57 protein-coding genes and 2 pseudogenes (2 of these 59 cut by a window edge) are annotated in these 55,196 nt (G+C 71.3%); 33 read left to right on the top strand and 26 right to left on the bottom strand.

Features of this window, described 5'->3' with window-relative positions; all coding sequences use genetic code 11:
- Positions 1–325, top strand: the 3' portion of a protein-coding gene (gene nrfD / locus HUO13_RS21060; protein ID WP_249123912.1) for an NrfD/PsrC family molybdoenzyme membrane anchor subunit. 596 nt of this gene lie to the left of the window's left edge; 325 of the gene's 921 nt are visible here — the last part of the coding sequence; its start codon lies beyond the left edge, outside the window; the stop codon is at positions 323–325.
- 401 nt (positions 326–726) lie between these two features.
- Positions 727–1,035, top strand: a pseudogene (locus HUO13_RS21055) (alkyl sulfatase C-terminal domain-containing protein); the annotation flags it as partial.
- 126 nt (positions 1,036–1,161) lie between these two features.
- Here the strand turns inward: HUO13_RS21055 and HUO13_RS21050 are convergent.
- Positions 1,162–2,370 carry an acyl-CoA dehydrogenase family protein gene (locus tag HUO13_RS21050; protein ID WP_211896835.1) on the bottom strand — a complete coding sequence of 403 codons (1,209 nt, stop codon included), beginning with the start codon at positions 2,368–2,370 and terminating at the stop codon, positions 1,162–1,164.
- Between the two features lie 170 nt (positions 2,371–2,540).
- On the bottom strand, positions 2,541–3,872 hold the full coding sequence (locus HUO13_RS21045; protein WP_211896834.1) for an acyl-CoA dehydrogenase family protein: 1,332 nt from the start codon (positions 3,870–3,872) through the stop codon (positions 2,541–2,543).
- Between the two features lie 172 nt (positions 3,873–4,044).
- Between HUO13_RS21045 and HUO13_RS21040 the strand changes: the two genes are divergently transcribed.
- The 7 genes from HUO13_RS21040 (at position 4,045) to HUO13_RS21010 (ending at position 12,836) form a co-directional block, all read left to right on the top strand.
- On the top strand, positions 4,045–4,569 hold the full coding sequence (locus HUO13_RS21040) for a helix-turn-helix transcriptional regulator (protein ID WP_211896833.1): 525 nt from the start codon (positions 4,045–4,047) through the stop codon (positions 4,567–4,569).
- Entirely contained in the window at positions 4,566–5,276 is a 711-nt protein-coding gene (locus HUO13_RS21035; protein ID WP_211896832.1) for an ABC transporter ATP-binding protein, read from the top strand. The genes HUO13_RS21040 and HUO13_RS21035 overlap by 4 nt, the downstream gene beginning before the upstream one ends.
- Positions 5,276–7,600 carry an ABC transporter permease gene (locus HUO13_RS21030; RefSeq protein WP_211896831.1) on the top strand — a complete coding sequence of 775 codons (2,325 nt, stop codon included), beginning with the start codon at positions 5,276–5,278 and terminating at the stop codon, positions 7,598–7,600. The genes HUO13_RS21035 and HUO13_RS21030 overlap by 1 nt, the downstream gene beginning before the upstream one ends.
- A gap of 628 nt (positions 7,601–8,228) precedes the next feature.
- Positions 8,229–9,071, top strand: coding sequence for a siderophore-interacting protein (locus HUO13_RS21025; RefSeq protein WP_211896830.1), 843 nt, complete (start codon positions 8,229–8,231; stop codon positions 9,069–9,071).
- 429 nt (positions 9,072–9,500) lie between these two features.
- A complete protein-coding gene (locus HUO13_RS21020; protein ID WP_211896829.1) occupies positions 9,501–10,130 on the top strand; it encodes a transglycosylase family protein in 630 nt (209 codons plus the stop codon).
- A 643-nt stretch (positions 10,131–10,773) separates the two neighbouring features.
- On the top strand, positions 10,774–12,117 hold the full coding sequence (locus tag HUO13_RS21015) for a DUF1727 domain-containing protein (protein WP_211896828.1): 1,344 nt from the start codon (positions 10,774–10,776) through the stop codon (positions 12,115–12,117).
- Positions 12,114–12,836 carry a type 1 glutamine amidotransferase gene (locus HUO13_RS21010; protein WP_211896827.1) on the top strand — a complete coding sequence of 241 codons (723 nt, stop codon included), beginning with the start codon at positions 12,114–12,116 and terminating at the stop codon, positions 12,834–12,836. Before HUO13_RS21015 ends, HUO13_RS21010 begins: the two co-directional genes overlap by 4 nt.
- Before the next feature lie 28 nt (positions 12,837–12,864).
- Here the strand turns inward: HUO13_RS21010 and murJ are convergent, their stop codons facing one another.
- On the bottom strand, positions 12,865–14,490 hold the full coding sequence (gene murJ / locus HUO13_RS21005) for a murein biosynthesis integral membrane protein MurJ (RefSeq protein WP_211896826.1): 1,626 nt from the start codon (positions 14,488–14,490) through the stop codon (positions 12,865–12,867).
- Positions 14,491–14,624: 134 nt separating this feature from the next.
- Between murJ and HUO13_RS21000 the strand changes: the two genes are divergently transcribed.
- Positions 14,625–15,098, top strand: a complete 474-nt coding sequence (locus HUO13_RS21000) for a YkvA family protein (RefSeq protein WP_211896825.1) — start codon at positions 14,625–14,627, stop codon at positions 15,096–15,098.
- On the opposite strand, the gene HUO13_RS20995 is transcribed toward HUO13_RS21000, so the two are convergent.
- Together HUO13_RS20995 and HUO13_RS20990 are read right to left on the bottom strand one after the other, a co-directional pair.
- Positions 15,095–15,532 (bottom strand): DoxX family protein, encoded by a 438-nt coding sequence (locus HUO13_RS20995; RefSeq protein WP_211896824.1) that lies wholly within the window; start codon positions 15,530–15,532, stop codon positions 15,095–15,097. The genes HUO13_RS21000 and HUO13_RS20995 overlap by 4 nt on opposite strands.
- 110 nt (positions 15,533–15,642) lie before the next feature.
- Positions 15,643–16,800 carry an acyl-CoA dehydrogenase gene (locus HUO13_RS20990; RefSeq protein ID WP_211903025.1) on the bottom strand — a complete coding sequence of 386 codons (1,158 nt, stop codon included), beginning with the start codon at positions 16,798–16,800 and terminating at the stop codon, positions 15,643–15,645.
- 154 nt (positions 16,801–16,954) lie between these two features.
- On the opposite strand from HUO13_RS20990, the gene HUO13_RS20985 reads away from it, so the two are divergent.
- The 6 genes and pseudogenes from HUO13_RS20985 to HUO13_RS20960 all read left to right on the top strand — a co-directional run bounded on the left by HUO13_RS20985 (position 16,955) and on the right by HUO13_RS20960 (position 22,442).
- On the top strand, positions 16,955–17,692 hold the full coding sequence (locus HUO13_RS20985) for a TetR family transcriptional regulator (protein ID WP_211896823.1): 738 nt from the start codon (positions 16,955–16,957) through the stop codon (positions 17,690–17,692).
- Positions 17,693–18,279: 587 nt separating this feature from the next.
- Positions 18,280–18,573: pseudogene (locus HUO13_RS20980) on the top strand (nitroreductase/quinone reductase family protein); the annotation flags it as partial.
- A 45-nt stretch (positions 18,574–18,618) separates the two neighbouring features.
- Positions 18,619–19,496, top strand: a protein-coding gene (locus HUO13_RS20975) for an IS5 family transposase (protein WP_211896822.1) whose coding sequence is annotated in 2 segments (ribosomal slippage) — positions 18,619–18,957 and positions 18,960–19,496 — 876 coding nt in all. Because the reading frame shifts where the segments join, the coding sequence is not laid out codon by codon here.
- A gap of 54 nt (positions 19,497–19,550) precedes the next feature.
- Positions 19,551–20,057 carry a hemerythrin domain-containing protein gene (locus tag HUO13_RS20970; RefSeq protein WP_249123910.1) on the top strand — a complete coding sequence of 169 codons (507 nt, stop codon included), beginning with the start codon at positions 19,551–19,553 and terminating at the stop codon, positions 20,055–20,057.
- Between the two features lie 103 nt (positions 20,058–20,160).
- Positions 20,161–20,781 (top strand): TetR family transcriptional regulator, encoded by a 621-nt coding sequence (locus HUO13_RS20965; RefSeq protein WP_211896821.1) that lies wholly within the window; start codon positions 20,161–20,163, stop codon positions 20,779–20,781.
- Positions 20,782–20,843: 62 nt separating this feature from the next.
- Positions 20,844–22,442 (top strand): FAD-dependent monooxygenase, encoded by a 1,599-nt coding sequence (locus HUO13_RS20960; RefSeq protein WP_249123909.1) that lies wholly within the window; start codon positions 20,844–20,846, stop codon positions 22,440–22,442.
- Here the strand turns inward: HUO13_RS20960 and HUO13_RS20955 are convergent.
- Both HUO13_RS20955 and HUO13_RS20950 read right to left on the bottom strand, forming a co-directional pair.
- Positions 22,433–22,588 carry a hypothetical protein gene (locus HUO13_RS20955; RefSeq protein WP_211896820.1) on the bottom strand — a complete coding sequence of 52 codons (156 nt, stop codon included), beginning with the start codon at positions 22,586–22,588 and terminating at the stop codon, positions 22,433–22,435. The two genes, HUO13_RS20960 and HUO13_RS20955, sit on opposite strands and share 10 nt — an antisense overlap.
- Before the next feature lie 191 nt (positions 22,589–22,779).
- Positions 22,780–24,342, bottom strand: a complete 1,563-nt coding sequence (locus HUO13_RS20950; RefSeq protein WP_211896819.1) for an N-acyl-D-amino-acid deacylase family protein — start codon at positions 24,340–24,342, stop codon at positions 22,780–22,782.
- A 147-nt stretch (positions 24,343–24,489) separates the two neighbouring features.
- On the opposite strand from HUO13_RS20950, the gene HUO13_RS20945 reads away from it, so the two are divergent.
- Complete coding sequence (locus HUO13_RS20945) at positions 24,490–25,539, top strand: lipoate--protein ligase family protein (protein ID WP_211896818.1); 1,050 nt, start codon at positions 24,490–24,492, stop codon at positions 25,537–25,539.
- Between the two features lie 4 nt (positions 25,540–25,543).
- Here HUO13_RS20945 and HUO13_RS20940 read toward each other — a convergent pair whose 3' ends face one another.
- The 3 genes from HUO13_RS20940 to HUO13_RS20930 all read right to left on the bottom strand — a co-directional run bounded on the left by HUO13_RS20940 (position 25,544) and on the right by HUO13_RS20930 (position 27,888).
- Positions 25,544–25,765 carry a DUF5703 family protein gene (locus HUO13_RS20940; protein WP_211896817.1) on the bottom strand — a complete coding sequence of 74 codons (222 nt, stop codon included), beginning with the start codon at positions 25,763–25,765 and terminating at the stop codon, positions 25,544–25,546.
- Positions 25,762–26,748: a YncE family protein gene (locus HUO13_RS20935; protein WP_211896816.1), complete on the bottom strand. Its 987-nt coding sequence runs from the start codon at positions 26,746–26,748 to the stop codon at positions 25,762–25,764. Before HUO13_RS20935 ends, HUO13_RS20940 begins: the two co-directional genes overlap by 4 nt.
- A gap of 156 nt (positions 26,749–26,904) precedes the next feature.
- Entirely contained in the window at positions 26,905–27,888 is a 984-nt protein-coding gene (locus HUO13_RS20930) for an aldo/keto reductase (RefSeq protein ID WP_211896815.1), read from the bottom strand.
- Positions 27,889–28,140: 252 nt separating this feature from the next.
- On the opposite strand from HUO13_RS20930, the gene HUO13_RS20925 reads away from it, so the two are divergent.
- From HUO13_RS20925 to HUO13_RS20915, 3 genes are all read left to right on the top strand, one after another.
- A complete protein-coding gene (locus HUO13_RS20925; RefSeq protein ID WP_432757862.1) occupies positions 28,141–28,962 on the top strand; it encodes an undecaprenyl-diphosphate phosphatase in 822 nt (273 codons plus the stop codon).
- Between the two features lie 107 nt (positions 28,963–29,069).
- Positions 29,070–29,771 (top strand): histidine phosphatase family protein, encoded by a 702-nt coding sequence (locus HUO13_RS20920; RefSeq protein ID WP_211896813.1) that lies wholly within the window; start codon positions 29,070–29,072, stop codon positions 29,769–29,771.
- On the top strand, positions 29,758–30,207 hold the full coding sequence (locus HUO13_RS20915) for a DUF6314 family protein (protein WP_249123908.1): 450 nt from the start codon (positions 29,758–29,760) through the stop codon (positions 30,205–30,207). Before HUO13_RS20920 ends, HUO13_RS20915 begins: the two co-directional genes overlap by 14 nt.
- 84 nt (positions 30,208–30,291) lie before the next feature.
- Here HUO13_RS20915 and HUO13_RS20910 read toward each other — a convergent pair whose 3' ends face one another.
- On the bottom strand, positions 30,292–31,239 hold the full coding sequence (locus tag HUO13_RS20910; RefSeq protein ID WP_211896811.1) for a hypothetical protein: 948 nt from the start codon (positions 31,237–31,239) through the stop codon (positions 30,292–30,294).
- Positions 31,240–31,344: 105 nt separating this feature from the next.
- Between HUO13_RS20910 and HUO13_RS20905 the strand changes: the two genes are divergently transcribed.
- Both HUO13_RS20905 and HUO13_RS20900 read left to right on the top strand, forming a co-directional pair.
- On the top strand, positions 31,345–31,764 hold the full coding sequence (locus HUO13_RS20905; protein WP_211896810.1) for a hypothetical protein: 420 nt from the start codon (positions 31,345–31,347) through the stop codon (positions 31,762–31,764).
- 520 nt (positions 31,765–32,284) lie between these two features.
- A complete protein-coding gene (locus tag HUO13_RS20900; RefSeq protein ID WP_211896809.1) occupies positions 32,285–33,475 on the top strand; it encodes an RtcB family protein in 1,191 nt (396 codons plus the stop codon).
- 108 nt (positions 33,476–33,583) lie between these two features.
- Here the strand turns inward: HUO13_RS20900 and HUO13_RS20895 are convergent, their stop codons facing one another.
- Complete coding sequence (locus HUO13_RS20895) at positions 33,584–33,853, bottom strand: helix-turn-helix domain-containing protein (protein ID WP_211896808.1); 270 nt, start codon at positions 33,851–33,853, stop codon at positions 33,584–33,586.
- Between the two features lie 25 nt (positions 33,854–33,878).
- Between HUO13_RS20895 and HUO13_RS20890 the strand changes: the two genes are divergently transcribed.
- Both HUO13_RS20890 and HUO13_RS20885 read left to right on the top strand, forming a co-directional pair.
- Positions 33,879–34,694 carry a M24 family metallopeptidase gene (locus HUO13_RS20890; RefSeq protein ID WP_211896807.1) on the top strand — a complete coding sequence of 272 codons (816 nt, stop codon included), beginning with the start codon at positions 33,879–33,881 and terminating at the stop codon, positions 34,692–34,694.
- Between the two features lie 196 nt (positions 34,695–34,890).
- A complete protein-coding gene (locus HUO13_RS20885) occupies positions 34,891–36,069 on the top strand; it encodes a macrolide family glycosyltransferase (RefSeq protein WP_211896806.1) in 1,179 nt (392 codons plus the stop codon).
- 201 nt (positions 36,070–36,270) lie between these two features.
- Here the strand turns inward: HUO13_RS20885 and HUO13_RS20880 are convergent, their stop codons facing one another.
- Positions 36,271–36,720: an STAS domain-containing protein gene (locus HUO13_RS20880; protein ID WP_211896805.1), complete on the bottom strand. Its 450-nt coding sequence runs from the start codon at positions 36,718–36,720 to the stop codon at positions 36,271–36,273.
- 277 nt (positions 36,721–36,997) lie between these two features.
- Between HUO13_RS20880 and HUO13_RS20875 the strand changes: the two genes are divergently transcribed.
- The 3 genes from HUO13_RS20875 (at position 36,998) to HUO13_RS20865 (ending at position 39,352) form a co-directional block, all read left to right on the top strand.
- A complete protein-coding gene (locus HUO13_RS20875; RefSeq protein WP_211896804.1) occupies positions 36,998–37,702 on the top strand; it encodes a GAF and ANTAR domain-containing protein in 705 nt (234 codons plus the stop codon).
- Between the two features lie 163 nt (positions 37,703–37,865).
- Entirely contained in the window at positions 37,866–38,786 is a 921-nt protein-coding gene (gene aac(3), locus HUO13_RS20870) for an aminoglycoside 3-N-acetyltransferase (RefSeq protein WP_249123907.1), read from the top strand.
- A gap of 101 nt (positions 38,787–38,887) precedes the next feature.
- Positions 38,888–39,352 (top strand): integrase core domain-containing protein, encoded by a 465-nt coding sequence (locus HUO13_RS20865; RefSeq protein WP_211896803.1) that lies wholly within the window; start codon positions 38,888–38,890, stop codon positions 39,350–39,352.
- Between the two features lie 252 nt (positions 39,353–39,604).
- On the opposite strand, the gene HUO13_RS20860 is transcribed toward HUO13_RS20865, so the two are convergent.
- Together HUO13_RS20860 and HUO13_RS20855 are read right to left on the bottom strand one after the other, a co-directional pair.
- Entirely contained in the window at positions 39,605–40,393 is a 789-nt protein-coding gene (locus tag HUO13_RS20860) for an SDR family NAD(P)-dependent oxidoreductase (protein WP_211896802.1), read from the bottom strand.
- Positions 40,394–40,396: 3 nt separating this feature from the next.
- Positions 40,397–41,302, bottom strand: coding sequence for a helix-turn-helix transcriptional regulator (locus tag HUO13_RS20855; RefSeq protein WP_211896801.1), 906 nt, complete (start codon positions 41,300–41,302; stop codon positions 40,397–40,399).
- Between the two features lie 213 nt (positions 41,303–41,515).
- Here HUO13_RS20855 and HUO13_RS20850 point away from each other — a divergent pair, with 213 nt between their 5' ends.
- Positions 41,516–42,361 (top strand): oxidoreductase, encoded by an 846-nt coding sequence (locus HUO13_RS20850; RefSeq protein WP_211896800.1) that lies wholly within the window; start codon positions 41,516–41,518, stop codon positions 42,359–42,361.
- A gap of 170 nt (positions 42,362–42,531) precedes the next feature.
- Here the strand turns inward: HUO13_RS20850 and HUO13_RS20845 are convergent, their stop codons facing one another.
- The 4 genes from HUO13_RS20845 to HUO13_RS20830 are packed head-to-tail and all read right to left on the bottom strand — an operon-like array spanning position 42,532 to position 45,504.
- A complete protein-coding gene (locus HUO13_RS20845; RefSeq protein ID WP_211896799.1) occupies positions 42,532–43,104 on the bottom strand; it encodes a 1,2-dihydroxy-3-keto-5-methylthiopentene dioxygenase in 573 nt (190 codons plus the stop codon).
- A 32-nt stretch (positions 43,105–43,136) separates the two neighbouring features.
- Positions 43,137–43,754, bottom strand: a complete 618-nt coding sequence (gene mtnB / locus HUO13_RS20840; protein ID WP_211896798.1) for a methylthioribulose 1-phosphate dehydratase — start codon at positions 43,752–43,754, stop codon at positions 43,137–43,139.
- On the bottom strand, positions 43,751–44,473 hold the full coding sequence (gene mtnC, locus HUO13_RS20835; protein ID WP_211896797.1) for an acireductone synthase: 723 nt from the start codon (positions 44,471–44,473) through the stop codon (positions 43,751–43,753). Before mtnC ends, mtnB begins: the two co-directional genes overlap by 4 nt.
- On the bottom strand, positions 44,470–45,504 hold the full coding sequence (locus HUO13_RS20830; RefSeq protein ID WP_211896796.1) for a s-methyl-5-thioribose-1-phosphate isomerase: 1,035 nt from the start codon (positions 45,502–45,504) through the stop codon (positions 44,470–44,472). The genes mtnC and HUO13_RS20830 overlap by 4 nt, the downstream gene beginning before the upstream one ends.
- A 198-nt stretch (positions 45,505–45,702) precedes the next feature.
- Between HUO13_RS20830 and HUO13_RS20825 the strand changes: the two genes are divergently transcribed.
- Positions 45,703–46,260 (top strand): GNAT family N-acetyltransferase, encoded by a 558-nt coding sequence (locus tag HUO13_RS20825; protein ID WP_211896795.1) that lies wholly within the window; start codon positions 45,703–45,705, stop codon positions 46,258–46,260.
- 208 nt (positions 46,261–46,468) lie between these two features.
- On the opposite strand, the gene HUO13_RS20820 is transcribed toward HUO13_RS20825, so the two are convergent.
- From HUO13_RS20820 to HUO13_RS20810, 3 genes are read right to left on the bottom strand one after another with little or no spacing between them, the layout of a single operon-like run.
- Positions 46,469–46,960, bottom strand: coding sequence for an SRPBCC family protein (locus tag HUO13_RS20820; protein WP_211896794.1), 492 nt, complete (start codon positions 46,958–46,960; stop codon positions 46,469–46,471).
- Positions 46,957–47,325: a GrpB family protein gene (locus HUO13_RS20815; RefSeq protein WP_249123906.1), complete on the bottom strand. Its 369-nt coding sequence runs from the start codon at positions 47,323–47,325 to the stop codon at positions 46,957–46,959. Before HUO13_RS20815 ends, HUO13_RS20820 begins: the two co-directional genes overlap by 4 nt.
- A 37-nt stretch (positions 47,326–47,362) precedes the next feature.
- Positions 47,363–47,902 (bottom strand): hypothetical protein, encoded by a 540-nt coding sequence (locus tag HUO13_RS20810; protein ID WP_249123905.1) that lies wholly within the window; start codon positions 47,900–47,902, stop codon positions 47,363–47,365.
- 244 nt (positions 47,903–48,146) lie between these two features.
- Here HUO13_RS20810 and add point away from each other — a divergent pair, with 244 nt between their 5' ends.
- Entirely contained in the window at positions 48,147–49,166 is a 1,020-nt protein-coding gene (gene add, locus HUO13_RS20805) for an adenosine deaminase (RefSeq protein ID WP_211896793.1), read from the top strand.
- On the opposite strand, the gene HUO13_RS20800 is transcribed toward add, so the two are convergent.
- Together HUO13_RS20800 and HUO13_RS20795 are read right to left on the bottom strand one after the other, a co-directional pair.
- A complete protein-coding gene (locus HUO13_RS20800) occupies positions 49,153–49,956 on the bottom strand; it encodes an aminotransferase class IV family protein (RefSeq protein WP_211896792.1) in 804 nt (267 codons plus the stop codon). The genes add and HUO13_RS20800 overlap by 14 nt on opposite strands.
- A gap of 77 nt (positions 49,957–50,033) precedes the next feature.
- Positions 50,034–50,447, bottom strand: a complete 414-nt coding sequence (locus HUO13_RS20795) for a DUF1992 domain-containing protein (RefSeq protein ID WP_211896791.1) — start codon at positions 50,445–50,447, stop codon at positions 50,034–50,036.
- Between the two features lie 257 nt (positions 50,448–50,704).
- Between HUO13_RS20795 and HUO13_RS20790 the strand changes: the two genes are divergently transcribed.
- The 3 genes from HUO13_RS20790 to HUO13_RS20780 all read left to right on the top strand — a co-directional run bounded on the left by HUO13_RS20790 (position 50,705) and on the right by HUO13_RS20780 (position 53,766).
- Positions 50,705–51,667, top strand: coding sequence for an asparaginase (locus HUO13_RS20790; protein WP_211896790.1), 963 nt, complete (start codon positions 50,705–50,707; stop codon positions 51,665–51,667).
- 103 nt (positions 51,668–51,770) lie between these two features.
- A complete protein-coding gene (locus HUO13_RS20785; RefSeq protein ID WP_211896789.1) occupies positions 51,771–52,679 on the top strand; it encodes a hypothetical protein in 909 nt (302 codons plus the stop codon).
- A gap of 43 nt (positions 52,680–52,722) precedes the next feature.
- Positions 52,723–53,766: a phosphotransferase family protein gene (locus HUO13_RS20780; RefSeq protein ID WP_211896788.1), complete on the top strand. Its 1,044-nt coding sequence runs from the start codon at positions 52,723–52,725 to the stop codon at positions 53,764–53,766.
- Here HUO13_RS20780 and HUO13_RS20775 read toward each other — a convergent pair.
- Both HUO13_RS20775 and HUO13_RS20770 read right to left on the bottom strand, forming a co-directional pair.
- Positions 53,708–54,574, bottom strand: coding sequence for an alpha/beta fold hydrolase (locus HUO13_RS20775; protein WP_211896787.1), 867 nt, complete (start codon positions 54,572–54,574; stop codon positions 53,708–53,710). The genes HUO13_RS20780 and HUO13_RS20775 overlap by 59 nt on opposite strands.
- 249 nt (positions 54,575–54,823) lie before the next feature.
- Positions 54,824–55,196, bottom strand: partial view of a GNAT family N-acetyltransferase gene (locus HUO13_RS20770; protein ID WP_211896786.1) — the 3' portion only. It continues 191 nt past the right edge of the window; the window shows 373 of its 564 coding nt (coding positions 192–564); its start codon lies off the right edge, out of view; it ends in the stop codon at positions 54,824–54,826.

Genomic DNA, 55,196 nt, shown 5'->3' with positions numbered 1-55,196 from the left:
GGCGGGTTCGGCCCTGGAGCTGGCGGCCACCGAGCGGATCCACCGGCGCGAGGGGATCGTCGGGGAGGTCTACGAGAAGGGGCGTGCGGGCAAGGTGCTGCGGATGGCCAAGGCCCTGACCGTGGCGGGTGCGGCCACGGCGCTGCTCGCCGGTCGCAGCAGGACGATCGCGGTCGCCTCCGGGCTGTGCCTGACCGTCGCCGGCGTGGCCACCCGCTACGGCGTCTTCGCGGCGGGCCGGGTTTCAGCCCGCGACCCCCGCTACACCATCGTCCCGCAGCGCGAGCGCAAGAGCGCCGAGGAGCGGCTCGGGGCGATGGATTAGTCAGCTGAGTCGGGACTCCCGTTCGGATGTGCGGCGAGGCGGTCGTCAACGAGTAGCTCTGGCATTCGAACGCACCCTCGTCCCGGGATGACCGGTGTGCGTACCGGAACATCGGCTGGGGTCGTGCTTCGGACGGGTTACGGTTGTTGACGCAAGTTCGGTGGAGCAACGAGCGTGACAACGGCTGCGGCCGGCGCGGCGTGCGGACTCGCGAGGGGGAACGAGATGTCCGGCAACTCCGAACCCAGAGCAGCGGATCCGGCCATCGCTGCGGGTAATGAGGCAGTGCGGCACCGTTTGCCCTTCAGTGACACCAGCGACCTCGACGACGCCCGGCGCGGGTACCTGGGCTCTGCCGAGGACAGCCGCACCCAGGACGTCGACGGCGTCCCCGGAGCTGGGAGGCGGACATCACCGTGCGGTGGGTCCTCGCCGCAGGCGAACCCGTCACCATGCGTCTGCACAACGGCGTGCTCACCCACGTCACCGGGACCGGTCCCGCCGCACCCGACCCGGACGTGGAGTTCGCACTGGAGGAGCCCGAGTTGCGCGCCGTCCTCCTCGGCAGCGTCACGCCGGACGAACTGGTGGCCCGGGATTCCGTCCAGGTCACCGGAGATCCGGGCAAGCTCACCGAACTCCTCGGCTACCTCGGCGAACCCGATCAGGACTTCGCGACAGTCACCCCGTGGCTCCCGCACACGCCCTGAGAACGGCGCGACCACGCAAAGAGCGGGCCAGGACCGCACCAAGATCATCGCGGCGCGCGACACCCGGCCAGGGTGTCCGCAGTGGACGATCCGGCCGGGCGGCGCCGCTCTCCGGCGCCGTGCAGGCTACTTCAGGTCCTTTGAGGATTTGCCGAGCAGCCTGCGGGCGATCACCAGCTGCTGGATCTGCTGCGTGCCCTCGAAGATGTCCAGGATCTTGGCGTCCCGGCTCCACTTCTCCAGCAGGCTGTGCTCGGAGTAGCCCAGCGTGCCGCACAGCTCGACGCAGCGCAGCGTCACGTCGGTGCCGGTGCGCCCTGCCTTGGCCTTGGCCATCGACGCCTGCAGCGAGTTCGGCCTGCCGTTGTCGGCCATCCACGCCGCCTGCAGCGTCAGCAGGTATCCCGCCTCCCAGTCCGCCTCCAGCTCCAGGAAGGTCGCCGCGGCCGAGGACTGCCGGTGCGGCGGCCGGTCGTAGTCGGGGGCCAGGCCGGACTCGGTGAGCTTCTCCCGGGTCTCGTCCAGCGCGGCCCTGGCCACGCCGACGGCCATCGCCGCCACCAGCGGCCGGGTGTTGTCGAAGGTCTGCATGACCCCGGCGAAGCCCTGCTCGGTGTTGATCTCCGGGCTGCCGAGCAGGTTCTCCTTCGGGACCCGCACGTCGTCGAGCCGGAACTCTGCGGTGTCGGAGGCGCGGATGCCGAGCTTGTGCTCCAGCCGGACCAGCTCGAAGCCCGGCGTGCCCTTCTCCACGACGAAGGACTTGATCGCGCCGCGGCCCTTCGAGCGGTCCAGCGTCGCCCACACCACGACGGCGTCGGCGCGCTCGCCGGAGGTCACGAAGATCTTCTGCCCGTTGAGCACGTACTCGTCGCCGTCGAGCCGGGCGGTGGTGCGGATCGCCGCGGAGTCCGAGCCGCAGTCGGGCTCGGTGATGGCCATCGCAGCCCACTTGCCCGCGAAGCGCTGGAGCTGCTCGTCGTCGGCGACCGAGGCGATCGCCGCGTTGCCCAGCCCCTGCCGGGGCAGCGACAGCAGCAGCCCGACGTCGCCCCAGCACAGCTCGATCGTGCCGAGCGCGGTGGACATGTTGCCGCCGTTGCGGACCCCGTCGCCCTTGCCGGAGCTGCGCCGGACACCGCCGGCGCCGGAGGCGCCGCCCTCTCCGGATGAGTTGAGTCCGTCGAGTACCGCCGCGAGCATGTCCAGCTCGTGCGGGTAGCTGTGCTCGGCGTGGTCGTACTTGCGCGAGTTGGGCCGGAAGACCTCGGCCGCCGACTGCCGCGCCTGGTTCACCAGCGCGGCGAACTTCTTCGGCACTTCCAGGTTGATCAAGACGGCTCCCTAGAGCTGGTCAGGTCTGGATGTTGGGGGAGGGGAGGCTCAGTGGATCCGCTGGGGCCAGTGCATCCGCCTGGGCGAGGCATCCGCTTGAGGAGGGCAAGCTCAGTGGACCCGCCTGCGGCGGATGGCGCGGGGCGCCGTTTGAGGCTCCATCTGGAGCCTCAAACCATCACGATCCCCTCCGCCACGCCGATGGCGCGGAGGTCGCGGTACCAGCGTTCGACGGGGTGCTCCTTGACGAAGCCGTGGCCGCCGAGGAGCTGGACGCCGTCGCTGCCGATGGCCATGCCCTTGGCGGCGCAGAGGCGGCGCGCCAGCGCGGTCTCGCGGGCGTGCGACAGCCCCTGCTCGGCGCGGCTCGCGGCGCGGTAGGTCGCCAGCCGCATGCCCTCCAGCTCGGTGGCGATGTCGGCGACCCTGAACGCGACGCCCTGGCGGTGGCTGATCGGCTCGCCGAAGGCGACCCGGTCGTTCACGTAGGGGATGACGTAGTCCAGCACCGCCTGCCCGGTTCCGACCGCCAGCGCGCACCACGCGATCCGCGCGGAGCGGACGCACTCCACGTAGGACTCCCGCTCTCCCAGCAGCGCCGTCTCAGGCAGGTGCACGCCGTCGAGCGCGACGCGGCCCATGGCCGCGCCGCGCAGCCCCATCGAAGGCTCGGCCTCGATCGACAGCCCCGCGGTGTCGGACTCCACCAGGAACAGCCGGGGTGCACCGTCGAGCTCGGCGGCCACGACGAACAGCTCAGCCTCCGCCGCACGCGGCACCAGCGACTTGACCCCCTCCAGCACGAAGCCGCCTCCCGTGCGGCGAGCGCGCGTGCGCAGGTCGAAGGGGTCGAACAGCGGACGCGGCTCCAGCACGGCCAGTGCGGCCGCGGGGACGTCGTCGCCGACGAAGGAAGGCAGGTACTGCGCCTGCTGGGACTCGTCGCCCCAGGCGACCAGCGCGGTGCTCACCGCCGAGGGTGCCAGGCACGACACGGCCAGACCCATGTCCCCGTGCGCCATGGCCTCGGCCACCAGCACACCGGTCACCGCGGAGCGTTCGCTGCCGATGCCGCCCGCTTCGTCGGGAATCCCGACGAGCGTGACGCCGAGCTCGGCGGCCTGCTGGAGCAGCCCGTCGGGCGGCGCGCACTTGGTGTCGGCGTCGGCGGCCGCCGGGCGCAGCTTCTCGGCCGCGAACTCCCGGACCGTCTGCCGGATCATCTCCTGCTCGTCGGTGGGGGTGAGGTCGAACAGGTCCTGCCGGGGCGCGGCCGGGAGGCGGGCCGGCTTGCCGCCGCGCCGGACCGCCTTGAACGAGCGGCTCGCGGCGCCCACGGTGCGGAATCCGGCCCTGGTGGTCTCGAACATCACCCGCTCGGCGGGCTTGCGCAGGCCCAACCGGTCCACGACGCGGTTGCCGGCGAACCGGTTGAGCGCGGCGAGCGCGTACCCGATCGCGTCACGTCCCGAGCGCTGGCCGCTCAGGTTCTTCCCGCTCATCGGCGTCCTCCGGGACTCGAACAACACTTTACTTCCAAGTAATGCTACTCAGGAGTAGATAAGCCGCCAAGATGGGGCACCTGATGTTGATCCGAACGGTACAAGTGCAGGTCAGCACTCTATTCCTCGAGTGTATGTACTCGGTGTATAGACCGTGTGTATAGTCGCCGCCATGTCGATCGGTCACACCTTGCTCGGGTTGCTGGAAGGCGGCTCGCGCCACGGGTACGACCTCAAGCGCGCCTACGACGAGCGCTTCGGCCACGCCAAGTCGCTGGCCTACGGGCAGGTGTACTCGACCCTCTCCCGGCTGCTGCGGGACGGCCTGGTGGCCGTCGAGGGAGTCGAGTCGGGCGAGGGACCGGAACGCAAGCGGTACTCGATCACCGACGCGGGCGTGCACAAGGTCGAGGAATGGCTGGCCACACCGGAGAAACCGGTCGCCAGCCTGCAGAACACGCTCTACACCAAGCTCGTGCTGGCGATGCTCTCCGGCCGGGACGCCACCGAGGTCCTCGACTCCCAGCGGCAGGCGCACCTGGAGGTCATGCGCGACCTCACGCGACGCAAGAACGACGCCGAACCGGGCGAGCAGCTCGTCCTGGACTTCGCGCTCTTCCACCTCGAGGCGGACCTGCGGTGGCTCGAAACCGCCGTGCGGCGCCTCGGTCAGATCACCAAGGAGGTTCCCTCATGACGGGTGACTCGCGGGCCGAGCGGTCCCCGGGTACCGAGATCCTGCTGACCGCTTCCGACCTGCACCTGTCGTTCGGGGCCACGCCGGCGCTGCGCGGTGCGGGGCTGGCGGTGACCGCCGGCGAGATGGTCGCGGTGATGGGTTCCTCCGGCTCGGGCAAGTCCACGCTCCTGCACTGCCTGGCCGGGATCCTGGTGCCCGAGAAGGGCGAGGTGCGCTACCGCGGCCGCGACCTCGCGCGGGCCACCGACGAGGAGCGCAGCGAGCTGCGCCGCGGCGACTTCGGCTTCGTCTTCCAGTTCGGCCAGCTCGTCCCCGAGCTCACGGTCGGCGAGAACGTGGCCCTGCCGCTGCGCCTGTCCGGCGTCGGCCGTCGCAGCGCCGAGCGGCAGGCGGCGGAGTGGCTGGAGAAGCTGGAGATCGCCGGGATCGCCGGTCAGCGGCCGGGGGAGGTCTCCGGCGGTCAGGGCCAGCGGGCCGCGCTGGCGCGCGCCCTGGTCGGCAACCCCTCGGTGATCTTCGCCGACGAGCCGACCGGTGCGCTGGACTCCGAGGGCGGCGAGCACGTCATGCGACTGCTCTCCGACGCCGCTCGCAAGACGGGCGCCGCGGTCGTCCTGGTCACCCACGAACCCCGGGTCGCCGCCTACGCCGACCGCGAGGTCGTCATCCGCGACGGCCGGACCAAGGCGCGGGAGCTGGTCTGATGCGCACGATCCGCAACTGGGTGGCCGACCTGGCCTTCGGCGTGCGACTGTCGGTCGGGGGCGGCCGCACGCCGTGGGGCCGCCTGACGCTCACCGCGGTGGGCATCGGTCTCGGCGTGGCGGTGCTGCTGCTGGCGTCGTCGGTGCAGCAGCTCGACGGCGAGCGGCGGGCGCGGCAGGAGGCCAGGGGCGGCCAGGTGTACGTCCAGGACCCGGCCGAGGCCGCGGGCGCGGCCGTGCTGGTGGCCGAGCGGATGGACGAGTTCCGCGGACAGCCGGTGCTCGGCGTCGTCGTCGACCCGCAACGGCCGGGAGCCCCGCACCCGCCCGGCATCGCCGGAAACCCGGCGCCGGGAGAAGTGCTGGTCTCTCCCGCGCTCAAAGCCCTCCTCGACGGCCCCGATGGTGAGCTGCTGCGTCCGCGCCTGCCGGGGGCGGTCACCGGGGTGGTCGGGCAGGAGGCCCTGGCCTCTCCGGGGGAGCTGTTCTACTTCGTGGGCTCGGACCGGTTGCTGCAGGAGCGCAGTTCGGTGGCGGTGGTCCGCGACCACTTCGGCGAATCGTCGCGGCAGGACCGGGGACTGGACAGCGAGCAGTGGATGATCCTGTCCCTCGGGGTGAGCGCCCTGCTGGTGCCCGTGGTCGTCTTCGTGGCGTCGACGGCGCGGCTGGCCGAGTCGGCCAGGGAGCGCAGGCTCGCCGCCCTGCGGCTGGTCGGCTCCAGCGGCAGGCAGGTGCGCCGCATCGCAGCAGGGGAGGCGCTGGCGGGCGCACTGGCGGGAGTCGTGCTGGGCTGGGGGATCTTCCTGCTCGGACGCCTGGTGGCCGGCGCCGTCGAGGTCCTCGGCTTCACCGTGTACAGCTCGGACATCTGGCCGATGTGGTGGTACGCCATCGCGGTCACGGTGGGCGTTCCCGTGATCGCGGTGGCGACCGCGATCACGGCGATGCGCGGCACGATCGTCGAACCGCTGAGCGTCGTGCGGCGCACCCCCGCCGGCCGTCGCCGCCTGCTGTGGCGTCTCGTGCCGATCGTGCTCGGCACGGCACTGATACTCGCCGTCCGCGAAGGCGCGGGCGGCGTGCGGGAGCTGATGTTCGTGACGGCCGTCGTGCTCATCCTGGTCGGAGTGCCGCTGGTGCTGGCATGGGTGTTCGAGCGGGTCATGGGCAGGCTCAGGGGCAGCTCGCTGCCCGGCCAGCTCGCGGTGCGCGGCCTCCAGCTCAGCAGTGGTTCGGCGGCCCGGTCGGTCAGCGCCATCGCCGTGGTGCTCACCGGGGTGATCAGCCTGCAGACGGTCGTGGCGAGCATGGAGGCCACCTACACCGCCCAGCGGCGCACGCCCGCGGACCCGTCGGCGCTGTCGGTCCACGGTACGCAGGCGCGCGACATCCCCGTCGACCCGGCCGGGGCCACCGCACAGGCGCTGTCCGAGGTGCCCGGGATCACCGGTGTCGAACCCGCCTCCTACAGCTCGCTCACCCAGGGCGAGGAGCCGCAGGCGCCCTATCACCTGGTGGTCATCGCCGACTGCGCCGTGCTGGCCAGGAAGGCGGCGGTCGGCCCCTGCCAGGACGGGGACGCCTTCTACAGCGGCGGCGTCGACCGGACACCGGCTCCCGCGGCCGGGACCCGGATGCACGTCGAGCCGAGCTTCATCGGGGAACGGGCGACGGCCTGGACGACCCCGGCCGGCGTCCGGCAGATCGGCCCCATCGCGGATGAATCCGACTCTGCGCGCTTCCTGCTCACCCCGAAAGCCGCGGAAGGGATACCGGTGTCGGCGCGGTCGGTCAACATCGACCTCCGGCTCGGGCCGGACGTCTCACCGGACACCATCGAGCACGTTCGCAACGTCGCCGCCACGCACCTGGTCGGGTCGTCGGTGACGCGCGTCGAGGGTACGGAAGGGGTGCAGCCCAGTGCCTTCAATCTGATCCGGTACGGGCTGCTGCTCGGCGCGCTGGTCACCTTCGCGCTCATCGGGTGCAGCCTCTTCGTGTCCGCCGCCGAGCAGATCCAGCAGCGGCGCAGGCAGATGGCCGTGCTGGCGGCGGTGGGCGTGCGCCGCCGGACGCTGGCGTGGTCGGCGCTGTTGCAGAACGCGTTGCCGATGCTCGCGGCGGTGGTCGTGGCACTGGGGATCGGAGCACTGCTCGGCGGTCTGGTGCTGCTGGTGCTGGAGCCGGACCGGGTCGCGTTCGACCTGCCGGGCCTGGCCGGTCTGCTCGGCATCGCGGCAGCGGCGGTGGCCGTGGTCACGGCGCTGACCCTCCCGGCGCTCGGCAGGGCGATGCACCCGGAGGGCCTTCGCACCGAGTAGGGAGGCGGGGGCGTGAGGGGGGACCGCTCGGCACTGAAGCAATAGCGACTATTGCTTCAGTGCCGAGCGAAATCAATCCATCGCGCGGCGGCGAGGTGGTCGCGGGGGAGATCGGCAGCGAGTGCAAGAAGCCGGCAGTGAGCCGGGCGGGCCGTCGGCTAGTGGGGGCAGGTCGACGGCACGCCGAGCAGGTCGACGGTGAGAGCGTCACATCGACGGATAGCGGGGGAGTGGGCGGTGCCGTCGAACGGACAGTCCGACGGGCAGGGCGCCGAGCGGACTGCGCCTGCGGGGGAGTTCCGGCGAACGGGCGGGTCGGGGCCCGCCGGGCTGGTGAGCGCCATGGGCGCAGCAGGTCGGCTTTCCGCCCGCCGCGCCGGGTTGATCCGCGTCCGGCGTTGTACACGGCCGGACGCCGCCGCGGTGTGACGGCCGCGTTCCCCGCTCGGTCGCTGTGTCGGTGTGTTCCAGCGGTGGGAGTGTTCGGTCACTCGATCCGGCAAGCACTTGCGCGGACGAGGGCTGGTTAGGCTAGGCTACCTTTTGTTGATCAAGGTACCCGCCGGTCGGCGCGCTTGCTCCGTCCGGCCCACCGAGCCTTTCCCGCGAACGAAGCCGGAGCCCGCGCATGACCATCCAGACCCCGCCGCGGCCGAGGACCTCCACGGCGTTCAGGCTGTTCCCGGTCGAGGTGACCGGCGTGCGACGGCTCGGAGCCAACCTCGCGCGGATCACTTTCGGCGGGGCCGAGCTGGGCGCCATGGCCTCCGGCGGGCTCGACCAGCGGATCAAGCTGGTCTTCCCGCTGCCGGGGCAGGACCTGGTGCTGCCCGAAGGTGACCAGCCGTTCCAGGCGCTGTGCGCGCTGCCGGACGGCATCCGGCCGCACCTGCGCACCTACACGCTGCGCGCGCACCGTCCGGAGCAGCGCGAGTTCGACGTCGACTTCGTCCTGCACGGCGACACCGGCCCCGGCTCGGCGTTCGGCATGCGCGCCCGCGTCGGCGACCGCATCGCGGCGTACGCGCCGAACGCCGAACACCCGCACGGGAGGCGCTTCGCCGGCGTGGAGTACGACTTCGAGCGGCTGGGGGAGCGGACCCTGCTGGTCGGTGACGAGACGGCGCTCCCGGCGATCGCGAGCATCCTGGAGGCGCTGCCGCCCGGGGTGCGCGCCGAGGTCTTCGCCGAGGTGCCCGACTCCGGCGACGTGCTCTCGATCCCGACCGCCGCCGAGGTCCGCGTGCACTGGCTGCCGAGGCTGGGCTGCGAGGCCCCCGGTGTGCTCGTGGCCGACGCGCTCCGGGCCTCGCGGCCCGCGACCGGTGCGTACTGCTGGATCGCGGGGGAGCGCGACATGGTGACCTCGACGCGGCGGTACCTGCTCGGTGAGTGCGGCTTCGACCGCGAGTCGATCACGTTCATGGGTTACTGGCGTCGCGGTGTCCACGGGGACCTGCCTGCGAACTGATCCCGGGACTGATCGAATTCGCGTGAAAACGCAGAGTGATACACGGTCGAGTTATGTCGTGGCTCAAATCTCACCGTGAGTGATCGGTTTTCCCGAGATCCATATTTCTCCGGTCGGCAAATGACCAGGGAATTCTCTCGAATCGCAGTGATCTTCATCGTGTTTCTGTGACGATGGCCACTCCGGCACGGTTTTGTGCGCGCGGTTTCGCTACGTAGCGTATCGCCCCGTCGGTCCCCGAAACCGGCGAAGCGATACCGGAAGCCCGCCGCGCCGCGCCCTGCCCCGCGGGCTTCCTGCCCCCGACGAACAGGCACCGGGCAGGGCCAGGACAACCGATCCCGATGTGGTGGCGTCCCGGGCCAGGCCCGGTCGGACGCCCGTGGACACACGCCGGAGCCGTCCTGCAGGCGGGGCTGGAGAACGCAAATGGCTCGCTACCGAGGCAAGCACCGCACTTCCGGCGCCGGCCGCAACGTCGCGCGGGTCGCGCTGACCGGCGCCGTGATCGCGGCCCCGTTCGCCGTCGCCCTCCCGGCCAACGCCGCGTCGGAGTCCACCTGGGACGCCGTCGCGCAGTGCGAGAGCACCGGCAACTGGCAGATCAACAGCGGCAACGGCTACTCCGGCGGTCTGCAGTTCAGCGCCTCGACCTGGGCCGCCTACGGCGGCACCCAGTACGCCTCCAACGCGGCGAACGCGACCCGCGAGCAGCAGATCGCCGTGGCCGAGCGGGTCCTGCAGGCGCAGGGCCCGGGCGCGTGGCCGGTGTGCTCGAAGAAGGCCGGTCTGTCCGCCGGCGCGCTGGAGAACCAGGACGTCTCCGGTTCCGGTTCGGCGCAGGCCGACGAGGACTCCGAGAAGCAGGCCACCAAGCCGGCGCCGAAGCCGAGCGCCGGTTCGGCCGCCGGCAACGACTACACCGTCCAGGTCGGCGACACCCTCGGCAAGATCGGCGAGAAGTTCGGCGTGAGCTGGCAGTCGATCCACGAGAACAACAAGGACGTCGTCGGCGACCCGAACCTGATCTTGCCGGGTCAGCAGCTCGACATCCGGTGATTGCCCACCCGGTCCTCGCGACCGGGTGCGAAGAGGGACCCCGCCAGCCTCTCTCCGGCGGGGTCCCTCTTCTTCTCGCCCTACTTGGGTTTGTGCCGCCGCAGATCGCTTCGGATGTCCCAGACGGTCCAGCCGACCCCTCCGGCTACGATGGCCGACATCATCATCAGCACCAGCTCGGTCACGGGCGGTCCCTCCCCCCGGCGCGGTCGGGTCCGACGACCCGGCGGCCTGTGGTTCTGAGCCTAAACGCGCGATTGTTGATCGCTGTGCGTGCAGGCCCATTGAACTCGGAAGAGTGTTGTGCGTCGTGAGTTCAGTCGCCGCGCCCGGCTGTAACCAGTGCGTTGAGCTGCGATCAGCAGCGCGTCTCGGTATGAATGCGGAAAGTAGTCAAGGGAATTCTCCTAACGCTTCGTAGATCGAAAGCGACCCCAAGGGCTGCAAACGCTATCTGACCGGGTGATCGCCTGCGTGTCGACTGGATCGGACTTGCATTCGGCGGGCTAATACGCGCCTGCCGGGCCACACTGACGGCAACGCGACGCTCGCCAGATCAGTCCATCGGGCGCCGGTGCCGATCCGTGCCGCCCGCGCAGTCGTCACGCGCACCGGCGGCACCGCCCGCCAAGGGGAGGGCTGAATGACCGAAACCACGTGGGGCCGCGGAAGCACGGCCGCGGACCCGTCGGAAAGCACTGCCACCGACCAGCGGTGGCAGCTCGTCGCGCCGCCCCTGGTGCGACGTCCCGTGCGGTTCCACCGCAATGATCCCAGGACCGCGCTGGCGGTGGACCTCGGCAAGATCGCGGCGGCGATGTCCCGTCGGTTCGGCATGGGCAGCGGCGGAATGATCGGCGGCAGGCTGGCACTCGGCCTGCAGCCCAAGGCGCTGCAGAAGCTCGCGATCGGGCGCCGCGTCGTGATGGTGACCGGAACCAACGGCAAGACCACGACGACGCAGATGGTGGCCGAGGCGCTGCGTTCGCGCGCCCCCGCCGTCAGCAACGCCACCGGCGCCAACATGCTCGACGGCCACGTCGCGGCGCTGATGACCCACCTCGACGCCCCGTTCGCGGCGCTGGAGGTCGACGAGCTGCACCTGGCGCAGGTCACCGAGCGCTTCGGCCCCGCCGTGATCGTCCTGCTGAACCTCAGCCGGGACCAGCTCGACCGCATCGGCGAGATCCGCACCGTCGAGGCGAGCCTGCGCCGTGCGCTGGCGCAGGCGCCCGAAGCCCACGTGGTCGCCAACCGGGACGACCCCAACATCGTCTCCGCCGCGTTCGACCACCCCAACGTCACCTGGGTCTCGGGCGGGGCGCGCTGGAAGGACGACGCGGTCAACTGCCCGCGCTGCGGAGCCCACCTCGGCGACGGCGACCAGGAGTGGCGGTGCGCGTGCGGGCTCGCGCGGCCGGACGCCCACTGGACCGTCACCGACTGCGGCCTGCGCGGCCCGGACGGGCGGATGCGGCCGCTGTCGCTGAGCCTGCCCGGCCACGTCAACCGGATCAACGCCGCGTTCGCGCTGGCGGCCGCGCTGGAGAGCGGCTGCGAGCTGGCACCGGCGCTGGAGCGCATCTCCCGGGTGCACCAGGCCAGCGGCCGCTACAGCACGGTCACGCTCTCCGGTCGCACGGTGCGGTTGCTGCTGGCCAAGAACCCGGCGAGCTGGCTGGAGATGCTCGACCTGGTCTCGGCCCACGATCGGCCGCTGGTGCTGTCGGTGAACAGCCGGGAGGCCGACGGGCACGACGTCTCGTGGCTGTGGGACATCGACTTCGAGTCGCTGCGCGGCCGCGAGGTGGCGGTGACCGGTGACCGCGCGCTGGACCTCGCCGTCCGGCTGCATTACGCGGGCGTGCCATGCCGGGTCGCGGGCAGCGTCGAGGAGGGTCTGCCTCCCGAGGGCGGCGAGGTCCCCGACGTCATCGCCAACTACACGGCGTTCCGGGACCTGTTCGCGAGGAGCGTGGCGGCATGACGGAGGCACTACGGATAGCGCTGGTCCTGCCGGACCTGCTGGGCACCTACGGGGACCGCGGCAACGTGCTCGTGCTGGAGAAGCGGCTGCGGTGGCGGGGAATCGCGACTGAGACGGTCACCATCCTGTCGTCCTCGGAGCAGCTGCCTTCCTCGTGCGACCTCTACGTGATCGGCGGGGGAGAGGACGTCGCCCAGCAGGCGGCCGTGCGCTTCCTCAACCGCGGCAAGGGGCTGCGGCGAGCGGTCGGTCGCGGGGCTCCGGTGCTGGGCATCTGCGGCGGCCTTCAGGTGCTCGGGACGGAGTTCACCACCGGCGACGGTGTGCGCCACGACGGTCTGGGGCTGGTCGATGCGGTGACGATCCCGGGGCAGGGGCGCGCCATCGGCGAGGTCAGCACCGAGTCGACGATCGACGGCGTGGGCATGCTGACCGGCTTCGAGAACCACCTCGGCCGCACGGTGCTCGGCAGCGGGTCGAGCCCGCTGGGCAGGGTCGTGCGGGGGACCGGGAACGGGCACGACGACGCCGAGGGCGCGGTGACGGGGCGCGTGGTCTGCACCTACCTGCACGGACCGGTGCTGGCGCGCAATCCGGCGCTGGCCGATCTGCTCCTGGGGTGGGCGGTCGGCCACCCGCTGCCCGAACTGCCCGAACTGCCGGCGCTGGAGGCATTGCGCGCCGAGCGGACGCGACCGCCCGCCCGCGCCCGCAAGTAGCCGCTTGGTCCGCCGCGACTGGCGTTCGCTAGCGGCGGACCAAGCGGCGCACCCGGGCCAGCGCCGGGGCGAGCTCGGGTGCGCGGAACAGCGCCAGCAGGCCGAATCCGACCGCGAGGACGATGACCGCCTGCACGCCCAGCGTCAGCCACGCGCCGCCCACCGGCCCTGCCGCGGCGACGACCCCGCTCATGGCCGCGGCGGCCGCGACCGCGCATCCGCATCCGGCCGCCGACGCCGCCAGGGCACGCAGGACACCGCCGAGGGTACGCATCGTGTCGAGCCTGCCGACCCGCAGGCGCAGCCACACCTGGCCGACGACAGCGCCCACCACGAAGCTCAGCGACATCGCCAGCGCGACGCCGGTGACCAGCGCCTCCGGTCCGACCACCGCCAGGAACGCGTAGCACAGCACGCTGCGGAACAGCACCATGACCACGTTGATCCAGGCGGGGGTGCGGGCGTCCTTCATCGCGTAGAACGCGCGGAGCTGGAGCATCGTGATCGCGAACGGCACGATCCCCAGCGCGAGCGCCCCGAGGGTGACGCCGAGCCGCCCGGCCGCTTCCACGCTCGCGGCGCCGGTGGAGAACAGCGCGACGCCGATCGCGCCGCCTGCCACGACCATGAGCGCGCTCACCGGCATGAGCAGCACCGCGCTCATGCGCACGCCGAGTGAGAGGTCGTCGACGAAGTCGCCGGTGCGTCCGTCGGCGACCGCGCGGCTGAGCCGCGGCATCAGGGCGGTGAGCAGCGAGACGCCGAGCACGCCGTAGGGGACCTGCGACAGCAGCCACGCGTAGTTGAAGGTCGCGACGCTGCCTTCGGTGCCCTGGCCGGTGACCCTGGTGATCACCACCATCCCAGCCTGGCTGATCGCGGTGTAGAGCACGACCCAGAACGCCAGGCCGGCGAACTCGGAGAGGCGGCGGTCCCAGCCCCAGCGCCAGCGGAAGCGGAAACCGCCGCGCCGCAGCGCGAGCACCATGACCAGGCTCTGCGCCGCGATGCCCGCGACCGTGCCGATGCCCAGCACCAGCAGCTTCGCCTCGCCCATGCGCACCGGGTGCGCCGAGATCTCGCCCGGCACCACCGCGTACACACCCAGGGTGGCGATCACGACGAGGTTGTTGACCACCGGCGCCCACGCGGGGATGCCGAAGACCCCGCGGACGTTGAGCACCGCCGAAAGCAGCGCGGAGAGGCCGTAGAAGACGATCCCGGGCAGCACCAGGTACGCGAAGGCCGTGGTCAGCGCGGCGTTGGCGCGGGTGTCCGAGCCGAGGTAGAGCTCGGTGAGCAGGGGAGCGGCGGCCACGGCGAGCACGGTCGCGGTGCCGAGCAGCACCACCCCCATGGTGACCATCCACTGCGCGTAGGACTCCCCCTGCTCGGTGCCCTTCTGCTGCGCCCCCACCAGCAGCGGAACCGCGATGCTGGTCAGCACCCCGCCCAGCAGCAGCTCGTTGACCACGGTCGGCAGGGTGTTGGCCACGGTGTAGGAGTCGTTGACCACGCCCAGGCCCAGCACGGCCACCAGCAGCACCTTCGAGGCCAGTCCGCTGACCCGGCTGACGGCGGTGGCCAGCGCCATGGTTCCACTGGCCCGGGCCAGCGACTGGCCGTGCACCCGGGACTCGGCCTGCTCGACCACGCTCGCCCCCCGTCATCGGTCGTCACCGCTTGTTGACCGTGCCACGAAACCGGTCGCCGCGCGCTTCGGCGGACACGCCACCGCCCCGGCGTGGCAGGGTGGCGGTGGGACGACGCTGGAGCGCGGAGGTCGAGATGGTTGTCTTCGGTGTGGTGCTCGTCGTGGCGGGCCTGGTGGCCTACGCGGCGGGCCTCGGCGACCCGGCCGGGAGCTGGTGGTTGCTGCCGCCCGGGCTGATCGCCGCCGGGATCGGCATCGTCATCGCCGGTGCGGTCGCCATCGCGCGCCGCAGGCTCGCGCCGCTGCGGCGGGCGGCAGGCGGTGGCGGAGCCGCCGGCGGGCCGGTGGCGCGGGTGCGAGCGGTGCCCGCGATGATCGGCGAGGCGTGGCGCGGCCGGAACCCCGCGGTGCCCCGCTACCAGGCGGTGCTGTGGCTGATCGCGGCGGTGTACCTGGTCTCGCCGGTCGACTTCATCCCCGAGTTCTTGCCGCTGATCGGCATCGGCGACGACATCGGGGTGGGGGCGTGGCTGCTCAGCAGCCTCTACGCCGAGTCGGGCAACTACCTGGGCAGGCAGCGCGAACAGGTCGAGCGCCGCCCGGGCTAGACCTCGGGCGAGGCCGGCTCGCGCGCTGGCTGGCGGGTCCGGCGGGCGAAGATGAGCTGGTCGAGCGTCCAGCGGCCGCCGTTGAAGCCGAGCGCGAGCACGGTCACCAGCAGCGTCAGCACGTACTCGAAACCTTCCGGCAGGAACAGGCCGTAGGGCAGGTGCACCAGCACCAGGGCGCCCAGCATGTTGATGGCCAGCAACACCCCCACCACCGGCAGGAACAGGCCCAGGATGAACAGGATGCCGCCGACCAGTTCGACCAGGGCGTTGAACCAGGCCGAGACCGGGGCGAGCGGGATGCCTGCCTGCCCGAAGCCCTGGACGACCATGTCCATGCCCATGACGAAGAACTTCTGCGACCCGTGGGCGATGAAGATGAGGCCGATGGCAAGCCGGGCCAGGAACGCGAAGAGATCGCGAACGACGTTCATGGCTGCCTCCCCAGTGGGTGAACCGCGAGCACCACAAGTGTGGTGGCATGTGCGTTGAGCAGCACTTCGAACGCGAGGAGGCCCCGGCCGGGGCCTCCTCGTCGCCGCGGTCAGCCCTTGAGCAGGGCCCGGGACATCACCATCCGCTGGATCTGGTTGGTGCCCTCGTAGATCTGGGTGATCTTGGCGTCGCGCATCATGCGCTCGACCGGGAAGTCGCGGGTGTAGCCCGCACCGCCGAACAGCTGCACCGCGTCGGTGGTGACCTCCATCGCGACGTCGGAGGCGAAGCACTTCGCCGCGGCCGAGATGAAGCCGAGGTTGCCCTCACCGCGCTCGGCGCGGGCGGCCGAGACGTAGACCATGTGCCGGGCCGCCTCGATCTTCATCGCCATGTCGGCGAGCATGAACTGCACGCCCTGGAAGTCCGAGATCGCCTTGCCGAACTGCTTGCGCTCCTTGACGTAGTCCAGCGCGGCGTCGAGCGCGCCCTGGGCGATGCCCAGGGCCTGCGCGCCGATCGTGGGCCGGGTGTGGTCGAGCGTGCGCAGCGCGGTCTTGAAGCCGGTCCCGGGCTCGCCGATGATGCGGTCGGCCGGGATGGTGCAGTCCTCGAAGTACAGCTCGACGGTGGGGGAGCCCTTGATGCCGAGCTTCTTCTCCTTGGGGCCCACGGTGAAGCCGGGGTCGTCGGCGTGCACCGCGAACGCGCTGATGCCGTTGGCCCCCTTGTCCGGCTCGGTGACCGCCATGACGGTGTACCACTTCGAGACACCGCCGTTGGTGATCCAGCACTTGGTGCCGTTGAGCACCCAGTGGTCGCCGTCGAGGCGGGCGCGGGTCTTCATCGCGCCGGCGTCCGAGCCCGCCTCGCGCTCCGACAGCGCGTAGGAGGCGGTGGTCTCGCCGGAGGCGACTGAGGACAGCACCTTGTGCTTGAGCTCCTCGGAGCCCGACAGGATGATCGGCATCGTGCCGAGCTTGTTCACCGCCGGGATCAGCGACGAGGACGCGCACACCCGCGCGACCTCCTCGATCACGATGCAGGTCGCCACCGAGTCGGCGCCCTGACCGCCGTACTCCTCCGGCACGTGCACGGCGGCGAAACCCGACTTGACCAGCGCGTCGAGCGCCTCGCGCGGGTAGCGTTCCTGCTCGTCGACCTCGGTGGCGAAGGGCGCGATCTCCTTCTCGGCCAGCGCCCGCACCGCCTCGCGCAGGGCCTCGTGCTCGTCGGCCAGTCGGTAGGTCTCGAAGCTCGGATCCACCACGCGCCTCCCGTCTCCGGCGTCGCCGCCGGTCTCGATGTTCGCCAGCTCGGTGCGCGTCGGGGCCGGAAGGCGTCCGAGTGGGCGCACGCTGCGCCGGGAATCCTAACGGCACTGAGTGCCACGAGCAATCCACCCCTGTAGCATCCTGGCCATGACCCAGGCAGCGACTCCGGCTTCCAGGCCGCGGGCGGGACGGACCGCCCACGGGCGGCGCCGGGTGCGCAGCGCGCTCGCGCTGGCCGCGATGGACCTGTTCGCCTCGCAGGGCTTCGAGGCGACCACTGTGGATCAGATCGCCGACGCGGCCGGTGTCGGGCGGCGCACGTTCTTCCGATACTTCCGGTCGAAGGAGGACGTCGTGTTCCCCGGCCACGACGAGCGGCTGGCCGAGGTGGTGGAGCTGCTCGAGGCCGCGGGGCCCGACGAGCCGCCGCTGGCCGTGGTCTGCCGCACCGCCGAGGTGGTGCTGGACATGTATCTGTCCGAGCCCGAGGTCTCGCTGAAGCGCTTCGCCCTCACCCGGCAGGTCCCCGCGTTGCGGGACAAGGAGATCGCCAGCATCGACCGGTACCAGCGGGTCTTCGCCCGCTACCTGCGGTCCCGGCTGGCCGCCGACGCCGACGGCGACCTGCGGGCCGCTGTCATCGCAGCGTCCGTCGTCGCGGTGCACAACCACGTGCTGCGCGAGTGGCTGCGCAGCGGGGGAGCGGTCGACGCGCCCGCGGCGTTGCGCGAAGCCCTCGGCCGGGTCCGGGAGGCGCTGTCGTCCACTTGGGACTCCGGCGCCGACGCAGACGAGCACGTGGTGGTCGGCGTCGTGCGGACCGGCGCCTCGCCGGGCGTGGTTTTGCAGCAGCTCGAGGACGCCCTGCGCGGCCTGTCCAAGTAATCGGCACTCAGTGTCGAACCGGGGTGCTCTGGCCGTGTGGCCGAATTACTTCGTAAGCTCTATTACTTCAGTGTCGACTGAAAGTTACCAACATCCAAGCAGTCCGCCAGCACACACAAACTCCACGAGACCGACACAATCCGCTTAAGGGTTCGAGGCCGTTGCTCTCGTTTTGGACGGGGCAAGAACTGCGCTCGGGGCGCTTTGTTGGAGATTCTCGGTACCACGTTGCCTGGACGCGTTCGTGGCGCTAGAGTCGATCACGTGACTGCCGGGTCGGCCATGGGCCACGAGCGAGAGAGGCACCCGGCCGCGGCGTGATCGCCCGGCGGCCGAGAGGTCCGCCCTCCCGTTTCCGCACTTCGCGCCGGTTCTGATCCTGGCATTGCGGCCGTTGCCGCCGTTCTCGCGCGAAGCCTCCTCCTGAACGGATCCGCTCCCGGATTCCGTTCCGTTTCCCTGTGCGATTTCGCGATTCTTGCGCACCGCGGCCGATCGCGCCGTGGTGATTTCCTCCGCCGTGCCGGCGGTATTCCGTCATGCCCGCGCACAGTTCGCGGGCCGTTGAATGCTGGAGAACTTAAATCATGCCGAACGATTTCAACGAGAAGATCATCGAGGAGTTCCGGGCCCGAGGTGGGCAGGTCGGCGGCCCATTCGAGGGTGGCCGGTTGCTCCTGCTCACGACCACCGGCGCTCGCACCGGTGCCCCGCACACCACGCCGGTCGGCTACCTGCCCGACCTCGACGGGCGAATCCTCGTCATCGCCTCGGCCGGCGGCTCGCCGAAGCACCCGGACTGGTTCCACAACGTGCTGGCCAGCCCGCGCGTGACGGTCGAGGACGGCGTCTTCACCTACGAGGCGGAGGCGGTGGTACTAGGGCCTGTTTCATAAGTCGATCAAGGTTTGAGATGATCTTGTCTTGTGGGGCGTGGTGATCTGACCAATGACCAGTGGGCGAAGCTGGAGCCCTTGCTGCCCAAGGGAAAGAAGTCCGGGCGTCCGCCGAAGCATACGAAACGCCAGCTCATCGACGGGGTTCGGTACCGGGTCCGGACTGGGGTGCCGTGGCGGGATCTGCCGGAGCGCTACGGCCCATGGGAGACGGTGTATGGGCTGTTCCGGCGGTGGCAGCGGGATGGCACGTGGAAGCGGATTCTGACCGCGCTGCAGACCGATGCGGACGCTGCGGGCCTGATCACCTGGGATGTCAGCGTGGACTCCACCGTGGCCCGTGCACACCAGCACGCGGCCGGTGCCCGTCAAAAGGGGATCTCCAGAAGGAGCCCCCGGGCGGTGTCGAGTTCGAACCAGCCGATCACGGGCTGGGGCGCTCCCGCGGAGGATTGACGACCAAGACTCACCTGGCGGTCGAGCAGGGGCAAAAGCCCATGTCAATCGTGATCACAGCTGGCCAGCGGGGTGACTCGCCCCAGTTTCAGGTGGTGCTCGACCGTATCCGAGTGCCCCGGCGTGATCGCGGTCGGCCGCGCTGCCGCCCGGATCGGGTGCTCGGCGACAAGGCCTACGGGTCCCGCGCCAACCGCGCCTACCTGCGCAGACGCGGTATCCGCTGCACCATCCCGGACAAGGCGGACCAGATCCGCCACCGCAAGAAGAAGGGCTCCCGAGGAGGACGACCACCCGCATTCGACGAGGAGATCTACAAGCAGCGGCACGCCGTCGAGTGCGGGATCAACCGTCTCAAACGGAACCGAGCCGTCGCCACCAGATACGACAAGCTCGCCGTCCGCTACGAAGCCACCGTCACCATCGCAGCGATCAACGAGTGGCTGCCATGACTTTCGAAACAGGCCCTAGAGGGTCCGGAGCGGGACCGGGTCTTCGCCCGCGCGGTGGAGTTCGAACCCGGCTGGGGCGAGTACCAGGCCAGGACCACGCGCGTCATCCCTGTGGTCGCGCTGGAACCAGTCGCGGGCGGGCCGCCGTTCGCGGGGTCGCTGGGGGAGACGATCAAACGCGTCCACGACGCGTTCCGCCGGGAACTCGATCTGATCCGCAAGGAGGTCGCGTCGGCGGGCCCGCGGCTCGGCGCGCAGCTCCGGGTGAACTGCCTGAGCCTCTGCCAGGGCCTGCACAACCACCACGCCGGCGAGGACGCCGGGATCTTCCCCTTCGTCGGGGACCGCCATCAGGAGTTGGCACCGGTGCTGGAGCGGCTGGGCCAGGAACACCGCAAGATCGCCGCGTTGCTCGCGGAGCTGCAGGTGGTCGTTTCCGACGAGCACGCCGACCGCGCACGCACGTCGAGCGAGGTCGACCGGCTGGCGGAGGAGTTGGAGGCTCACTTGGCCTATGAGGAGGAGCAGCTGCTCCCGGTGCTCGAAGTCGTTACCGCCTGAGCGCTGCCGGTGCGGGCGTGGTGCTCCGCCGCGCCCGCACATCCGATAAAGATGCCGAAACGGCATCTTTGCCGTTAAGGCAACTGGTGCTAAGTTGACGGTCATGGTTGAGGAGCCCCGCGCGGGTCTGCGGGAACGCAAGAAGCGGCAGACGCGGCTGGCGCTGAGCACGGCCGCGATCCGGCTGAGCGTCGAGCGCGGGGCCGGCAACGTGACGATCGAGGACATCGCCGCGGCGGCCGACGTCTCCGTGCGGACCTTCCGCAACTACTTCTCCAGCAAGGCCGAGGCGATCGCGGGGATGCACCTCGACCGGATGCTGGCGATCGCCGACGGCCTGCGGGGACGACCGGCGGACGAGCCGTTGTGGGACGCCATCACCGATGTGGTGCTCGCCCACTTCGCGCCCGGGCAACCGGAGGCCGACCACGACGCGCAGCGCAAGCGGGTCGACGCGATCCGCCTGATGCTCACCGACCCGTCCCTGCAGGGCGAGCTGGCCAGGGCCAACGACGCCGCGCGGACCGCGGTCGCCGCGGCCGTCGCCGAGCGCACCGGCACCGATGCCGAACGGGACCTCTACCCGAAGCTGGTCGCCACGGCGGTCGGTTCGGCCACCGCCGTGGCGACCGAGCACTGGCTTCAGTGCGAACCGGGCTCCCAGGTCACCGCGCTGCTGCGCGAGGCGTTCGCCCGGGTCAGAGCCGGTCTGGCCGTCCCGTAAGGGCTTCCTGCCCGCTTCCGAACGGTTCTTCCCGGACCGGTGCGATCGGGCCGCGACGCGTCATGCCCTTCTACGCCGTGGAGAGGATCTCGATGATCGCCGATGTCGTCATCGCCGGAGGGGGCCCGAACGGTCTCATGCTGGCCTGCGAGCTGAGCCTGGCCGGTGTCCGGCCGGTGGTGCTGGAGACCTTGCCGGAGCCGAGTGCGGAGCCGAAGGCCAACGGCCTGCTGGGGCAGGTGGTGAGGTTGGTCGACCGGCGCGGTCTGCACGCACGGCTCAGCGGGAGTCCGGAGCCGCCGCGGCCGAACTCGGCCTACTTCATGTTCGCCGCGATGGGCATGGACCTGAGCCTGTTGGAGGACAGCCCGATCTACGCCCTGCCGGTGCCGCAGCGGCGCATCGTGCAGGTCCTGGACGAGCGTGCGGCCGAGCTCGGAGTGGACGTCCGCAGAGGCCACGAGCTGATCGGGCTGTCGCAGGACGACGAGTCGGTCACCGCCGAGGTCGTGGGTCCGGACGGGCGGTACGAGCTGGAGGGTCGTTACCTCGTCGGGGCCGACGGGGCCCACAGCATCACGCGGAAGCTTGCGGGGATCGATTTTCCTGGAGTCACCTACGACCGGACCACCCGGCGAAGCGCGCACGCCGGAGTTCCGCAGGAGTGGGTCGATCCGGCGACGGGCGGCCTGGATGTGCCCGGTTACGGTCGCGTGCTGCCGTTCCTGCCGCAGCGCACCGAGCGCGGCGGGTTCTCCTACGCGCCGTTGCCGGGACAGCCGCCGTTGATCACGACGGAGGAGTGGGACGAGCCGGCCGGCGACGAGCCGATGAGCCTGGGGGAGATGCGGGAGAGCGTTCGCCGCGTGCTCGGGGTGGATGTGCCCCTCGAGCCGCCGGCGGGTGATGGGCCGCATGTGTTGCGCCGGTTGCACGGTGGCAACACCCGCATCGCCGAACGTTTCCGGGACCGGCGGGCGTTTCTGGTGGGCGACGCGGCGCACGTGTACACGGCCGGTGGCGGGCCGGGGCTCAACCTGGGCATGCAGGATGCGGTCAACCTCGGCTGGAAGCTCGCCGCCGCGCTTCGCGGCGACGCCCCGGTGGGCCTGCTGGACACCTACGACGTCGAGCGCCGGCTGGCGGCTCGGCGCATGAGCATGTATGCGCAGGCGCAGTCGGCCTTGCTCGCGCCGGGCAGCGACGTCACCGCGCTGCGGGAGCTGTTCGGCGAGTTGCTCGGTGATCGCGGCACCGTCCAGCGCCTCGCCGAGCTCACCGCCGGTGCGGATGTCCGCTACGACATGGGAGTTGCCGATCCGCATCCGCTGGTGGGCCGGTTCGCGCCGGACCTGGACCTGTGCACGTCGGACGGCGGCGTCCGGATCGCGGAGCTGACGCGGACAGCGCGTCCGCTGCTGCTCGACCTGACACCGGACGGCGCGCTTGCCAATGCGCTGTCCGGCTGGTGCGAGCAGGTGGACGTCGTCACGGCGAGCGCACCGACCTCCGAGGTGACCGGGCTCTTGCTCCGCCCGGACTGCTACGTGGCGTGGGCGTCGGCGTCGCGACACCCCGGTTGCGGTGAGGTGGAGGCTCTCCAGGCGGCGCTGCGGCGGTGGTTCGCCGCACCTGTCCGCGCGGGCGGTGCTCAGTCGTAGCCGCGGATCAGATGGCTCTCGTCGTACTCGTCGATGTCAGTGGCAGGCACCCGCCGCTCGGGGGAGAGGGGGTCCCTGGGCCGCGGTGTCAGCTCCGCGGGGAGCAGGTGCTGGGGAGGAGCAGCGGCGGAGTCGGAGCGTTCCATTCCGGCACCTCTCGTTCGGGGAACCATCTGTCGATATTGCTTCCTCGGGAGGCGGCTCGCACGTTCGATACTCCACAAGTAGGACGAATCGACCTTGCGGCACGCATTAACTTTAAATGCATTCATTGTTTCAGTGTTGATTAAAACTAATCCAAGATCACCAAACCAAAACCAGCACCGAGCGGAAGCGCTCACCAGGCCGGGGTGAGACGGCGGCCTCTGCGAGGGGCGACATGCATCCCGTGGTCGACCACGGTGTAGCCGGCCAGTGCGACCCACGGGATGCCCGCGGGCGGGTGCACGGGGTCCCGGTAGTCGCCGACATCGGTCACGGTGGTCGCGTCGAAGGCCACCAGGTCGGCGATGTGACCGGGGGCGACGAGGCCGCGTTCGGGGATCCGGAAGGCTTCCGCCGGCATCGAGGTCATCCGGCGCACTGCTTCGGGCAGCGAGAACACGCCGCGTTCGCGGCAGTAGCGGCCGAGGACGCGGGGGAACGTGCCGTGCAGCCGGGGGTGCGGCTTGCCGCCGATGCCCGGCGGGAGACCGTCGGAGCCGATCGTGGTGTGCGGGTCGGCCAGCGCGGCGACGAGGTCGTCCTCGTGCATGGAGAAGTGGACCATGGATGCTCGCAGCCGCTCGCCGACGAGGATGTCGGCCAGCACGTCGGCGGGTCGCGCGTCCTGTTCGGCCGCGAGCTCGGCGATCGTGCGGCCTTCGTGGCGGTGGCTGGCCGTGGTGGCGATGAGGATCGTGTCCCAGTCGCGGTCGCGGTTGGCCTCGATGAGCTCGGCCCGGCCCGAGGAGCTGTCGAGCCGGGCCACGAGTTCGTCGGCCTCGCAGGCCAGGAAGTGCTTGGGCAGGGTGGCGGTGAGCATGGTCGAGGACGCCGTGTACGGGTAGACGTCCTGCATGACGGGGTGTCCGTCGCGGCGGGCGTCCTGGAGCTTGGTGAGGGCCGCGGGCACCGTTCCCCAGTTCTCGGGACCCGCGGCCTTCAGGTGCGAGATGTGGGTGCGCCCGGCCGCGCGTCCGATGCGCAGTGCCTCGTCGACGGAGTCGAGCAGGCCGGAGCCCTCGTCGCGCATGTGGGTGGCGTAGAGGCCGTCGCCGCCGAGCGCTTCGGCGAGGGTGAGCAGTTCGCCGGTGGTGGCGAAGACGGCGGGTGGGTAGATCAGCCCGCTGGAGAGGCCGAACGCGCCTGCGGTCATGCCTTCTTCGAGCGCGTCGCGCATGGTGCGCAGGGCGTGGTCGTCGGGGGCGGCGTCGCTCATGCCGGTGGCGGCGATGCGCAGGGTGCCGTGGCCGATGAGGGGGCACTGGTTGGTGACGTATCCGGCGGTGTCGGTGGCGGCGTAGAGCTCGTGGAAGCCGGTCCAGGCGAGGTCGACGGGCGGGAAGATGCGCTGGAGGAAGGTGGCGAGGGTGGTGGTGCGGTCGGGGTTGTTGGGTGCGAGGCTGAAGCCGCAGTTGCCGACGATCTCGGTGGTGACGCCCTGCAGGATCTTGGTGGTGTCGTCGTGGTCGAGCAGGGCGGCGTTGTCGGCGTGGGAGTGGACGTCGACGAAGCCGGGGGCGAGCACGAGTCCGGTGAGGTCGCGCACGGGGTGGGTGCGGGGCAGGACGCCGGGGGGTTCGACGGCGGCGACGCGGCCTTCGAGGACCAGGACGTCGGCGGGGCGCAGGGGGCGGCCGGTTCCGTCGGCGAGCAGGGCTCCGGTGAGCAGTACGGTGTCGGTGAGGGTGGGGTTCACGGCTGGGTACCGCCTTTCGCGTGCCCGCGGTGGCGTCGTTCATCTTGCCCCGGTGCGGTGTCGGGGGCGCGCGGTGTGGCGGGAATACGTGCCGGGTGCTGGTGTTCGTGTGTGTCGGGGGGACTGGTCGTTCGGTGGGGGTGCGCGGTGCACGGTGAGTACAAGGTTCCGGGTGGCAAGCTGGTCGTGGTCGACGTGGACGTCGAGGGCGGGAGGCTGGCCGGGGTCCGGTTGAGCGGGGACTTCTTCCTGGAGCCGGACGAGGCGTTGGAGGACGTCAACCGGGCTCTGGAGGGGGCCGAGGTGGGTTCGGACGCCGAGTCGCTGGTGCGGCGCATCCACAGTGGACTGGGACCTGAGGTGCGGATGGTGGGTTTCAGCGCGGAGGCGGTGGCGGTCGCGGTGCGGCGGGCGGTGACGCGGGCCAGCGACTGGGGTGAGCACGACTGGCGGTTGGTGCACGACGGTCCGCAGTCGCCGCTGATGCACATGGCGTTGGACCAGGTGCTGGCCGAGGAGGTGGCGGCGGGTCGCAGGCCGCCGACGTTGCGGTTCTGGGAGTGGGCGGCTCCGGCGGTGATCATCGGTAGTTTCCAGTCGGTGCGCAACGAGGTGGACGCCGAGGGGGCGCGGCGGCTGGGTGTGGAGGTGGTGCGGCGGATCACCGGTGGTGGGGCGATGTTCGTGGAGCCGGGCAACACGGTGACGTACTCGTTGTACGCGCCGGTGTCGTTGGTGGCGGGGATGTCGATGGCGGAGTCGTATGCGTTCCTGGACGACTGGGTGCTGGGTGTGTTGCGGGAGCTGGGGTTGAACGTGTGGTACCAGCCGTTGAACGACATCGCCTCGGATGCCGGGAAGATCGGTGGTGCGGCGCAGAAGCGGGTGTCCGGCGGGGTGGTGTTGCACCACGTGACGATGTCCTACGACATCGACGCGGGCAAGATGGCCCAGGTGCTGCGGGTGGGCAGGGAGAAGCTGTCCGACAAGGGCGTGGCGAGCGCGAAGAAGCGGGTGGATCCGCTGCGGCGGCAGACGGGGCTGGCGCGGGAAGAGGTCATCGCGCGGTTGATCGCCGGGTTCGGTCAGCGCCACGGGTTGTCCGGTGGCGCGGTGACCGAGGCCGAGCGGGTGCGTGCGCGGGAGTTGGTGGCCGCGAAGTTCGGGACCGCGCAGTGGCTGGGCCGGGTGCCGTGACGGGTCAGGTCAGCAGTTCGGGGACGCCGGGTGTGCTGCGTCGGCGGCGCAGCCAGACCTTGCGGGTTCCGTCGGCGTAGAGCAGGACGCGGGAGAGTTCCCATCCGGCGAACTCGGCGTGGATGCTGAGCTGGGTCGCTGCGTTGCGGCGGGTGACGCCCGGGGGCAGGCGCAGCGGCCGGTATTCCCAGTCCTGGTCGTTGGTTCCTTCGGCGTTGTCGATCACACTTTCACCACCTGTGTTCCTTGGCCGGTCGCGGAGGTGACGTAGACCTCGCCGGTGTCGGGGTCGATGGTCACCGAGTCGGGCTGGTGGACGGTGGGCAGGCGGTGGCGTTGGCGGGGTTCGCCGCCCGCGATGTCGTAGGCGATGAGTTCGTTGGTCGCGGTGAGGGTGATCCAGGCGAGGTCGCGGTGGGGGTCGTAGGCGATGTCGTAGGGGGCGCCCGGGACGGGGTAGCGCTGTTTCATGATCAGCGGGCCTACGGAGAAGGCGAGGAGTTCCTGGCCGCGGGTGTCGACGGCGAGGATGCGGTGGTAGCGGTCGGTGACGGCGTTGGTGGCGCCGTCGCCCGCGCGAAGTCCTGCGCCTTTTTCGCCGGTGGCGGGGTCGATGGGGGTGATGGCGGTGGTGAGGCGGTCCAGGACGTAGAGGTCGTTGCCGGTGGTGAGCAGCTGTGCGGGGCCCTGGAAGCCGGTTGCGGTGGTGGTGCTGCGGTCGCCGTCGAGGATGGTGACGGTCTTGGTGGTGCGCAGGGCGACGGCGGTGCGTCCGTCGGGCAGCGGGGTGGCGTCGGTGGGGCCGCCGGGGACGCGGGTGGTGGTGGTCTGGCCGGTGCGCAGGTCGGTGCGGGTGATCAGGTCCTGGTCGGGCAGTGCCGCGAGCAGGGTGCCGCCGGTGGCGTGGAGTGCGGCGGGGGTGCCGGGCAGTCCGATGGTGCGTGGGGGATGGCCGGGTGCGCGGGTGTCGGTGAGGGTGAGGCTGGGGCCGGCCGCGGTGATGAGGGTGTGGGTGGTGGTGTCGTAGGTGCTGTGCTGGGCGGCCGGGGTGGGCAGGATCGTGCCCGCGGGGGTCTGGGTGGGTGGTGCGGTGGCGGGGGTGGCGGCGGTGAGCTGGTCGGTGACCTGGAGGGGGTCGCTGGGGGTGTTGTCCGCGCAGCCGGCGAGCGCGAGTGATGCGGTGATGCAGGCGGCTGCCAGACGACGCAACGAGGACCTCCCGGTTCTGCGCGCCCGCGGGGTGCGGTGCGGTGCTGCGTCCAGCATCCCCGATGTGGGGGTGGTGGTGTGGGTGGGGGGCGAACTTCCAGCTTGACATCGGTGGTGGCGTTCGGGGTAGGGGGTTGGTCCGGTCGGTGGGTGGTGTCAGCGGCGGGTGGGGCCGCGTTCGGGGTAGCCCTGTTCGGGTTCGCTGACGTCGTCGAGGGCGGCTTGGATGGCTGGGGGGAGGGTGAGTTCTTCGGCGGTGAGGGCGGCTTTGAGCTGGGTGGTGGTGCGGGTGCCGATGATGGCGGCGGTGATGCCGGGGCGGTCGCGGACCCAGGCGAGGGCGACGGTCAGCGGGGTGGTGCCGAGTCCTTCGGCGGCGGTGGCGGCGGCTTGGACGATGCGGTTGGCGCGTGGGGTGCGGTGGTGGTCGACGTAGCTGGCGAGGTGGGGGTCGGCGCCGCGGGAGCCTGCGGGGGTGGTGTTGCGGTATTTGCCGGTGAGCACGCCGCGGCCGAGTGGGGCCCAGGCGAGGGTGCCGATGCCGTGGTGGGTGGCGGCGGGGAGGGCTTCGCGTTCGATGCCGCGTTCGACCAGGGAGTATTCGGCTTGGTGGGAGGTCAGCGGGGTGCGGGTGGGGTGTGCTTTCTGGTGGGTGGCGGCGGTGGCCAGTTGCCAGCCCGCGTAGTTGGAGACGCCGGCGTAGCGGACTTTGCCGCTGGTGATGGCGGTGTCGAGGGCGGCGAGGGTTTCGTCGAGGGGGACGCCTGGGTCCCAGGCGTGCAGTTGCCAGAGGTCGATGTGGTCGGTGCGCAGGCGGCGCAGTGAGTCGTCGAGGGCGGACAGGAGTGCGGCGCGGGAGGCGCCGCCGCCGAAGGGTCCGTCGTGGCGGCGGGCGACGGCTTTGGTGGCCAGGACGACGTCGTCGCGGGTGAGGACGGTGGTGAGCAGGTCGCCGAGGATTTCCTCGCTGTGGCCGTCCTGGTAGACGTCGGCGGTGTCGACGAGGGTGCCGCCCGCGTCGTGGAAGGTGACGAGCTGGTCGGCGGCCTGTTCGGCGTCGGTGTCCAGTCCCCAGGTCATGGTGCCGAGGGCGAGGCGGGAGACGCGCAGGCCGCTGCGGCCGAGCTGTCGGTGTTCCACGGTGTTGGAGCGTATTCGCTGCGTGGTCGTGGTGGGTTCATGGTGTGGTCGGTCGGCGTTTCGGTGGTGGTGTGGGTCACGCGGTGTGTGCTGGGGTGGCGCGGTCGTGGTGGCGGTAAGGGCGGGCCGCTACCGGGTGGGTGAGGGCGATACTGCAAGATCTCTGGCCGGAGGAGCGAGGTGGCCGGCGCGTGGGGCCGGTGCCGCACTGGAAATCTCTCGATCGTGCTGGAGTGGGTTTAGTTGTCGTGGTTGCAGGCCATGGTGCTCGCCGTGGTCCAGGGGCTCACTGAGTTCCTTCCGATTTCGTCGTCCGGGCATCTGTCGATCGTGTCGAAGTTGTTCTTCGGCTCGGATGCGGGTGCGTCGTTCACCGCGGTCACGCAGATCGGCACGGAGTTGGCGGTGGTGATCTACTTCGCCGGTGACATCGTGCGGTTGGTGGTGACGTGGTTCCGCGGTCTGGTCAGCGCCGAGGTGCGCAGGACGCAGGACTACCGGTTGGCGTGGTATGTGATCGTGGGCAGCTTGCCGATCGGTGTGCTGGGTTTTCTGTTCCAGGACTACATCCGGGGCGCGTTGCGCAGCCTGTGGATCACGGGTGCGATGTTGATCCTGTTCGGGATCCTGATGGGGTTGGCCGAGCGGTTCGGTGCGCAGCGGCGTGGTCATGACAAGTTGACGATGCGGGATGGCGTGTTGATGGGGTCGGCGCAGGCGTTGGCGTTGATCCCGGGTGTGTCGCGTTCGGGTGGGACGATCACGGCGGGTCTGTCGCTGGGGTTGGACCGTCCGACGGCCGTGCGGTTTTCTTTCCTGCTGGCGATTCCGGCGGTGTTCGCCGCCGGGGTGTCGGAGGTGTCGCACGTGTTCGAGCCGAGTGCGCACGGTGTGCAGCCGACGGGGGCGCAGATGATCGTGGCGACGGTGGTGGCCGGTGTGGTCGGGTACGCGGTGATCGCGTGGTTGCTGCGGTACGTGCAGAAGCACAGCGTGTACCTGTTCGTGTGGTATCGGATCGTGTTGGGTCTGGTGCTGTTCGGTCTGCTCGGTTTCGGGGTCATCCAGCCGTGATGCGGTGAGGTGGTCGCGGGGCGGTCCGGTGCGTTGCGCCGGGCCGCCCCTTTTTCGTGCGCGGGGTGTGTGGGGTGGCCGGTGGTGGTGGGCCTACCCTCGGCGGCGTGGCGACTCTCATCCTGCTGCGGCACGCGCGGTCGGCGGCGAACGGTTCCGGGACGCTGGCGGGTCGTACCGCCGGTGTGGGTTTGGACGAGACGGGGCGGGTGCAGGCCGAGGGGCTTGCGGGCAGGTTGTCGGGGATTCCGGTGAGCGGGTTGGTGGTCTCGCCGTTGCAGCGGTGCCAGGACACGGTGGCGGGGTTGGCCGATGGGCTGGGTGTGCCGGTGGTGGTCGAGGATCGGCTGGCCGAGGTGGATTACGGGCAGTGGACGGGCCGGGCGGTCAAGGACCTGACGCAGGAGCCGTTGTGGAAGGTGGTGCAGCAGCACCCGTCGGCGGCGGTGTTCCCGGGTGGGGAGGCGCTGGCGCAGGTGCAGGCGCGGGCGGTGGAGGCGGTGCGCGAGCACGACCGGCGGATCAGTGCCGAGCACGGGCCGCACGCGGTGTGGGTGGCGTGCAGTCATGGTGATGTGATCAAGGCGGTGCTGGCCGATGCGCTGGGGCTGCATCTGGACGGGTTTCAGCGGATCGTGGTGGATCCGTGTTCGGTGAGCGTGGTGCGCTACACCGAGACGCGTCCGTTCGTGTTGCGGGTCAACGACACCGGTGGGGACGTGTCGGGTTTGCTGCCGCCGAAGGAGGAGGAGTCGGGCTCGTCGTCCTCGGATGCCGTGGTGGGGGGTTCGACGGGTGCCGGAGCCTGAGCCGCAGCTGTGGGGTGTGCGGGACCTGGTGGGGTTCCTCGGGGGGCGCTGGGGTGTGGAGCGGGAGATCGTCGATGCCGCGGGGGCGCGGATCGGGTCGTTTTCGGGTGTGGCGGTGTTCTCGCCGGTGGAGTGGGGGTTGGAGTTCCGGGAGGAGGGGCTGCTGGAGCTCGGGGCGCATCGGGGTCCGGCGCACCGCTGCCTGCACTACCGGGTGTCGGGGGAAGGGCGGGCCGATGTGTACTTCGACTATGGGACGTTCTTCCACGACCTGGACCTGCGGACCGGGTTGTGGCGGGTGGGTCATCCGTGCCGGGATGACATGTACCGGGGTGAGTTCCGGGTGTGGGACCGAGACCGGTGGCGGCAGGAGTGGACGGTGGTCGGGCCGGCCAAGGACCACACCCTGTTGACCGACTTCGTCCGGGAGGCATAGGCGCTGGCTTTCGCGAGCGGTGCTAGCCGCTTGCGGTGTGGGGCGGGGCTCGCATCGGCGTGCATACCGCTCCTGCGACTTTCGCTAGTCGCGTAGTTCGACCAGGTGGCAGCGGGTGCCGGCGGGCACGATGCGGCGGGTGCCGCCTTCGTAGTCGATGCGGACGCGGTCGCGGCGTGCGGGCCGGACGCGTTCGACGATGCCGACGGGGCCGATGGGGCCGTGCAGCCGCACGGCGGTGCCGGGCAGCAGTTCCTCGGCGGGGGCGCGGCCGCGGTTGACCGCGCGGGTGGCGGGCCAGATCCAGCGGGTGCTCACGCGCCAGGCGAGGTAGAAGGCCAGGGGCAGCGCCGCGACGGCCCAGGGCGAGACGGGCAGCAGGGCCAAGCCGAGGGCGAGGCCCGCCAGCAGTGCCCAGAGGCCGGAGCTGATCATGCGGCCGCCGATCTGCAACCAGCCGGTGGTGCGGATGATGCCGTCGCGGCGCTGTCCGCGGGTCGGGCGGCGCGGTGCGGTGGCGGGTTCCTCGAGGTCGTCGCGGGTGCCTTCGGCGCGGGCTTTCCACAGGGTGTCCAGCAGCAGCCGCTGGGTGTCGTCATCGGCCAGCGCTGCCGACGGCTCGTCGGGTGTGTCGGCAGGAGCCTGCGGTGACCACGCGGGTTCAAGCTCCACAGGTTCCTCGCCCACGGCGGGCTCGTCAGCCTCGGCGGCCTCAGGTACGGGCTCCCGGACCACGGGGATCTCGGTCGTCTGCTCCGTCGAGAGAGTGGAGGGAGCAGAGGGAGTGTCGGGGCTGACCGCCAGCGGCACGTCGAAGCGGGAGGCCGGGCCGCCGGGGTTGAGCAGGGTGCTGAGCATGGTGACCTCCATGCCGCGGCGAGCGCCGCAGGTGGGGCAGACCATGGCCGTGCCGGTGGGGGCCTGGGGGTCGGTGGTGGCGGCCAGCGGGCCGTGGCCGTGCGGGCAGCGCGGCGCGTAGGGGCCGTGTTCGAGCAGGTGCAGGGCCCCGGTGGGGCGGGAGTCGTTCACCACTGGGTGGTCCACCTCAGATCGCCGTCGTCGTCGGGTTGGCAGCTGGCCGCGGCGCCCTCGGGGGTGCGGCCGGCATCGCCCTGGCGCTCGCAGCGCTTGCCGGGGGTGACCACCGGGACCGACTCCTCGGTGGTGGTCGTCGTGGTCGGTTCCGGTGGTTGCGGCCGCGGTCGCGGTGGTGGCGGCGGAAGTGGAGCCGGGCGAGGTGTGGTCGTGTCGGGCGCCGGGCTCGACGGCTCCGCGGTCGTCGTCGTGGTGGTGGTCGACGGTGGCGCGGCGGTCGTGGTCTCCGGCGGCGGAGCCGGGAGCGCAGGGGTGGTCGGCACGGGCGCGGGGGAAGGCGCCGGAGCGGTGGTCGGCGCCGGGGCCGGGGCGAAGTGGCGCGCGGCCGGTGCGGTGGCGGGTGCCGGGTCGGGCAGGGCCCCGACGGCGGTGAAGGCGACCGCCGCGACCAGTCCCGAGGCGGGGACCAGCCGCGCGGGCAGCGGGCTCTTCCACCACCAGCGGCGCAGCAGACCGGGGTGATCCGAAGACAACGTCGCCGACTCTCCTCGCGTGCATCTCGTAGCCAACCCCGACCTGGCCGCCGAATCGTAGCGAACGCGTGATCTTTCCGTGTCCTAATCGCTGATCGACACCCCGGCGCGATCCGGATCTTCCGAGCGCACGAGCCCGCAGAAGCAGCGGTGTGAGCTGACGCACGTGTCGATCACGCCGGTGCGGCGATCGCACAGGGCGCTACCGCGATCACCGGACGTGTCAGGTGTGGGCGCCGCGGATCCGGGGAATTCGGTTGTCGTCGACCCGGCGGACCGGCATGATCACCGCCTGACAGCTCGCGCCGCACCGGGAGGAGGCACCCGTGGTCACAGCACAGCAACCACGGCAGGCCCGCCGCCGTGCCCCCGGTCGCCGCGCGAGACCACCACGCTGATCCACGCCGAGTCCAGCAGTGGCAGCCGCCGGGGCCGAACGACCCCGGCGGCTGCCGCTTTTTCGTTCGCCACCACCGCGGACCGGTGGTGGCCCGAACAGGGAGGACGATGTGTTCACCGCCGTGCAGGGCAGCCGGGTGCCCATCCGCATGTGGGCCGACCCGCGCCAGGTCGAGGACGCCGCCATGCACCAGCTGCGCAACATCGCAGACCTGCCCTGGGTGCACGGCGTTGCGGTGATGCCCGACGTGCACCTGGGCAAGGGGGCCACGGTCGGCAGCGTGATCGCCATGCGCGACGCGGTCTCGCCGTCGGCGGTCGGGGTCGACATCGGCTGCGGGATGAGCGCGGTGCGGACCTCGCTGCGCGCGGCCGACCTGCCCGACGACCTCTCGGGGCTGCGCTCGCGGATCGAGTCGGCGGTGCCGGTGGGCTTCGGCATGCACACCCACCCCGTGGACGTCCGGCGCGTGCCGGGCACCGGTGACTGGGACCGGTTCTGGAGTGGCTTCGGGGAGCTGCACGAGGGTGTGCAGAACCGGCGGGAGCGGGCGCTGGCGCAGATGGGCAGCCTCGGCGGCGGCAACCACTTCATCGAGGTGTGCCTGGAGCAGGGCGGCACCGACGACGGGCGGGTGTGGCTGATGCTGCACTCGGGGTCGCGCAACATCGGCAAGGAGCTGGCCGAGCGCCACATCGAGATCGCCAGGGGCCTGGCGCACAACGCCGACCTGCCCGACCGGGACCTGGCGGTGTTCGTGGCGGGTACCCCGCAGATGCGCCACTACCGGCGGGACCTGTTCTGGGCCCAGGAGTACGCGCGCCGCAACCGCGCGGTCATGGTGTCGCTGGTGCAGCGGGCGCTGGCCGACACCGTGGCGGGCACGCGGTTCGACGAGCCGATCTCCTGCCACCACAACTACGTCGCCGAGGAGACCTACGACGGCGTGGAGCTGCTGGTCACCCGCAAGGGCGCCATCCGGGCAGGCAGCGGGGAGCTGGGCATCATCCCCGGCAGCATGGGCACCGGCTCGTTCATCGTGCGGGGGCTGGGCAACACCGAGGCGTTCACCTCGGCCTCCCACGGTGCCGGCCGGCGGATGTCGCGCACCAGGGCCCGCAAGTCCTTCACCGCGCGCGACCTGGCCGAGCAGACCGCCGGGGTGGAGTGCCGCAAGGACGCCGGTGTGGTCGACGAGATCCCGGCCGCCTACAAGGACATCAACGAGGTGATCAAGGCCCAGACCGACCTGGTGGAGGTCGTGGCCCACCTCAAGCAGGTCGTCTGCGTCAAGGGCTGACCACGCCGAGACCGCACCGCCGGGCCGTGCCCGTGAGTCGTTGTGGCAGCCCGAACGACTCGCGGGGCACGCGGTCCCCGGTGGCCCGCGAGTGTGGAAGGCGGGGGGTCAGGCTGTCAGGGAGGGCCGGGGCTCCTGCTCGGCCAGGGTGTCGCGCAGCGCGTCCAGCGACAGCCCGACCGCCTCGGCGATCGCGGCGACGGTGAAGAACGCCGGGGTGGGGATGCGGCCCTTCTCGATCTTGCGCAGCGTCTCCACCGAGATGCCCGAGCACGCCGCGACCTCGATCATGCTGCGCGTGCCGCGGGCCTCGCGCAGGATCCGCCCGAGGTGTTCGCCCCGGTCGCGTTCGTGCTGGTTCAGCGGAACACGCACCATGCGCGTGATACTAATGTCGCCGCAGATGCCCGGTCCAGCTCGCCGGTCGCGGGACACCGGAGTGGATGGGATACCGGTGCCGATGGGGTGGCAGGGGTTGATCGAGCTCAGGAGCAGCGCGGAACTGGACGCGCTGGGCGAGGCCGGCCGCGCCGTGGCCGCCGCGCTGCGGGCCGTACGCGCCCACGCCCGCGCCGACGTGCGGCTGAGCGAACTCGACGAGCTGGCCCGCGCTGTGCTGCGCGAGCACACAGCCTTACCGCTGCCGCTGGGCGGCGATCCGGACACGGCGATGTCGGCGTCGGTCAACGACGTCGTCGGCCATGGAGTGCCCGATGCCACCCGTCTCACCGGCGGCGACCTGCTCGGGATCGACTGTCTGGCCCGCGTCGACGGCTGGTGCGCCCGCGCGGCGGCCACGATCGGCATCGGCACCGTCGACCCCGAAGACCTCATCCTGATGCAGACCGCCCACCAGGCCCTTGACGACGCCATCGCCGCGGCCCGGCCCGGGCGGCGCGTCGGCGACCTCTCCCACGCCCTCGGCGTCGTGGCCCGCAGCGGCGGCTACGGCATCCCCGCCGCCTCCGGCGGACACGGCATCGGACGCGGCCCGCGCGAAGAGCCACCGGTGCCCGGCGAAGGCCGGCCCGGCCGCGGCGCGCCGCTTCGCCCGGGCATGGTCCTGCTGCTGCGCCCGGTGCTGCTGGCCGGCGGCGGAGACGAGGTGAGCCTCGCCGACGACGGGAGCACCGTGGTCACCGGCGACGGCAGCCGCGCCGCCCGCGCCGGGCACACCATCGCGATCACCGACCACGGCGCCCGCGTGCTCACCGCCTGAACTGCCCACCGCTTTCCCGGAATCCGGCAACCGGGACCGGTCCGGCCGAAATGGACATTCCGCCACGGTGGCGCGGGCGCCACCCGCACACACGTTGAATTCAACACATGTTCAACAGCCTCGGAGGCGAGGATAATCGAACCCCGAGCGCCCGCCGAGCGTTCGCCACGGCCGCCATCGTCCGCGTGAGGAACCCATGACCAAGCACTTCGCGTTCGTCTCCCTGCCCGCCGCGGGGCACATCAACCCGACCATCCCCCTGGTCGAGGAACTCGTGCGACGCGGCCACCGGGTCACCTACGCCGGCGCCCGCCACTCCCTGGCCGGCGCCGAGAAAGCCGGCGCCGAGATCCTGGACGTGGGCTTCCGGATGCCCGACGTCCCGCCCATGACCGATCGCCTCGACGGCGCCGAGATCCGCGTCATGATGCAGCTGATGCTCGACAACACCCGCACCAGCCTGCCGCTGCTGCTGGACCGCTTCGCCACCGACACACCCGACGCGGTCTGCTACGACATGATGACCGTCATGGCGCGCATGGCCGCCCAGAAGTGCGAGGTGCCCGCGGTCAAGCTGATGCCGAGCTTCGCCTCCAACGAGACGTTCTCGCTGCGCGAGCGGATGACGCCGACGGCCGGATTCGACCCCGCCCACTTCGCCGAGTTCACGCGGCAGTTGCAGGAACTGGGCGAGGAGTTCGGCGTGTCGGCGGGCACCGGGTTCGACGAGCACGACATCGCCGGGCTGAACCTGTCGTTCCTGCCCCGCCGGTTCCAGCTCGAAGGCGACAGCTTCGACGAGCGGTTCCGCTTCCTGGGCCCGATGTTCGGCCAGCGCGAGGTCGAGCAGTGGGAACCGCGCGACCCCGCCTCGCCGCTGCTGTACATCTCGCTGGGCACCGCGTTCAACAAGCGCCCGGACTTCTACCGCATGTGCTTCGAGGCCTTCGGCGAAAGCCGCTGGCAGGTCGCGCTGTCGGTCGGTGCCGGCACCGACGTCTCCGAGCTCGGCGAGCCCCCGGCCAACTTCGAGGTGCGCGAGTCGTTCCCGCAGCTGGCGGTGCTGCGGCACGCCTCGGCGTTCCTGTCGCACACCGGCATGAACTCCACCATGGAGTCGCTGTACTACGGGGTGCCGCTGGTGGCGGTGCCGCAGATGCCCGAGCAGGCGCTCAACGCCCAGCGGGTCGAGGAACTGGGCCTGGGCAGGCGGCTGGTCACCAACGAGGTCACCGCCGAGCAGCTGCGTTCGGCGGTGGAGCAGGTCGCAGGCGACCAGGACGTGCGCGCCAACCTCGCCGACATGCAGCGCACGCTGCGCGAGTGCGGCGGTGCCCGGGCCGGCGTCGACGCCCTGGAGTCCTACCTGGCCTGACACCCGCAGGGGCCACCGCGCGGGATGACGCGGGGCCCTGCACGGACTCACACGGGTGGGGTCACGGCCGCGTACCGGGGCGCAGGAAGCGATGGCGGGCGGCGGCCATGGTCGCCGCTTCGGCACGCAACGCACGCAGCAGCGTCCTGACGGTGGATGCGTTCTGGGACATGGTCGTGTTCCTCCTGGGATCCACGGTGGTCAACGGGATGCGACGGGCCGCGCGGCGGTGGTCAGGGCCGCGCGGGCCGCGGCCACGTCGTCGAAGCAGGGCAGCGCGTCGTGCAGCCCTGCCGCGGCCAGCGCCCGGCGCACCGGGCGAGCACTGTCGGTCAGGCACAGCGCGACACCGCGGTGCGCGGCCTCGCTGTGGGCGCCGGCCAGCAGCCGCAGCGCGTCCACGCCGAGGAAGCTCACGTCGCCAAGATCGATCACCAGCGCCCGCAGCTCGGTCAGCAACCGAGGCCACAGCACCTCGGCCAGCCGCGGGGTCGTGGCCGCGTCCAGCTCGCCGCTGACGCACAGCACCGCCACCGGCGGCTCGGTGAAGTCCATGCGCAGCCGCAGCCCGCGCTCGTGGGCCGCCGGCCGGTCGCCGCGCCTGCGCGCGGAGTTGTCGAAAAGTTCGGTCACCGGAGTGTGCACAAGCACGCCTGGCTCCTCTCATCGCCAAAGGATGGGGCGCACCCGCCGCCGGAGGCGGCAGGCAGCGCCGGACCAGAAAGAGCCGGGCTGACACGAGCACCGCCTGACGTGGGCGGAAAGGAAGTGGGAGCGTGCCCCGGCCCGACCTCTCAGGTCATGCCAGCTGCTCGCTCAACCAACACCACCACCGTACGGACCCGTGCGCCCGGTGTCGACAACGCCCCTGGACGGGTAGGCCACGGGCAGAGGCCCGCGGCGTTCGCGGGCCCGGGAGGTGGTGAGCATGGAGACCGCAGGCGATCAGGAGCTGGCGATCGCGCTGGCGCGGATGTCGAGGAACCTGCTGTCGCAGGACACCGTCCAGAACACCCTCGACAGCATCGTGGAACACGCCGTGGAACTGGTCGACGGCTGCGAGCAGGCCGGGATCCTGCTGCTGCACAACAGGCGGCAGGTCGAGACCGCCGCGGCGACCTCGGATCTGGTCCGCCGCTCCGACGCGTTGCAGGGCGAGCTGTGCGAGGGGCCGTGCTTCGACGCCGCCGACAACGGCGTGCAGGTCTACCGCATCGCCGACATGACCGGCTCCGTGCAGCGCTGGGCGCAGTACGCCCCGCACGCCCGCGACCTCGGCATCGCCAGCATGATGGGCCTGCTGCTCTACACCGACGAGGACGAGTACGGCGCCCTGGACCTGTACTCCTCCCGGCCCGAGGCGTTCACCGAGCACTCCGAGCTGATCGGCTGGGTCGTGGCCTCCCACGCCGCGGTCGCCTTCTCCTCGGCGCGCATGGACGCCCAGCTGCAGACCGCGATCACCACCCGCCAGCGGATCGGGGAGGCCCTGGGCATCGTCATGGAGCGCTACCGGCTCGACGAGGACCAGGCATTCCAGGTGCTCAAGAGGAGCTCGCAGCACCGCAACATCAAGCTGCGCGACATCGCCGACCACGTCACCTCCACCGGCGAGATCCCCGGCGCCCGCTAGGCCCCACCACACGCGGTTCGACCCCCGCCTCGACGGGCTCCCGCGACCGGGGCGGTTCACGCGCTCGCCCGGCCACCCGGGTTCAGCAGTTCACGGACCCCAGCGGGAGGCCGGGGGAGAAAACCAGGCGCGCCCCGTACCGGAGACCGCTACCGTGCCCGGCATGGACGAGCAGCAGTTGCTGCGGCGCAGCGGCGGGCCGGTGACCCGCAGCCGCCTGGTGGCCGACCTCGGCGAGCTGGGCCTGGCCCGCGGCGACACCGTGATGTTCCACACCCGGATGTCGGCGCTGGGCTACGTCGCCGGCGGCCCCACCACGGTCATCGACGCGCTGCTGGACGTCGTCGGTCCACAGGGGACGCTGATGGTCACCTGCGGCTGGAACGACGCCCCTCCCTACGAGTTCACCGACTGGCCCCAGCCGTGGCAGGACGCGCTGCGCGCCGAACACCCGCCCTACGACCCGCTGCTGTCGGAAGCCGACCACGCCAACGGCCGGCTGCCCGAAGCGCTGCGCCGCAGGCCCGGCGCGGTGCGCAGCCGCCACCCCGACGCCAGCTTCGCCGCCCTGGGCGCCCGCGCGCACGCGCTGATGGACGACCACCCCTGGGACGACCCCCACGGCCCCGGCACCCCGCTCGCCCGCCTCGCGGAAGCAGGCGGGCGGGTCCTGCTGCTCGGGGCGCCGCTGGACTCGCTGACGATCCTGCACCACGCCGAAGCGCTCGCCGAGGCACCCGGCAAGCGCTACGTGGACTACGAGCAGCCCATCCTCGTCGACGGCCGCCGCACCTGGCGGCGCTTCCACGACATCGACACCGAGGACGCCGCCTTCGACTACAGCGCGGTCGTGCCCGGCGACCAGTGGCCGTTCACCGTCATCGCCCGCGACATGCTCGCCGCCGGGATCGGCACTCGCGGCCACGTCGCCGCCGCCGAAAGCCACCTGTTCGACGCCGCCGCCGTCGTGCGCTTCGGCGTGGACTGGATCCAACGCCGGCTCAACCCACAACCTGGTGCCGGCGACACGGCGGTGGAGAATCTCCCCGACCCGCGCCAGGGCAACGCCCCTGGTCCACACTGATGCGCCACGCCGGGCGGGCGAAGAGCATCGATGCCGTGCGACGACCACAGCGAGTACCGCCCCCGATTGCGGCGGCGTTCTCCGGCAAGCACCGCGGGGGCATGGCTGCCCTGGAACGCCGCCTGGCCGAGACCGGGGTACAGACGATCGCTTCCTCGCCGTATCACCCGCAAACCTGCGGCAAAGACGAACGCAGCCACCAAACCCTACGCAAGTGGCTTGACAAGCGGCCCACACCGGCCAATCTTGACCAGCTGCACCACCTTCTGGAGATATACCGGGAGATGTACAACAATGGCCGGCATCAAGGCATCGGCGGTCAGACCCCGCAGCAACGCTACGACGCAGCCACCAAAGCCGCCCCGGACAGGCCGGTCCGACTCGCCGGCGTCACCCAGCGTCCGGTCACCAAGCACCGGCGTCATCGCCTCTCCGGCTGCTCAATCGTCATCAGCCGCCGCTGGGCCCGCCAGACCGCTACCCTGCACTGGCAAGGCGACCGCGTCAGCATCATGATCGGCGACACGGTCGTGCGGACGCTGACACCGGACCGCAGCGTCCGCTAGCAACGACTCACACCACAACTGTCCACGACGTCATCAGACATTACTGTCCGTGAGGTCCTGAGACAGGACACCTTGACCTGGACACCTCGACCACTCCGCGATTCGCCGGGCTGGCTATGCCCCGGTCGGCCGCCGCGGTGAAGGCGGTCGTGATCGACTTGTCTGACCTGAGCTTCATCAGCTGCAGGCCCAGCAGCGTGACGAATGAGAGCCAAAGGTGAGTGTTCGATTGCCGATCCTCAACCGTGACACTCAGGTGCGGGGTTTGGCTTTGCGGGCGTGGCGGACGGCTTTGAGGGTTTCGGGCAGGAACCGGTGCAGGAGCGCGGTGCGCTTGGTGGTGCGGTCACCGCCGACGACCTGCGCGCGGCCGGCCAGCATCGCCTCGAATCCTTGGCGGGCGACTTCGACCTTGTCGTTCTTGTTCGCCGTGGGGCCGAAGGCGGTGTTGTTCATCCCGGCGCGGGCGTGGAAGTCGCTGTTGGTGGCTCCGGGCATCAGGGTGGTGACGGTGACGCCGGAGTCGCGCAGTTCCTCGCGCAGGCCAAGGGCGAACATGCGGGTGAAAGCGCGCGAGGGGCCGTAGACGGTCTCGTACGGGGTGGGCAGGGTCGCCGACAGCGACGAGGTGATCAAAATCCGGCCGCGGCGCTGCCGGGCCATGGCGGTGGAGACTCGTTTGGCCAGGTGGACCACGGAGGTGATGTTGAGGCTGATGAGGTTCAGCTCGTCGTCGAGGTCGTTGTCGAGGAACGCGCCCCCGATGCTGACGCCGGCGTTGATCGCGGCGGCTTCCAGCGGCCTACCGGTGGCTTCGACCTCCTGCCACACCTTCTCGACTGCGTCATGGGCGCTCAGGTCGGCGCGGACCGCCTCGACATGGGCGCCGAGGCGGGTGAACTCCTCGGCGGCGTCGTGGATCTTCTCGCTGCGGCCTGTGGCCACCAGGTCGAACCCCTTCTTGGCGAACAGGATGGCCAGTTCGTAGCCGATGCCGTTGGAGGCGCCGGTGACCAGGGCGAGGGGCTTGGCGCTGTTCATGGATCACTCTTTCTTGGTGGTGTCACTGTGCTGCGGGAGTCCTGCCGACGGGGCGGGCCCGCGGTCGGGTGGGGTGGCGTTCCAGCTGGTCAGCAGCCGCCAGGCGTCCTGGGAGGTGCGGTCCCGGGCGGGCAGGTAGACGAACAGGGTCTGGTCCTCGTCGCCGGGCATGGTGAACGCCTGGTAGTCGATGGTCAGCGGCCCCACGACGGGATGGTGGAAGCGCTTCTGGCCGAAGTTCCGCTCCAGCACCTTGTGCTCGGCCCACCAGCGGCGGAAGCGCTCGCTCTTCATGGTCAGCTCTCCGACCAGCTCCGCGGTGCGGGTGTCGTCGGGGTGGCGCCCAGCGTCGAAGCGCAGGATGGCGGTCATCTCCGCGGCGATCTTCTCCCAGTCCACGTAGAGCGCATGGGCGGCTTCGTCGAGGACGATCCAGCGGGTCAGGTTCCGCTCCGAGTAGGGCATGGCATCGAAATCGGCCAGCAGCACCCGGCACAAGTGGTTGGTGGCCAGCACATCGGTGCGCCGCCCAAGGACGAACGCCGCATGATCTTGGAACGAGTCCACGAACCGCCGCAGCCCCGCCCGGGCCTTCTGCACAGGCGGCTCCGCGCGGCGAGCCCTGGCCGGTTTGGGGCGAGCCAGGTCGAACAGGTGTACACGCTCGGCCTCGTCCAGACGCAGCGCGGCGGCCACCGCGTCGAGCACGCTGTCGGACGGGCTGATCTGCCGCCCCTGCTCGAGCCGGGTGTAGTAGTCGGTGCTCATCCCGGCCAGCTGGGCCACCTCCTCGCGGCGCAGTCCAGGCACTCGCCGATAGGCCCCTCGCTCCGGTAGCCCCACCGACTCCGGGCTGATGCGCGCCCTCCGGGTGCGCAAGAACTCGCTGAGATCGACGTTGCCGGACATGTCCCCCATGGTGCACGCCAGGTACGCACCCAGCGGCCCGAAAGGTAGGTCGCCGAGTCCTAGGCACCACGTTCCCTCGCAGATCGGAGCCTGCAAGAACCGCTGAATCCCCGCTGCGGGGTGATTGCCTGACATGGCACCCGTTGCGCCGACGATGCGAATCCCGGCGCGGCGGATCGATCGTTTTCCCAGTTCTGGAAGGGACCTTTTTTCGTGAAGACGTGGTTCATCACCGGCTGCTCCACCGGATTCGGACGCGAGTTGACCCAGGCTGTGCTCGACGCCGGAGACCGGGCCGTGGTCACCGCCCGCAACCTCGACCAGGTCGCCGACCTCGTCGACGGGCACGACGACCGCGCCCTGGCACTGGCCGTGGACGTCACCGAGCCCGGTCAAGTGCGCGCGGCCGTCAAGGAGGCCGAGGAGCACTTCGGCGGTATCGACGTACTGGTCAACAACGCCGGCATCGGCTACTTCGCCGCGGTTGAGGAAAGCACCGACGCCGAGATCCGCCGGATCTTCGACATCAACGTCTTCGGCCTCTCAGACGTTATCCGCGCTGTCTTGCCCGGTATGCGCGCCCGTCGCCGCGGGACGATCGTGAACTTCTCCTCCATCGGCGGCCTGCGCGCGTTCCCGGCGGTCGGCTACTACGCCGCCACCAAGTTCGCGGTCGAAGGCTTGACCGACGCCCTGCGCCAGGAGGTCGAACCGCTCGGGATCACCACCTTGCTGGTCGAGCCCGGCCCGTTCCGCACCGACTGGGCCGGTCGCTCGGCCAACGAAACACTGCCGGAACACGAGATCGCGGACTACCGTTCCACCGCCGGTGTCCAGCGCTCCGAGTTCCGGGCCGGTACCGGCAACGAGCCCGGCGACCCCCGACGCGCCGCCCAGGCCATCATCACGGCGTTGTCCGGCGCTGGTCACCCCCAGCGGCTACTACTCGGCACACCCGCGTACGACATGGCCATCGACCAGCTCGAGAGCATGCTCGCCGAAATCCGGTACAACGAGAAGCTCACCAAGTCCGCCGACTACGACGCAGCGGAGGCGTAACCGCCCCCCGGGGGATCTACGTCTTGAGCAGGAACGTCGGCGGACGGCCCGAAAGATCGCTCGAACCGCTGGTCGCGAACGGGAAACGGCGCTCCGGCACTGCCGTGGACCGAACATCGCTGTGGGGCCGTGGTCGCAGGCCACGGCCCCACAGCCGCCGGCGTGTGCGACTACCGCGAGGCCATCAGCTCGTCGAACGTCGGGAACTTCTCGGCGGTGTCGGTGTTGAGGAACTCACCGACCCAGCCGTCGTCGTCGTGGAAGAAGCGGATCGCCACGAAGTCCGGCTCGGTGCCCATGTCGAACCAGTGCGTGGTGTTGGCCGGCACGCTCAGCAGATCGCCCGCCTCGCACAACATCGCATACACCCGGTCACCGATGTGCAGGTAGAACACCCCGGCGCCGCGGGCGAAGAAGCGGTCCTCGTCATCGTCGTGGGTGTGCTCGGACAGGAATTTCTCCCGCGCCGCCTTGGCCTGGGCCGGCCACTGCGGGTCCTGCGACGGCGCCATCACCGCCGCGTCGACCTTGATGTAGCCCTCCCGCTCGATGACCTCGTCCACCTCGGCCCGGTAGGCCTCCAGCACCTCCTCCGAGGACGGTCGCTGCGGCAGCTCCCGCAGCTGCCAGCGGCTGAAGCTCACCCCGAACTGCTTGAGCACGTCGGTGATCTCCCGCGGATCCTCGGTGCGCAACTCCACCGTGCCCGGATCGGTGTCGGGCCACACGGTCAGCAATGACATGCGATCGCCTCCTGCGACGGTTCCTCTGGTGCCTAGCGCTCTTCGGTGGCCAGCTTGAACTGCAGCAGCCACTCCAGGCATTCGGTGCGGTGCCGGGCCTGCTGGAGATCGCGACCCCACACGTACACGCCGTGGCGGGCCACGATCAGCGCCGGCGTGGCCGGGTCGAAACCCGACTCGAACGCATCACCCAGGACCGCCATGTCCTGGCTGTTGGCCACCACCGGCACGGTCATCTCGTCGTCGTGGGCCGAGCGCTGCAGCCCCTTGAGCATCTCCAGGTCGCGCAGCACCACCCCCTCGGGCCAGCGCTGCGCGGCCACCACCGGCGCCAGCATGTGCACGTGCACCACCGCGCCCGCTCCGGCGACCCGCGCGATCCGGGCGTGCAGGCCCGCCTCGGCCGACGGCCGGGCCTGTGGGGTGGGCTGGTCGGCCACGGCGGCGCCGTCGGCGTCGACCACGACCACGTCCTGATCGCCGAGCTCGCCCTTGTCGCGGCCGCTGACGGTCACCGCCAGCCGCAGCGGGTCGTGGGACAGGGTCTGCGACAGGTTGCCGGACGTGCCGCGCATCCAGCCCAGCGCGGCGAAGCGCGCCGACTCCGCCGCCAGCGCCGCACCGGCCTCCTTCAGCGCCACGGTGCTCACGAAATCACCTCGATGTCGATGTCGTCGAAGGCGCCCACCACCGGGTGGGAGCCGAAGTCGGCCTCGGCGTAGGGCTCGCCGGGCCGCGCCAGCCCCACCGTGGCCCAGCCTGCCTCCTCGGCGGCGTCCAGCTCGGCGGGAACGTCGGACAGGAACACGATCTCCGACGGCCGCTGCGCGCCGAGCGCGGTCGCGATCACCTCGTAGGAGCCGCGTTCGCGTTTGGGTCCGGCGTTGACGGTGTCGAAGTGCTGGGCGAACAACCCCCGCAGGTCCCCCGAGGTGGTGTGGGAGAACGAGGCGACCTGCCCGGCCACCGAGCCCGAGGAGAACACCGCCAGCACCAGGCCCCGCTGCCGCCACGCCCGCAGCGCCGGCACCACGTCGGCGAAGTAGTCGGTGGTCAGCTCCCCGCGGGCGTAGCCCTCCTGCCAGATCAGCCCCTGCAGCGTCTTCAGCGGCGCGGCCTTGCGGTCGGCGTCCATCCAGCCGTGCAGCACCGCCACCACCTGCTCGGTCGTGGCCTCGGCAGGCAGGCCCGCGTCGGACTTGACGTCCTCGACGGCCTTGCGCACCACCGGGTCATCGGGGTGGTCGTGGATCCACGGGCCCAGCCGCGGCCGGGCGTAGTCGTAGAGCACCACGTGCACCTGGCTGGTGGGGGTCAGCGTGCCCTCGATGTCGAGCACGACCCACCGGGCGGCAACCGACGCGCTCACCGCTGGGACTCCTTCCAGTAGTCACCGACGCGCTCGGCCGGGAAGGCACCGCGGTCGGTGGCGATGGTGGTGACGAAACGCGGGGGAGTGATGTCGAAGGCCGGGTACAGCCCCCGCACCCGCGTGCTGGCGGTGCGGTGGCCCAGCGTGTGCAGCACCTCCTCGCCGTCGCGGTACTCGATCGGCACGTCCGACCCGGTCGGCGAGTGCGGGTCGGGGGCGTGGCACAGCGCGTGGAACGGCACGCCGAAGGTGTGAGCGGCCACCGCCAGCTGCAGCGTGCCGACCTTGTTGATGACGTGACCGTCCATGCTGACCCGGTCGCTGGCGGTCACCAGCGCGTCGACCTCGCCCCGGCTGAACAGCGAGGCACCCATGCCGTCGGTGATCAGCGTGGTGTCCACGCCCATCTCGCCCAGCGTCTCGGCCGTCAGCCGCGCGCCCTGCAGGTAGGGGCGGGTCTCGGTGCAGAAGAACACCAGCTGCTTGCCCAGGTCCAGGGCCGCCTGGACCATGCCGACCAGGTACAGGTCTCCCCAGCAGTGGGTCAGCACGCGCGCCCGGTCGGGCAGCAACGCCGCGGCCGCCCCGCCCATCTCGGCGCTGCGGCGCCGGTAGTCCGCGTCGCCGGCGCGAGCACCGGCCAGCGCCGCCTCGGCCACATCGGCGTCCGGGTCGGCGTCGACGGCCGCGAGCACCTGGTCCACGGCCTTGCGGGGCTGGTCGTTGGTGGGGCGGGTGGCCACGAAACGCCGCCCGGCCTCGGTCATGCGCTGCCGTGCGGTGGCCGGGTCCTCGGCCACCGCCTCCCGCGCCGCCAGCACCATGCCCCACAGCGTGGCGAAGTAGGGGCCGGAGGACTGGGTGACCATCTGCTCGATCGCCCGGGCCACGTCCTCGGCGGTGCGGGCGTGCACCCACACCCGTTCGAACGGGAACACCCTGCGGTCCAGCAGGTGCACACCGTCGCCGGCCAGCCGCACGCTGTCGGCCAGCACCGGCAACCCGGCGTGCTCGGGGGTCAACGTCATCGGTGTCCTCAATGGAAAGTCACAAGGGGTCGGCCGCCTCCGCCAGGGTAGGCGATCGGCGCCGCGGCGCGGCCGCACCGATCCAGATCGCGGGACGCCCGAGCTGGTGCCCGGCGGCCCGGCCGGAACCGGCCGGCTTGCTACCGTGGACCGTACAAGATCACCAACCGGTGCCCGCCGGCGTGCTCTGGAGGCCCGATGCAGACCGCCAAGCCCATCACCCTGCCCCCCGAGGGTCTCGGCGACGGCGTGATCACCGTGCGCCCGCTGGCCGACCGCGACGCCGAGGCGTTCGCACGCGGCACCGCGGACGAGGCCGTGCGCCGCTTCGGGCACCTGCCGCTGGCCGCCTACACCGCCGACATCGTGCGCGAGCAGATCCGCGGCGTCATCGCCGAGGGCCTGCGCAGCGGGGAGCTGGCGGTGCTGGCCATCGCCGACGCCACCGACGACCGCTTCCTCGGCTCGATCACCCTGTTCGGCATCCACGGCCACAGCGCCGAGGTCGGCTTCTGGCTCGCCCCGGCCGCCCGCGGCCTCGGCGCCACCAGCAGGGCCGTGCAACTGCTGGCGGAGTGGAGCCACGGCCACGGCATCCGCGAGCTGACCGCCCGCACCGAACTGGCCAACCACGCCTCGCAGCGCGTGCTGGAACGCTGCGGATTCGGACTCGACGGCGGGCCCACCGAGCAGCGCGCCCCGGACGGCGCGGTGTTCACCGGCCTGACCTACCGCCGCGCCACCCGCCCCGCCTGAACCACACGGCAGCCGCCGCAACGCCACGCTGGCGCGACCATCGCCGCGGCCCCCGGCCAACTCCCGCCACACGCGTCAGGCGGCTGCTGCGGTGGATCACGCGGTGAGGAGGCGGGCTCGGCGGCCATGCGGCCACCAGATCCGCTCAGGCGACGTGCACGGTGGGTTTCCGTGGTGATGTCGGTCAAACCCTATCGAAGACCGCTGATCAGTCTTTTGCGTCGCGGACGTCCTGTCCCTGCTCGGCGAATGCCTTGAAGTCCTGCATGTGCTGTTGCGACTGCTTGCGGAAGGCGCCGGGCATCAAGAGCCCGACCAGCCGCATCAGCACGCCGCTGAACCGGTACTCGGACTCGCTCTGCCACAGCGTCGACTGCGGACCGGCTTCGGTCAGCCGGTCGCGCACGGCGCTCCACATGCCCTCGCCGACGATCTCGCGGTCGAAATGAACGACGCTGTCCCTCGGGATCCCGTGCAAGTCCACCGGTTCCCGCCGTGTGATGGTCTCGGTGCACTCGATCTCTTGCTTGCCCATCTGCATCACGACTCGCGACGTGGTGCCGGCCTGCCCGTGTGTGCCACTGAGCGGCTCGTGCAGCACCAAGCCCCGCAGCCACTTCGGCAGATGTGCCGGGTCCGCCAGCAACTGGACCACTCTTTCCCGCGGCAGAGCGATCTCGATCGACACGGTGTACTTCATGGCGGCGCTCCAGATTCCCGAATGTACGAGCGCACGTCAGCAGCGCCGGGCGCACACCGATCTCGGCAAATCAGGACGCCGCCGGGCCGACATGCATCACCCTGTGCGGTCGACCATCTCGGCGTGCCAACGTCGGCTCCGCCGCCGGCTCGTCCCTTGAACAGGCGGTGCTCGAACCAGTCGGACTCACGGACGCGCAGCACGTACCCGGCCGCCCGCAGAGCGGGGACGTAGGAGGACGCGTCGGCGGAGTCGGCCACAACCAGCAGCACGTCGATGACCGGTGTCGCGCACAGTCCCGGCACCGAGGTCGAGCCGACGGACATCGCCCGCTCCATCACCAGCAGCCCGCCCGACGACACCACCGCCGGGCACCCGAGGTATCCGGCGGCGGCAACAGCGTCAACGGCGCTTCTTCGGCGGATCCTTGCGCAGCAGGTCAGGACCGATGATCTTGCGCACCACGCGCCGGACCAGGCTGCGCCGCTTGACCGGCACACTCGGCTTGGCCGGCGCGGCCGGGGCCGCCGCCGTCGACGGCGGCTCCGCCGGAGGGGGCGCGCCCGGCGCGGGTGTGGGTGCGAACTCGGGGGCGGGCATGGGCTGGCCGGCAGCCGGTGGCGGGACCACCGCGGGCACCGGATCGGTCACCAGACCCGAGGCGCCCACCGTCGACGGCCGCTCGGGACTGAGCTTCTTGGCGAACTCGGGCTGCTCATCCCGGATCGCCGGGATGTAGGGCTGGGTCACTTCGACCCGGTTCGGCGGCGGAGGCTGCCTCGAAGCCTCGGGGCGTGCCGGCACTCCCGCCTCGTCCAGGGAGAGCTCCCCCACGATGCGAGTGGTCACCGGCCCGGCGTCGGCTCGCGCACCGTCACGGCGCGGATCGCTGGGAACCGCCGGCTGGAACCAGGGTCGTGCGAGGTCGTCTTGAAGTGTCATCCGTATCGACTCTGAGGGAGCAAACGGCCAGGGTCGCCAGTAGGTCGCCCCACCGGCGGGTCAGACCCTACCGGTAACGGACCGGTAAAGCACCACCCCTGTGCCCACAAGATCTTGTAGCGGGCCCTCCGGCGCGCCACCAGCCGCCGCGCGGAACCGCGATGCCGCAGGTGAGAGATCCGTTCCCGGCGCCAGAACCGAAAACCGGTATCGCCGGTCACATCCCGCCGACTACGGTGCCGCGGTGCGCGATCCCGCCCTGCTGCCCAAAGCCCACCTGCACGTCCACCTGGAAAGCACCGTGCGCTGGGACACCCTGCGCGAGATCGGCCGCGCCAACGGTGTCGCCGTCCCCGACCGCCCCGCGGGTTTCACCGGCTTCCGCCAGTTCGCCGACCACAACTCGCTGGTGCGCCACTGCCTGGTCCGGCCGGGCGACTTCACCCGCGTCGCGCGCGAGTTCTGCCACGACGAAGCAGCCCAGGGCACCCGCTACGCCGAGGTCACCTTCACCGCCGCCTCCCACGGCGAACGGCTCGGGGCGCTGGAGATGCCGCTGGAAGCGGTGCTGGAAGGGCTCGCGCTGGGCCAGGCCGAGACCGGGCTGCGCTGCCGGGTGCTGCTCGACCACTCCCGGCGCCGCTCGGTGCGCCGCGCCTGGCACACCCTGCACCTGGCCACCCGCTACGACGAGGTCGCGGCCATCGGGATGGCGGGGGAGGAGTCCTACCCGCTGGAGCCCTTCGCCGCCGTGCTCGACGCGGCCCGCGACGCCGGGGTTCCCCTGGTGCACCACGCCGGCGAAGCCTGCGGCGCCGACAGCGTCCGCGAGGCGATCCGCACCGGCCACGCCCGGCGCATCGGACACGGCATCCGCGTCCTCGACGACGCCGCGCTCACCGCCGAGATCCGCGACCGCGGCATCGCACTGGAGGTCTGCCCGTCCTCCAACGTGCTGCTCGGCTTCGCCGCCTCACCCGCGGCCCACCCCCTGCCGCGCCTGCGTGCCGCAGGGCTGGCCGTCACCGTCAACACCGACATCCCCGCCATCGCCGGCACCACGCTGAGCGCCGAATACGCGCTCGTGCGCGACACCTTCGGCTACGACGACCACGACCTGGCCGCGCTCGCGCACGCCTCGGTGCGAGCCTCCTTCGCCGATGAGAAGACCAAGCGGGAAATGCACCACGGCATCGACACCTGGCTCGCCGCCCCCGAAACCGACACGACAGTCCACAACAGAACGAACATCACGGGGCGGTGAACGGTTCGGCCTGGTAGGCCCGGTGCAGCAGGTCCACGAAGGACGCCGCCTCCGGCAGCGACGCCGAGCCGATCCGGCGCACCGCGACACCCGGCGTCCAGGAGTTCATCACCACGGCCCCGGCCAGCGCGGGAACATCGGCCGGAGTGATCTCCTGCTCGCGCTGGGCAACGCCGAGACGCTCCAGCCGGCGGCGCACGATGCCCATCGTCGTGCCCACCAGCATCCCGGCCGCCGGCCACACCACCGCCGAACCGTTCCAGAACGCCAGGTTCCAGATCGAAGCCTCGCTGAGCCGGCCGTGGCGGTCGATGAACGCGACGTCGTCGAAACCCTCGCGCACGGCCTGGCGCAGCAAGTAGGTCTTGGCCGCCTCGCCGACGTGCTTGACCTCCGGCACGAACCGTTCGTGCTCGACCACCGACAGCGCCAGCGGCCCCCGCGGCCCCGACGCGGGCGGGCCGGTGCGCACCAGCACCTCCGGCTCGGCCTCGGCGACGGCGGTGGTGAACTCGCCCGCCGGCGCGTAGACGGTGGCCCTCAACGACACATCGGCCGGGCCCGCCTCGATCGCGGCCCGCAGGTAGGAACGCACCCGGTCGTCGGGCAACGCCCGGCCGAACAACTCCAGCGACGCCGACCGCAGCCGCCCCAGGTGCAGGTCCAGGCCGCGGACCCGGCCGTCGCGCACCTGCATCGCGGTGAAGTGGGCATAGCCGGCGAACGCCAGCGGCGCCAGCTCCTCGGCGCCGGCCGCCCGGCCGTTGCGCTGCACGGTGAAAGAAGTCATGCCGCGAACCTAGAGTCTGACACCGGTGTGAGACTCAACCCGCGGCGCCGCGGATCACAGACCACACACCGGGCGGCTCAATCCTGGCCGGGGTGGTCCGCGCGCCACTGGGCGACCAGGCGCTCCACGTCGAAGGGCGCCAGGTTCAGCGGCGGGCCCGCCACCGGGTTCTTGATCGCCTCTCGGATCTTGTCGTTGATCTCCGCGACGATCTCGCGCACCTCGGCCTCCGAACCGGCTCGGGCGGCGGCGGTGCGCGCCTCCTGCGCCTGCTTGCGCAACGCCAGCGTCGGCGGCAGCGCCGAGACGTTTTCCTCGCGCAGCTTCTGCTTGACCCACCACAGCTCGTCGTAGGGCATGTGCGCGTTGAGCCCCGGCAGCGGCTTGCCCGCACCCGGCAGGTTGTCGAACTCGCCGCGCTCGGTGGCCTCGCGGATCTGCTTGTCCACCCACGACTCGAAACCGATGTCGGCCGGCTTGCGCTCGCCCATGACCGTCCTCCTCATCGATCGCCCGCCACCGCGGTCGTCTCGCCACCAGGCAGCGCCCGGCCACCGCGGCCACACCCCCAGTATCCCGGCGACGTCCACGAAAGCAGGGCCGCAACCCTGGGTCCGGCTCCCGGACGTGCCCGGACCGCCCTCCGTCGGCCGCCCAGGCGGGTGGGCCGGCAATCCGGCAAGATCGACCACAACGCCTCGGCCGACGGCTGATCCCGCACCCGACCCGACACCGGGAGTTCCCTGCGATGACACGCGTGCTGCTCGTGGCCACCGGCGACACACTCGCCTACCGCAAGTCCGGCCCCAGCATCGCCTCCGGCGCCGAACTGCTGGCCGACCTGCCCGACACGGTGGTCGCCGAAGCCGCCGCCGAGGACGTGATGGCCGAGCCGAGCTGGGACGCCTCACCGTCGACGATGTTCGCCCTCGCCCGCCGGGTGCGGGCCGCGGTGCTGGAGGACGGCTACGACGGCGTCGTGGTCACCCACGGCCTCGACACCCTTGAAGAAACCGCCTTTCTCACCGACCTGACGGCCGGCCCGGCCGCAGGCAGGGGCGCGATCGTGTTCACCGGCGCCGGCTTCGGGTGGGACGAGCCCGAAGGCCACGGCCCGGCCAACCTGACCGCGTCCCTGCGCGCCGCCGCCGACCCGGCGCTGCGCGGTCTGGGCGCGGTGGTCTGCGCCGGCGACCAGCTGCACGCGGCGCGGTGGGCGCGGCTCACCGACCCCTGGCGGGCCGCGTCGTTCACCTCCGGCCCGCACCCGCGGCTCGGGCACGTCGTCGACGGCCGCGTCGAACTGCTCGGCACTGCACCGCAGCGGCCACCGCGCACGCTGGGCCTGCCCGAGACCGACGTCGCGCTGATCAAAACCCATCCCGGCATGACCCCGATGCTGCTGACCGCGGCGGTGGACGCCGGAGCGCGGGGCGTCGTGCTGGAGGGCACCGGCATGGGCAACGTCCCCGTCGAGCTGTTCACCACCATCAGCGAGCTCGTCGAGTGGGACATCCCCGTGGTCGTCGCCACCCACAGTGAGACCCGCGCGCTCGATCTCGGCCAACTGCCCCTGGGCGCCGGCCTGGCGGCCGAGGTCGGCGCGATCGGCGCCCGCGACCTGAGCGCCTCGCATGCCCGCATCGCGCTGATGGCGGCGCTCAGCACCGGGGGAGTCGCGGCCGTCCGCGACTGGTTCAGCCACCTCTGAACGGCGTCCTACCCGCGGCCGGGCAGGACGCCGCAACAGCCGGAACTCGCAGGTCAGCGGACCTCGTTTGAAAAACCCGAGCGATCGCTCTATTAATGGAGGCATGTCCGATCACGCCGGTTCCCGCACCGCCCCCCACCGCCTGCACTGGGGCGGATCGCTCCTGGAACTGACCGCGCGGCGCGCCGGACTGCGCACGCACGTCGTCCTCCTGCGCGACGGGACGCCGATCGGTGACGCCTCCGCCGTGGGTCGGGTGCTGATCCGGCTCCCCGCCGACGGCGAACAGCCCGGCGAGGACGCCGGCGCGCCGAGCGTGCTCGTGCTCAGCGCCCTGCCCGGTGTGATCAGCAAAGCACTCCTGCTGGTCCCCCAACCCCAGGAAGACACCGAATCCGGCGAGACCGCCGAAAACGCGGGGGACACGCCCGCCGGCACGACCAGCGACACTCCGCCCGACGACCCCCTGACCGCGATGCCCAAGGGCGTGGCCGAACTGGCGGGCTTCGCCCGCGCCGAACGCCACCTGTTCGCCCCACCGCCGGGCACCTTCGCCGCGCGGCTGCTGGCCTTCCAGCGCGACCACCCCAAGACCTACGCCGCGCGCCACGTCGTGCTCGCGGTGGCCAAGGTCGCGCTCGGCCTGCTCGGCGTCGCGGTGCTCTTCCAGGTCCTCCTGCGCCACGTTCTGGACTGGATCGGCGCCCACCTTCCGCGCCTCGACCTGCCCGACATCCCCTGGCCCGACATCGACCTGCCACAGATCCCGTGGCCCGACATCGACTGGCCGGACTTCGCGTTGCCGGGCTGGCTGCTGGCGGTGGTCGCGACCGCGAAGTACTGGGTCCCGGTGCTGGTCGCCATCGGACTCGCGGGCCGGGAAGTCCGCCGCCGCAGCAACAAACACGCCAAGTCCGGCCACGACGACCCCGCCACCGGCCACGACGACCCCGCCACCGGCCACACGGGCCAGCTCCGCGAGGACGGCCGCGACAACGCCGGAACGGGGTGAAAAGCAGGAGCGCCGTGGCGACCGCACCCGTAGGTTGCCCACCATGACCCAGCACGACCAGATGCGCCCGCAGCCGGCCGCCGCACGCGTCGCCGCGGACGTGCTCACCGCCCACGGCCAGGACTTCGCCACCGCGATCCGCGCCATCGGGTGGACCAACGCGACCTGGCTCGCCGGCGAGCTCGTCATCCGCGTCGCCCAACGGCCCGGCCCCGCCGACCTGCTCCGCGAGGCACGGCTGGCACGGCTCCTGCCAGCGCAGGTCGGCTACCCCGACGTGGTCGAGCACGGCGTGCTGCACGGCCACCAATGGGTCCTCAGCCGTCGCATCCCGGCCGAGAACCTCGAAGACGTCTGGCCACGGCTGGACCCGCAGCAGCGCGCCGACGCGCTGCGACAGGTGTGGGAACGGGTCGAGCACGTCCACCACCTCGACCCCACCGAAGTCGCCGCGCACGCCCGGTCCCGCTCGCCGTTCTTCCCCGCCACGCCCGGCGAAGCCGCCGCCACGCTGCGCCGTCTCGGCGCGGCCGGACTGCTCGACGAACACCAGTTGTGCGGCCTGGACGAGGCGATGGACCGGTTCTGGGCAGCGCTGCCCGGCGCGCCGGCCTCGCTCAACCACGGCGACCTCGGCCTGTGCAACGTGCTCTGGCGCGACGGCCAGGTCGTCTCGGTCTTCGACTTCGAGTTCGCCGTCATCGCACCGATCGCGGTCGACCTCAACGAGGTCCTCAAGTTCGCCTTCGGCCCACCCGCCGACGACCACGTGGACCCACGGCCCGTGCAGGCAGCGGCCACCGCGATCGCCCACGCCGCACTACCGCGAGCAGGCGGCGTCGACGTCCTGCTCGGCCACTCGATCATGCTCGAAGCCTGGATGACCGAGAACGAGATGGCCACCGCCGCCGATCCCACCACGCTGGAGCCCTACCTGCGGCTCGCAGCCCTGGCCGACGGCAACGGCGGCCACCTCGCTCCGGCACTGACCCCGCACGACCAGCCGGCCGAACCCGCACAGCCCGGCCTCACACGCACTGGCTGCCGGTCAGAAACTCCAGCTCCACCTCGCTGTGGTCAGGAATGAAGTGACCGATGCCGGGCAGCAGACGCACCGTCGCGTGCGGTGCCGCGGCCTCCAGCCGCCGCTTGGACTCCACCGCGTCGACCATGACGTCCAGCCGTCCGAACAGCACGTGCACCGGCATCCTCAGCCGGCGCAGCGCCTCGTCACCGAAAACCGGGAGCGCGCTGGAGCGGTAGCGGTAGTGCTTCGACACCAGACGCACCTGCTCGACGAACGCTTCGGCCGCCGCCGGGTCCATCGTCGACAGCCCCGGACCGAGCGTCCGCGCCACCGCCCTGCGCTGCCCGCGACGACCGAACGCGCTGAGCAGCAGCGCCTCGATCAGGAATCCCTTCCTGCTCCTGCCGAGACCCAGCGGGCACGACAGAGCCAGCCGTCGCACCCGTTCCGGCCGCCGCGTGGCGTAGTCCAGCGCCAGCCACCCGCCGAGGGAAGACCCCATGACCGCCGCGCACCGCACCCCGAGGAAGTCCAGCACGGCATCCAGCCACACCGCGTAGCTGTCGGAGTCCGCGGGCGGCCGGGACCCGGCGCTGAGCCCGCGCTCGCCGATCACGTCGACGGCATACACCCGGAAACGCGCCGCGAGCTCGGCGATCCTGTCCATCCACTGCGCCGAGTTGCCGCCCGAACCGTGCAGCAACACCAGCGGGGAAGCGGTAGCCGGACCGCACGCGACGACGAAGGTCTCGCCCTCGGGCGTGGGCACGCGCAACCGCTCGTTGTCGACCGGCCAGCGCTCCAGCGCCTCCAGGTACTGCTCGCGCAGCAGGCGCGCCCCCGCCTCGGATCGGTAGATGTCGGTCATGGGTCCGGCTCCTCGATGACGAACAACCCCAGCGAGCCGAAGCTACCACATCACTCCCTAACATCCTCTTGAATTGTCCCAATGGGTAATGATGCGTAAGTCTGGTTGGGTGCGTGGAGCTGTGCGAGTGCTCACCGTTGCCGCCCATGACCAGGGCCTGACCGCTTCGACCGATGACGGCAGACCCCGTCACCGCCCATCGCGCTCGGCAGCGTCGTGTCCACGAAGGACCGACGCGCCCGCGGAACCTCAGCTACCGGACCGGCGCGCCACCGCGCGCAGCCGCGCCCGCGCCGGATCCTCCGGCCTGCTGCGCGCGGTGGGGTGGCGCACACCGCCGGGCTCGTCCGGTCGCGTCCGCACCAGCAGCGTCACCGTCACCCCCTCGCTGAAGTGGTTGCGCCGCATCATCCGCTCCGACGCCTGGTTGCCCGCCTCGACATCGGTGATGATCCGCGCCGCCCCGGCCGCGAACAGCGCCTGGCAGCACGCCTCCACCAGCCGGCTCGCGACCCCCTTGCCCTGAGCGGGCGGAGCCAGCGCGATCCACTCCAGATAGCCCCAGTCCTCGCGCTCGTCGAACGACATCGACCCGAGCACGAACCCCACCACGGCACCATCG

Origin of the sequence: Saccharopolyspora erythraea (assembly GCF_018141105.1) — a bacterium.
Taxonomy (GTDB): domain Bacteria; phylum Actinomycetota; class Actinomycetes; order Mycobacteriales; family Pseudonocardiaceae; genus Saccharopolyspora_D; species Saccharopolyspora_D erythraea_A.
Note: the sequence above shows the minus strand (reverse complement) of the source record. Positions and strands in the feature narration are given on the sequence as shown.

What these genes read in the sequence shown, in the direction of transcription:
- HUO13_RS21045 (WP_211896834.1), bottom strand. Translation starts at nt 3,872, where the DNA reads ATGAGCGGGAAGAACCTGAGCGGCCAGCGCTCGGGACGTGACGCGATC.
- HUO13_RS21040 (WP_211896833.1), top strand. Translation starts at nt 4,045, where the DNA reads ATGTCGATCGGTCACACCTTGCTCGGGTTGCTGGAAGGCGGCTCGCGC.
- HUO13_RS21035 (WP_211896832.1), top strand. Translation starts at nt 4,566, where the DNA reads ATGACGGGTGACTCGCGGGCCGAGCGGTCCCCGGGTACCGAGATCCTG.
- HUO13_RS21030 (WP_211896831.1), top strand. Translation starts at nt 5,276, where the DNA reads ATGCGCACGATCCGCAACTGGGTGGCCGACCTGGCCTTCGGCGTGCGA.
- HUO13_RS21025 (WP_211896830.1), top strand. Translation starts at nt 8,229, where the DNA reads ATGACCATCCAGACCCCGCCGCGGCCGAGGACCTCCACGGCGTTCAGG.
- HUO13_RS21020 (WP_211896829.1), top strand. Translation starts at nt 9,501, where the DNA reads ATGGCTCGCTACCGAGGCAAGCACCGCACTTCCGGCGCCGGCCGCAAC.
- HUO13_RS21015 (WP_211896828.1), top strand. Translation starts at nt 10,774, where the DNA reads ATGACCGAAACCACGTGGGGCCGCGGAAGCACGGCCGCGGACCCGTCG.
- HUO13_RS21010 (WP_211896827.1), top strand. Translation starts at nt 12,114, where the DNA reads ATGACGGAGGCACTACGGATAGCGCTGGTCCTGCCGGACCTGCTGGGC.
- HUO13_RS21000 (WP_211896825.1), top strand. Translation starts at nt 14,625, where the DNA reads ATGGTTGTCTTCGGTGTGGTGCTCGTCGTGGCGGGCCTGGTGGCCTAC.
- HUO13_RS20995 (WP_211896824.1), bottom strand. Translation starts at nt 15,532, where the DNA reads ATGAACGTCGTTCGCGATCTCTTCGCGTTCCTGGCCCGGCTTGCCATC.
- HUO13_RS20985 (WP_211896823.1), top strand. Translation starts at nt 16,955, where the DNA reads ATGACCCAGGCAGCGACTCCGGCTTCCAGGCCGCGGGCGGGACGGACC.
- HUO13_RS20965 (WP_211896821.1), top strand. Translation starts at nt 20,161, where the DNA reads ATGGTTGAGGAGCCCCGCGCGGGTCTGCGGGAACGCAAGAAGCGGCAG.
- HUO13_RS20960 (WP_249123909.1), top strand. Translation starts at nt 20,844, where the DNA reads ATGCCCTTCTACGCCGTGGAGAGGATCTCGATGATCGCCGATGTCGTC.
- HUO13_RS20955 (WP_211896820.1), bottom strand. Translation starts at nt 22,588, where the DNA reads ATGGAACGCTCCGACTCCGCCGCTGCTCCTCCCCAGCACCTGCTCCCC.
- HUO13_RS20895 (WP_211896808.1), bottom strand. Translation starts at nt 33,853, where the DNA reads ATGGTGCGTGTTCCGCTGAACCAGCACGAACGCGACCGGGGCGAACAC.
- HUO13_RS20890 (WP_211896807.1), top strand. Translation starts at nt 33,879, where the DNA reads ATGCCCGGTCCAGCTCGCCGGTCGCGGGACACCGGAGTGGATGGGATA.
- HUO13_RS20885 (WP_211896806.1), top strand. Translation starts at nt 34,891, where the DNA reads ATGACCAAGCACTTCGCGTTCGTCTCCCTGCCCGCCGCGGGGCACATC.
- HUO13_RS20875 (WP_211896804.1), top strand. Translation starts at nt 36,998, where the DNA reads ATGGAGACCGCAGGCGATCAGGAGCTGGCGATCGCGCTGGCGCGGATG.
- HUO13_RS20865 (WP_211896803.1), top strand. Translation starts at nt 38,888, where the DNA reads ATGGCTGCCCTGGAACGCCGCCTGGCCGAGACCGGGGTACAGACGATC.
- HUO13_RS20860 (WP_211896802.1), bottom strand. Translation starts at nt 40,393, where the DNA reads ATGAACAGCGCCAAGCCCCTCGCCCTGGTCACCGGCGCCTCCAACGGC.
- HUO13_RS20855 (WP_211896801.1), bottom strand. Translation starts at nt 41,302, where the DNA reads ATGTCCGGCAACGTCGATCTCAGCGAGTTCTTGCGCACCCGGAGGGCG.
- HUO13_RS20845 (WP_211896799.1), bottom strand. Translation starts at nt 43,104, where the DNA reads ATGTCATTGCTGACCGTGTGGCCCGACACCGATCCGGGCACGGTGGAG.
- HUO13_RS20830 (WP_211896796.1), bottom strand. Translation starts at nt 45,504, where the DNA reads ATGACGTTGACCCCCGAGCACGCCGGGTTGCCGGTGCTGGCCGACAGC.
- HUO13_RS20825 (WP_211896795.1), top strand. Translation starts at nt 45,703, where the DNA reads ATGCAGACCGCCAAGCCCATCACCCTGCCCCCCGAGGGTCTCGGCGAC.
- HUO13_RS20820 (WP_211896794.1), bottom strand. Translation starts at nt 46,960, where the DNA reads ATGAAGTACACCGTGTCGATCGAGATCGCTCTGCCGCGGGAAAGAGTG.
- HUO13_RS20810 (WP_249123905.1), bottom strand. Translation starts at nt 47,902, where the DNA reads ATGACACTTCAAGACGACCTCGCACGACCCTGGTTCCAGCCGGCGGTT.
- HUO13_RS20800 (WP_211896792.1), bottom strand. Translation starts at nt 49,956, where the DNA reads ATGACTTCTTTCACCGTGCAGCGCAACGGCCGGGCGGCCGGCGCCGAG.
- HUO13_RS20795 (WP_211896791.1), bottom strand. Translation starts at nt 50,447, where the DNA reads ATGGGCGAGCGCAAGCCGGCCGACATCGGTTTCGAGTCGTGGGTGGAC.
- HUO13_RS20790 (WP_211896790.1), top strand. Translation starts at nt 50,705, where the DNA reads ATGACACGCGTGCTGCTCGTGGCCACCGGCGACACACTCGCCTACCGC.
- HUO13_RS20785 (WP_211896789.1), top strand. Translation starts at nt 51,771, where the DNA reads ATGTCCGATCACGCCGGTTCCCGCACCGCCCCCCACCGCCTGCACTGG.
- HUO13_RS20780 (WP_211896788.1), top strand. Translation starts at nt 52,723, where the DNA reads ATGACCCAGCACGACCAGATGCGCCCGCAGCCGGCCGCCGCACGCGTC.
- HUO13_RS20775 (WP_211896787.1), bottom strand. Translation starts at nt 54,574, where the DNA reads ATGACCGACATCTACCGATCCGAGGCGGGGGCGCGCCTGCTGCGCGAG.